Origin of the sequence: Mesorhizobium sp. M0894, from assembly GCF_040319725.1 — a bacterium.
GTDB lineage: Bacteria > Pseudomonadota > Alphaproteobacteria > Rhizobiales > Rhizobiaceae > Mesorhizobium.
In genome coordinates, this window is the sequence record NZ_JAMYOG010000008.1 from 108,278 (window position 1) to 161,886 (window position 53,609).

At 62.8% G+C, this 53,609-nt stretch carries 59 protein-coding genes, 3 tRNA genes and 1 pseudogene; 21 read left to right on the plus strand and 42 right to left on the minus strand.

Translation table 11 applies throughout. The features are described from left to right. Positions 1 to 73: 73 nt before the first annotated feature. Positions 74 to 556: a DUF2155 domain-containing protein gene (locus NKH91_RS17385; protein ID WP_023717473.1), complete on the plus strand. Its 483-nt coding sequence runs from the start codon at positions 74 to 76 to the stop codon at positions 554 to 556. An 86-nt stretch (positions 557 to 642) separates the two neighbouring features. Continuing rightward, entirely contained in the window at positions 643 to 1,011 is a 369-nt protein-coding gene (locus tag NKH91_RS17390) for a hypothetical protein (protein ID WP_352845201.1), read from the plus strand. A gap of 112 nt (positions 1,012 to 1,123) precedes the next feature. Here NKH91_RS17390 and aat read toward each other — a convergent pair whose 3' ends face one another. From aat to NKH91_RS17420, 6 genes are all read right to left on the minus strand, one after another. Then, positions 1,124 to 1,741: a leucyl/phenylalanyl-tRNA--protein transferase gene (gene aat / locus NKH91_RS17395; protein ID WP_352844922.1), complete on the minus strand. Its 618-nt coding sequence runs from the start codon at positions 1,739 to 1,741 to the stop codon at positions 1,124 to 1,126. Positions 1,742 to 1,756: 15 nt separating this feature from the next. Next, positions 1,757 to 3,100, minus strand: a complete 1,344-nt coding sequence (gene accC, locus NKH91_RS17400) for an acetyl-CoA carboxylase biotin carboxylase subunit (RefSeq protein WP_352484553.1) — start codon at positions 3,098 to 3,100, stop codon at positions 1,757 to 1,759. A 19-nt stretch (positions 3,101 to 3,119) separates the two neighbouring features. Next, positions 3,120 to 3,578 (minus strand): acetyl-CoA carboxylase biotin carboxyl carrier protein, encoded by a 459-nt coding sequence (gene accB, locus NKH91_RS17405; RefSeq protein ID WP_023717477.1) that lies wholly within the window; start codon positions 3,576 to 3,578, stop codon positions 3,120 to 3,122. 26 nt (positions 3,579 to 3,604) lie between these two features. Continuing rightward, a complete protein-coding gene (gene aroQ / locus NKH91_RS17410) occupies positions 3,605 to 4,039 on the minus strand; it encodes a type II 3-dehydroquinate dehydratase (protein WP_352484554.1) in 435 nt (144 codons plus the stop codon). Positions 4,040 to 4,202: 163 nt separating this feature from the next. Further along, positions 4,203 to 5,006, minus strand: a complete 804-nt coding sequence (locus tag NKH91_RS17415; protein WP_352844920.1) for a DsbA family protein — start codon at positions 5,004 to 5,006, stop codon at positions 4,203 to 4,205. Between the two features lie 70 nt (positions 5,007 to 5,076). After that, a complete protein-coding gene (locus NKH91_RS17420) occupies positions 5,077 to 6,471 on the minus strand; it encodes a M48 family metalloprotease (protein ID WP_352484556.1) in 1,395 nt (464 codons plus the stop codon). 146 nt (positions 6,472 to 6,617) lie between these two features. On the opposite strand from NKH91_RS17420, the gene NKH91_RS17425 reads away from it, so the two are divergent. Both NKH91_RS17425 and NKH91_RS17430 read left to right on the plus strand, forming a co-directional pair. After that, complete coding sequence (locus NKH91_RS17425; protein ID WP_352844919.1) at positions 6,618 to 7,766, plus strand: pyridoxal phosphate-dependent aminotransferase; 1,149 nt, start codon at positions 6,618 to 6,620, stop codon at positions 7,764 to 7,766. Between the two features lie 11 nt (positions 7,767 to 7,777). Beyond that, the gene (locus tag NKH91_RS17430) at positions 7,778 to 8,815 is read left to right on the plus strand and encodes a glutaminase (RefSeq protein ID WP_352844918.1); all 1,038 of its coding nucleotides are present in this window, start codon (positions 7,778 to 7,780) and stop codon (positions 8,813 to 8,815) included. 95 nt (positions 8,816 to 8,910) lie between these two features. Here the strand turns inward: NKH91_RS17430 and NKH91_RS17435 are convergent, their stop codons facing one another. Continuing rightward, complete coding sequence (locus NKH91_RS17435; RefSeq protein ID WP_352844917.1) at positions 8,911 to 11,901, minus strand: Rne/Rng family ribonuclease; 2,991 nt, start codon at positions 11,899 to 11,901, stop codon at positions 8,911 to 8,913. Between the two features lie 667 nt (positions 11,902 to 12,568). Between NKH91_RS17435 and NKH91_RS17440 the strand changes: the two genes are divergently transcribed. The 6 genes from NKH91_RS17440 (at position 12,569) to NKH91_RS17465 (ending at position 20,035) form a co-directional block, all read left to right on the plus strand. Then, on the plus strand, positions 12,569 to 13,831 hold the full coding sequence (locus NKH91_RS17440; RefSeq protein ID WP_352844916.1) for an N-acetylmuramoyl-L-alanine amidase: 1,263 nt from the start codon (positions 12,569 to 12,571) through the stop codon (positions 13,829 to 13,831). A gap of 214 nt (positions 13,832 to 14,045) precedes the next feature. Next, a complete protein-coding gene (locus tag NKH91_RS17445; protein WP_352844915.1) occupies positions 14,046 to 16,502 on the plus strand; it encodes a penicillin-binding protein 1A in 2,457 nt (818 codons plus the stop codon). Between the two features lie 150 nt (positions 16,503 to 16,652). Next, a protein-coding gene (gene prfB / locus NKH91_RS17450; RefSeq protein WP_156948021.1) for a peptide chain release factor 2 occupies positions 16,653 to 17,784 on the plus strand; the annotation gives its coding sequence in 2 pieces (ribosomal slippage) (positions 16,653 to 16,718 and positions 16,720 to 17,784; 1,131 coding nt in all). Between the two features lie 473 nt (positions 17,785 to 18,257). Beyond that, positions 18,258 to 18,644, plus strand: coding sequence for a hypothetical protein (locus NKH91_RS17455; RefSeq protein ID WP_023717488.1), 387 nt, complete (start codon positions 18,258 to 18,260; stop codon positions 18,642 to 18,644). Between the two features lie 200 nt (positions 18,645 to 18,844). Beyond that, positions 18,845 to 19,213 (plus strand): GFA family protein, encoded by a 369-nt coding sequence (locus NKH91_RS17460; RefSeq protein WP_023717489.1) that lies wholly within the window; start codon positions 18,845 to 18,847, stop codon positions 19,211 to 19,213. Between the two features lie 174 nt (positions 19,214 to 19,387). Beyond that, entirely contained in the window at positions 19,388 to 20,035 is a 648-nt protein-coding gene (locus NKH91_RS17465) for a YiaD family glycine zipper/OmpA-like lipoprotein (RefSeq protein WP_023717490.1), read from the plus strand. A 90-nt stretch (positions 20,036 to 20,125) separates the two neighbouring features. Here the strand turns inward: NKH91_RS17465 and NKH91_RS17470 are convergent, their stop codons facing one another. Together NKH91_RS17470 and NKH91_RS17475 are read right to left on the minus strand one after the other, a co-directional pair. Beyond that, on the minus strand, positions 20,126 to 20,398 hold the full coding sequence (locus tag NKH91_RS17470; RefSeq protein WP_023717491.1) for a DUF2798 domain-containing protein: 273 nt from the start codon (positions 20,396 to 20,398) through the stop codon (positions 20,126 to 20,128). A gap of 48 nt (positions 20,399 to 20,446) precedes the next feature. Beyond that, positions 20,447 to 21,331 (minus strand): NmrA family NAD(P)-binding protein, encoded by an 885-nt coding sequence (locus NKH91_RS17475; protein ID WP_352643510.1) that lies wholly within the window; start codon positions 21,329 to 21,331, stop codon positions 20,447 to 20,449. A gap of 81 nt (positions 21,332 to 21,412) precedes the next feature. On the opposite strand from NKH91_RS17475, the gene NKH91_RS17480 reads away from it, so the two are divergent. Beyond that, complete coding sequence (locus NKH91_RS17480; RefSeq protein ID WP_352845200.1) at positions 21,413 to 22,345, plus strand: LysR family transcriptional regulator; 933 nt, start codon at positions 21,413 to 21,415, stop codon at positions 22,343 to 22,345. A gap of 26 nt (positions 22,346 to 22,371) precedes the next feature. On the opposite strand, the gene NKH91_RS17485 is transcribed toward NKH91_RS17480, so the two are convergent. Beyond that, a complete protein-coding gene (locus NKH91_RS17485) occupies positions 22,372 to 22,614 on the minus strand; it encodes a YjiS-like domain-containing protein (protein WP_352484563.1) in 243 nt (80 codons plus the stop codon). A 175-nt stretch (positions 22,615 to 22,789) separates the two neighbouring features. Here NKH91_RS17485 and NKH91_RS17490 point away from each other — a divergent pair. After that, positions 22,790 to 24,801, plus strand: a pseudogene (locus tag NKH91_RS17490) (BTAD domain-containing putative transcriptional regulator). A gap of 80 nt (positions 24,802 to 24,881) precedes the next feature. Here NKH91_RS17490 and NKH91_RS17495 read toward each other — a convergent pair. The 7 genes from NKH91_RS17495 to NKH91_RS17525 form a co-directional block, all read right to left on the minus strand. Beyond that, positions 24,882 to 26,468, minus strand: a complete 1,587-nt coding sequence (locus NKH91_RS17495; protein WP_352844914.1) for a DEAD/DEAH box helicase — start codon at positions 26,466 to 26,468, stop codon at positions 24,882 to 24,884. 190 nt (positions 26,469 to 26,658) lie between these two features. Beyond that, complete coding sequence (locus NKH91_RS17500) at positions 26,659 to 27,432, minus strand: NAD kinase (RefSeq protein WP_352492517.1); 774 nt, start codon at positions 27,430 to 27,432, stop codon at positions 26,659 to 26,661. 449 nt (positions 27,433 to 27,881) lie between these two features. Continuing rightward, entirely contained in the window at positions 27,882 to 28,640 is a 759-nt protein-coding gene (locus tag NKH91_RS17505) for an MBL fold metallo-hydrolase (RefSeq protein WP_352844912.1), read from the minus strand. Positions 28,641 to 28,642: 2 nt separating this feature from the next. Continuing rightward, positions 28,643 to 29,707 carry an ABC transporter ATP-binding protein gene (locus tag NKH91_RS17510; RefSeq protein ID WP_352844910.1) on the minus strand — a complete coding sequence of 355 codons (1,065 nt, stop codon included), beginning with the start codon at positions 29,705 to 29,707 and terminating at the stop codon, positions 28,643 to 28,645. Further along, the gene (locus NKH91_RS17515; protein ID WP_352496185.1) at positions 29,704 to 30,486 is read right to left on the minus strand and encodes an ABC transporter permease; all 783 of its coding nucleotides are present in this window, start codon (positions 30,484 to 30,486) and stop codon (positions 29,704 to 29,706) included. Before NKH91_RS17515 ends, NKH91_RS17510 begins: the two co-directional genes overlap by 4 nt. Positions 30,487 to 30,488: 2 nt before the next feature. Then, the gene (locus NKH91_RS17520) at positions 30,489 to 31,334 is read right to left on the minus strand and encodes an ABC transporter permease (RefSeq protein ID WP_352496184.1); all 846 of its coding nucleotides are present in this window, start codon (positions 31,332 to 31,334) and stop codon (positions 30,489 to 30,491) included. Positions 31,335 to 31,347: 13 nt separating this feature from the next. Beyond that, positions 31,348 to 32,454, minus strand: a complete 1,107-nt coding sequence (locus tag NKH91_RS17525) for a polyamine ABC transporter substrate-binding protein (RefSeq protein ID WP_352496183.1) — start codon at positions 32,452 to 32,454, stop codon at positions 31,348 to 31,350. A gap of 91 nt (positions 32,455 to 32,545) precedes the next feature. On the opposite strand from NKH91_RS17525, the gene NKH91_RS17530 reads away from it, so the two are divergent. Continuing rightward, positions 32,546 to 33,160, plus strand: coding sequence for a TetR/AcrR family transcriptional regulator (locus tag NKH91_RS17530; RefSeq protein WP_352587612.1), 615 nt, complete (start codon positions 32,546 to 32,548; stop codon positions 33,158 to 33,160). 6 nt (positions 33,161 to 33,166) lie between these two features. Here the strand turns inward: NKH91_RS17530 and NKH91_RS17535 are convergent, their stop codons facing one another. The 4 genes from NKH91_RS17535 to NKH91_RS17550 form a co-directional block, all read right to left on the minus strand. Next, positions 33,167 to 33,805: a cupin domain-containing protein gene (locus tag NKH91_RS17535; protein ID WP_352496181.1), complete on the minus strand. Its 639-nt coding sequence runs from the start codon at positions 33,803 to 33,805 to the stop codon at positions 33,167 to 33,169. Positions 33,806 to 33,912: 107 nt separating this feature from the next. Next, positions 33,913 to 34,110: a hypothetical protein gene (locus NKH91_RS17540; RefSeq protein ID WP_352496180.1), complete on the minus strand. Its 198-nt coding sequence runs from the start codon at positions 34,108 to 34,110 to the stop codon at positions 33,913 to 33,915. A 275-nt stretch (positions 34,111 to 34,385) separates the two neighbouring features. Beyond that, positions 34,386 to 34,625, minus strand: coding sequence for a hypothetical protein (locus tag NKH91_RS17545; RefSeq protein ID WP_031193539.1), 240 nt, complete (start codon positions 34,623 to 34,625; stop codon positions 34,386 to 34,388). Positions 34,626 to 34,777: 152 nt separating this feature from the next. Continuing rightward, positions 34,778 to 34,853 (minus strand) — tRNA-Thr (locus tag NKH91_RS17550). A 156-nt stretch (positions 34,854 to 35,009) separates the two neighbouring features. Here NKH91_RS17550 and NKH91_RS17555 point away from each other — a divergent pair. From NKH91_RS17555 to NKH91_RS17565, 3 genes are all read left to right on the plus strand, one after another. Next, on the plus strand, positions 35,010 to 35,177 hold the full coding sequence (locus NKH91_RS17555) for a hypothetical protein (RefSeq protein WP_023717505.1): 168 nt from the start codon (positions 35,010 to 35,012) through the stop codon (positions 35,175 to 35,177). Between the two features lie 43 nt (positions 35,178 to 35,220). Next, complete coding sequence (locus NKH91_RS17560; RefSeq protein WP_245278519.1) at positions 35,221 to 35,664, plus strand: BA14K family protein; 444 nt, start codon at positions 35,221 to 35,223, stop codon at positions 35,662 to 35,664. Positions 35,665 to 36,161: 497 nt separating this feature from the next. After that, positions 36,162 to 36,518 carry a hypothetical protein gene (locus NKH91_RS17565; protein ID WP_023717507.1) on the plus strand — a complete coding sequence of 119 codons (357 nt, stop codon included), beginning with the start codon at positions 36,162 to 36,164 and terminating at the stop codon, positions 36,516 to 36,518. Between the two features lie 40 nt (positions 36,519 to 36,558). Here NKH91_RS17565 and bhcR read toward each other — a convergent pair whose 3' ends face one another. Continuing rightward, the gene (bhcR, locus tag NKH91_RS17570; RefSeq protein ID WP_352496179.1) at positions 36,559 to 37,416 is read right to left on the minus strand and encodes an HTH-type transcriptional regulator BhcR; all 858 of its coding nucleotides are present in this window, start codon (positions 37,414 to 37,416) and stop codon (positions 36,559 to 36,561) included. A gap of 202 nt (positions 37,417 to 37,618) precedes the next feature. Between bhcR and gcl the strand changes: the two genes are divergently transcribed. From gcl to NKH91_RS17585, 3 genes are all read left to right on the plus strand, one after another. Then, positions 37,619 to 39,400, plus strand: a complete 1,782-nt coding sequence (gcl, locus tag NKH91_RS17575; RefSeq protein ID WP_352817987.1) for a glyoxylate carboligase — start codon at positions 37,619 to 37,621, stop codon at positions 39,398 to 39,400. A 24-nt stretch (positions 39,401 to 39,424) separates the two neighbouring features. Next, positions 39,425 to 40,222, plus strand: coding sequence for a hydroxypyruvate isomerase (gene hyi, locus NKH91_RS17580; protein WP_352844909.1), 798 nt, complete (start codon positions 39,425 to 39,427; stop codon positions 40,220 to 40,222). A gap of 228 nt (positions 40,223 to 40,450) precedes the next feature. After that, positions 40,451 to 41,338 carry a 2-hydroxy-3-oxopropionate reductase gene (locus tag NKH91_RS17585; protein WP_352844908.1) on the plus strand — a complete coding sequence of 296 codons (888 nt, stop codon included), beginning with the start codon at positions 40,451 to 40,453 and terminating at the stop codon, positions 41,336 to 41,338. Between the two features lie 86 nt (positions 41,339 to 41,424). On the opposite strand, the gene NKH91_RS17590 is transcribed toward NKH91_RS17585, so the two are convergent. Beyond that, on the minus strand, positions 41,425 to 42,273 hold the full coding sequence (locus NKH91_RS17590) for a TrmH family RNA methyltransferase (protein WP_023717511.1): 849 nt from the start codon (positions 42,271 to 42,273) through the stop codon (positions 41,425 to 41,427). A gap of 201 nt (positions 42,274 to 42,474) precedes the next feature. Here NKH91_RS17590 and NKH91_RS17595 point away from each other — a divergent pair. Both NKH91_RS17595 and NKH91_RS17600 read left to right on the plus strand, forming a co-directional pair. Continuing rightward, positions 42,475 to 42,559, plus strand: a tRNA-Tyr gene (locus NKH91_RS17595). A 67-nt stretch (positions 42,560 to 42,626) separates the two neighbouring features. Continuing rightward, a tRNA-Gly gene (locus NKH91_RS17600) sits at positions 42,627 to 42,700 on the plus strand. A gap of 71 nt (positions 42,701 to 42,771) precedes the next feature. On the opposite strand, the gene NKH91_RS17605 is transcribed toward NKH91_RS17600, so the two are convergent. The 19 genes from NKH91_RS17605 to NKH91_RS17695 form a co-directional block, all read right to left on the minus strand. Further along, positions 42,772 to 43,986, minus strand: coding sequence for a hypothetical protein (locus NKH91_RS17605; RefSeq protein WP_352884237.1), 1,215 nt, complete (start codon positions 43,984 to 43,986; stop codon positions 42,772 to 42,774). Beyond that, positions 43,979 to 44,230 (minus strand): hypothetical protein, encoded by a 252-nt coding sequence (locus NKH91_RS17610; protein WP_352847402.1) that lies wholly within the window; start codon positions 44,228 to 44,230, stop codon positions 43,979 to 43,981. Before NKH91_RS17610 ends, NKH91_RS17605 begins: the two co-directional genes overlap by 8 nt. Then, positions 44,227 to 44,442, minus strand: coding sequence for a hypothetical protein (locus NKH91_RS17615; RefSeq protein ID WP_352884239.1), 216 nt, complete (start codon positions 44,440 to 44,442; stop codon positions 44,227 to 44,229). Before NKH91_RS17615 ends, NKH91_RS17610 begins: the two co-directional genes overlap by 4 nt. Continuing rightward, positions 44,443 to 44,901, minus strand: a complete 459-nt coding sequence (locus NKH91_RS17620; protein WP_352884242.1) for an ASCH domain-containing protein — start codon at positions 44,899 to 44,901, stop codon at positions 44,443 to 44,445. Continuing rightward, entirely contained in the window at positions 44,898 to 45,185 is a 288-nt protein-coding gene (locus NKH91_RS17625) for a hypothetical protein (protein ID WP_352884245.1), read from the minus strand. The genes NKH91_RS17620 and NKH91_RS17625 overlap by 4 nt, the downstream gene beginning before the upstream one ends. Next, positions 45,182 to 46,339 (minus strand): DUF5131 family protein, encoded by a 1,158-nt coding sequence (locus tag NKH91_RS17630; RefSeq protein WP_352884248.1) that lies wholly within the window; start codon positions 46,337 to 46,339, stop codon positions 45,182 to 45,184. The genes NKH91_RS17625 and NKH91_RS17630 overlap by 4 nt, the downstream gene beginning before the upstream one ends. Next, positions 46,332 to 47,267, minus strand: a complete 936-nt coding sequence (locus NKH91_RS17635; protein WP_352884250.1) for a hypothetical protein — start codon at positions 47,265 to 47,267, stop codon at positions 46,332 to 46,334. The genes NKH91_RS17630 and NKH91_RS17635 overlap by 8 nt, the downstream gene beginning before the upstream one ends. After that, entirely contained in the window at positions 47,267 to 48,397 is a 1,131-nt protein-coding gene (dnaN, locus tag NKH91_RS17640; protein ID WP_352884252.1) for a DNA polymerase III subunit beta, read from the minus strand. The genes NKH91_RS17635 and dnaN overlap by 1 nt, the downstream gene beginning before the upstream one ends. Continuing rightward, positions 48,394 to 49,356 (minus strand): DUF2303 family protein, encoded by a 963-nt coding sequence (locus NKH91_RS17645; protein WP_352884254.1) that lies wholly within the window; start codon positions 49,354 to 49,356, stop codon positions 48,394 to 48,396. The genes dnaN and NKH91_RS17645 overlap by 4 nt, the downstream gene beginning before the upstream one ends. A gap of 33 nt (positions 49,357 to 49,389) precedes the next feature. Further along, the gene (locus NKH91_RS17650) at positions 49,390 to 49,734 is read right to left on the minus strand and encodes a YfdP family phage-associated protein (protein WP_352704999.1); all 345 of its coding nucleotides are present in this window, start codon (positions 49,732 to 49,734) and stop codon (positions 49,390 to 49,392) included. Positions 49,735 to 49,842: 108 nt separating this feature from the next. Continuing rightward, positions 49,843 to 50,322, minus strand: a complete 480-nt coding sequence (gene ssb, locus NKH91_RS17655; RefSeq protein WP_352884256.1) for a single-stranded DNA-binding protein — start codon at positions 50,320 to 50,322, stop codon at positions 49,843 to 49,845. A gap of 1 nt (position 50,323) precedes the next feature. Continuing rightward, the gene (locus NKH91_RS17660) at positions 50,324 to 50,503 is read right to left on the minus strand and encodes a hypothetical protein (RefSeq protein ID WP_352884259.1); all 180 of its coding nucleotides are present in this window, start codon (positions 50,501 to 50,503) and stop codon (positions 50,324 to 50,326) included. Position 50,504: 1 nt separating this feature from the next. Next, positions 50,505 to 50,756, minus strand: a complete 252-nt coding sequence (locus NKH91_RS17665) for a hypothetical protein (RefSeq protein WP_352884261.1) — start codon at positions 50,754 to 50,756, stop codon at positions 50,505 to 50,507. After that, complete coding sequence (locus tag NKH91_RS17670) at positions 50,756 to 50,959, minus strand: hypothetical protein (RefSeq protein WP_352828846.1); 204 nt, start codon at positions 50,957 to 50,959, stop codon at positions 50,756 to 50,758. Before NKH91_RS17670 ends, NKH91_RS17665 begins: the two co-directional genes overlap by 1 nt. Next, positions 50,956 to 51,633 (minus strand): hypothetical protein, encoded by a 678-nt coding sequence (locus NKH91_RS17675; RefSeq protein WP_352884264.1) that lies wholly within the window; start codon positions 51,631 to 51,633, stop codon positions 50,956 to 50,958. The genes NKH91_RS17670 and NKH91_RS17675 overlap by 4 nt, the downstream gene beginning before the upstream one ends. Further along, positions 51,630 to 52,148, minus strand: coding sequence for a hypothetical protein (locus NKH91_RS17680; RefSeq protein ID WP_352884267.1), 519 nt, complete (start codon positions 52,146 to 52,148; stop codon positions 51,630 to 51,632). Before NKH91_RS17680 ends, NKH91_RS17675 begins: the two co-directional genes overlap by 4 nt. Continuing rightward, complete coding sequence (locus NKH91_RS17685; protein ID WP_352884270.1) at positions 52,141 to 52,398, minus strand: hypothetical protein; 258 nt, start codon at positions 52,396 to 52,398, stop codon at positions 52,141 to 52,143. Before NKH91_RS17685 ends, NKH91_RS17680 begins: the two co-directional genes overlap by 8 nt. After that, positions 52,398 to 52,892, minus strand: a complete 495-nt coding sequence (locus NKH91_RS17690; RefSeq protein WP_352884273.1) for a hypothetical protein — start codon at positions 52,890 to 52,892, stop codon at positions 52,398 to 52,400. The genes NKH91_RS17685 and NKH91_RS17690 overlap by 1 nt, the downstream gene beginning before the upstream one ends. Positions 52,893 to 53,008: 116 nt before the next feature. Beyond that, complete coding sequence (locus NKH91_RS17695; RefSeq protein WP_352884275.1) at positions 53,009 to 53,278, minus strand: hypothetical protein; 270 nt, start codon at positions 53,276 to 53,278, stop codon at positions 53,009 to 53,011. Between the last annotated feature and the right edge of the window lie 331 nt (positions 53,279 to 53,609).

Below are 53,609 nucleotides of genomic sequence, written 5' to 3' on the forward strand. Positions count from 1 at the left end.
GTTTGCTGATCCGACAGCAGCAACTAGCCTTGGCGTTAAGAGAATCACCCGGGCGCAAACCACCGGACCTTGCATGAGCATGTTCAGCCGAATTTTGACGGGCGGATCAACCGCGGTCGTTCTCGCTTCTATGGTGGCGCTTGCTGCTGCGCAGGAGTTGGCGCCGCCTGCGCCGGACGCGTCGGTGGCACCCGCAGCACCCGCAGTATCCGAGCGCATCACCAATCCCGTCGCTGAATTCGCCGGCATCGACAAGATCACCGGCCGGATCATCACGTTCGACGTCTATATCGACGAGACGGTGCAATTCGGCGCTTTGCAGGTGACGCCGCGCATCTGCTATTCGCGGCCGGAAAACGAAGAGCCGAAGACGGATTCGTTCGTCGAGGTCGACGAGATCACGCTCGACCGGAAAATCCGCCGTATCTTCACCGGCTGGATGTTTGCCGAAAGCCCCGGGATCAACGCCGTCGAGCACGCCGTCTATGATATCTGGCTGAAGGGCTGCAAGCAGAAGTCCGACGTGCCGGCACCCGCTGCCCCCAAAACCAACTAGAACCTGTCAGCGCGGCGGATACGGCGTCTTGCGGAACCGCCTAGTTGTCCGAGCGTTGGGGCTTCTCTAGGGAGGAGGTTGCCATGATGATGGCCAACAAAAGCGAGCTTCTCGACATCGAAAAGGGATTCTGGACCGGCGACGCCGACTATTTCAAGGCCAACGCCGACACCGAATGCCTGGTGGCCTTCCCCCAGATGGCGCGGGTGATGAGCAATGCCGATCTGGCCAAAACCGCGACGGAGCCGAACCGCTGGCGCGATCTCGACATCGACCTCAAGGGCATCATCGAGCCCGGCAGCGACATCGTCATGCTGACCTACGAGGCGCGTGCGACCCGGCAAAATGGCGAAGCCTATGCAGCACTGGTCAGTACCGGCTATGTCCACCGCGTCAATGGCTGGAAGATGATGTTCCATGCACAGACACCGCTGGTGACGGCGACCAAGGGCTGACCGGCCGGTAGAGCAATTCCAGGAAAAGTGTGAACGGTTTTCCGTGCGGAATTGCGTCAAAACACAAAATAGACCGGTTCGGCGTTTCCGTGAAACGATGAACCGTTCTAGATCACGGAAAAAACACAGCCTCGCCCTTTAGCGCCTCGGCCAGCATCTTCTCGTACTTGCCACGTGGCACGTCGATTGCGCCGAAACGTTTGAGATGCTCGGTGGTGAACTGCGTATCGAGCAGCGCAAAGCCGCGCGCCTTCAGGCGCTCGACCAGATGAACCAGACAGGCCTTCGAGGCGTCGGTCTCCCTGGCAAACATGCTCTCGCCGAAGAACACCCGGCCGAGCGACACCCCGTAGAGCCCGCCGACCAGCCGGTCGTCGTGCCAGGCCTCGACCGAATGGCAATGGCCCATCCGATGCAGCTCGACATAGGCTTCGCGGATTGGTGCGTTGATCCAGGTCGACCGCCGTTCCTCGCGTCTTTCGGCGCAGGCGTCGATCGTCGCCTCGAAATCGAAATCGATGCGGAATTCGAACAGATCCTTGCGGATCGTCTTCCTCAGGCTCTTCGGGATGTGGAAACCGTCGAGCGGAATGATGCCGCGCGTCTCCGGCCGCACCCAGAACACCTCGGGGTCATTGGCATTTTCGGCCATCGGGAAGACGCCGGAGGCATAGGCTTTGAGCAACAGGTCGGTCGGGATGCGATAGCCGGGTGAGTAGGGGCGGGTCATCGCGTCGCCCCTGTGTCACTCGCCTTTGGCCAGATATTTTTCCAGCCAGTGGATGTCGTAGTCGCCATTGGCGATGTCGGCGTTGCCGACGAGGTCGCGAAACAGCGGCAGCGTGGTCTTGATGCCGTCGACCACGAATTCATCGAGCGCGCGTCGCAGCCGCATCATGCACTCGACGCGGTTGCGGCCGTGCACGATCAGCTTGCCGATCAGGCTGTCGTAGTAGGGCGGGATCTTGTAGCCGGAATAGACGCCGGAATCGACGCGGATGCCGAGGCCGCCTGGCGTGTGGAAGTGGGTGATGGTGCCCGGCGAGGGGGTGAAGGTGCGCGGATCCTCGGCATTGATGCGGCATTCGATAGCATGGCCGTGGAAGCGGATATCTTCCTGGCGCACCGAAAGCCCGCCGCCCGAGGCGACGCGGATCTGCTCGTGCACGAGGTCGATGCCGGTAATCGCCTCGGTCACCGGATGTTCGACCTGCAGGCGCGTGTTCATCTCGATGAAATAGAACTCGCCGTTCTCATAAAGGAATTCAATGGTGCCGGCGCCGGAATAGCCGAGATCGGCGATCGCCTTGGCGCAGACGCCGCCAATATGTGCGCGCTCCTCGGCATTGAGCGCCGGCGAGGGCGCTTCTTCCCAGACCTTCTGGTGGCGGCGCTGCAGCGAGCAGTCGCGCTCGCCGAAATGCACGCCGCGCCCGGCGCCGTCGCCGAACACCTGCACTTCGATATGGCGCGGCTTCTGCAGATACTTCTCGATATAGACGGCGTCGTCGCCGAAGGCGGCGCCCGCCTCCGAGCGTGCCGTCTGCAGCGCCACCTCGAGGTCGGCCTCGCTATGCGCCACTTTCATGCCGCGCCCGCCGCCGCCGGCCGACGCCTTGATGATCACGGGGTAGCCGATCTCGGCGGCAATGCGCTTGGCCTCCTTTTCCTCGGTGACCGCGCCGTCGGAGCCGGGTACCACGGGAATGCCGAGGCGCTTTGCGGTGCGCTTGGCCTCGATCTTGTCGCCCATGATGCGGATATGGTCGCCGGTCGGGCCGATGAAGGTGATGTTGTGCGCGGCGAGGATGTCGGCGAACTTGGCATTCTCCGACAAAAAACCGTAGCCGGGATGCACCGCGTCGGCGCCGGTGATCTCGCAGGCGGCGACGATCTGGTGGATGTTGAGATAGGAGTCGCGCGACGGCGGCGGGCCGATGCAGACGCTCTCGTCGGCGAGACGCACATGCATGGCGTCGGCGTCGGCGGTCGAATGCACCACCACCGTCTGGATGCCAAGCTCCTTGCAGGCGCGCAGCACCCTGAGGGCAATTTCGCCGCGATTGGCGATGAGGATTTTCTGGAACATCTTTCGCCTGTTCCCGGCTCTACTCGATCACGACGAGCGGCATGCCGTATTCGACCGGCTGCGCATCTTCGAACAGGATTGCCGTCACCATGCCGGCGCGCGGCGAGGGGATCTGGTTCATCGTCTTCATCGCCTCGATGATCAGCAGCGTCTGGCCTTCCTTGACCTTCTGGCCGATTTCGATGAACGGCTTGGCGTCGGGCGACGGTGCCAGATAGGCGGTGCCGACCATTGGCGAGGCGACGGCGTTCTTCGACACGTCGGGCGTCGCCGGCGCGGCCGCTGCCGCAGGCTGCGCTGCTGCCGGGGCATAGGCTGGCGGCGCTGCGGCGATCGCATGGACGGCCGGCGCCTGCCGCGAGACGCGCACCTTCAGATCGCCCAGCTCGACCTCGATCTCAGTGAGGTTGGTGTCGTTCAGTATGCCCGCCAGGTCGCGGATCAGCTGCTGGTCAACACCGTTCTTCTTTATCGACATTTTCGAGCCTTCTGTTTGTTGGCCGGTCATAGGCGTGCAGCCAGCGCCTGCAGCGCCAGCGTGTAGCCGAGCGGCCCGAACCCGCAGATCATGCCGACAGCGACCGGCGCGACCATGGAGACGTGGCGGAATGGTTCCCGCGCGTGGATGTTGGAGAGATGCACCTCAGCGACCGGCAGCGGCGCGACGGCGCGGATGGCATCGTGAATGGCGATCGAGGTGTGGCCGTAGGCGCCTGGATTGATGACGATTGCGGCGGCCTTCTCGGCGGCCTCGTGGATCCAGTCGACGAGGTCGCCCTCATGGTTCGACTGGCGGAAATCGATCTCCAGCCCAAGTGCGGCACCCGCCTGCTTGCAGTCGTCGGCGATCGCCGCAAGCGTCTTGCCGCCATAGATGCCCGGCTCGCGCTTGCCGAGCGCGTTGAGATTAGGGCCGTTCAGGACGAAAACCGTTTTCAAAAAATGCCGACCTTTCCCGGCGCGGCTAAGCCGGCGCGCCGGACCCTCTATAATGGGCATAGACGCTGGCGAAAAGAGCGCAAGTGCGTTCTTTCGCCGTCCACAACAGCCGGAAAACGGCCCGCGCCGGAAACCCGCAGCCTGATCGAAACCCGAACGCTAATCAGAGTGCGGCCTTCGCCGCCTCGATCTTTTCGGCCAGCACTTCCTGGCCGAGCGCGCCGAACACAACCTCGTTGCCGACGACATAGGACGGCGTTCCGGTGATGGCGAGCTTGGTGGCAAGGTCATAGGTCTTGGAGAAGGCCTCGGTGATGCTCGGGTCCTTCATCTTTTCGCGCAGCGCCGCCTCGTCGGCGCCGAGCGACAGCGCCACCTTGATTGCCGCCGCCTCGGTGGCGCGTCCCTGGCCGCCGAGCAGCGCGTTGTGGAATTCGCCGTATTTCTCCGGCTTCATCAAGTGGAAGGCCATCGAAACGACGCTCGCCTTCTGCGAATCAGGGCCGAGGATTGGGAATTCCTTGAGCACGAAACGCAGGTCCGGATCGGCCTTGGTCAGCGCGCGCATGTCATCGATGGCGCGTTTGCAGTAACCGCAATTGTAATCGTAGAACTCGACGATGGTGACCTTGCCGTTCGGATTGCCGACAACGCCGTCGAAGGCGGAGTTGAAAATCTGGTCCTTGGCGTCTTTGATGACGCCGAGACTGGCGACGCGCTGTTCTTCCTTCTGCTTGGCCTCGAGCGCCTGCTGGGCTTCCAGAAGCACTTCCGGGTTCTTCAGCAGATAGTCGCGGACGATGCCTTCGACTTCGGTGCGGTCGAGCTTGGTTTCCGAGGACGCCGTCTGGACAAGCTGCGCCGTGGCGGCCTTCGCCGTCTGCGGACTTCCGGCGACGAAGCCGAACGCCAGCATGGCGAGGGCGGCTGCCACTCCGGTAGTGCCCAGCAGAATTGCCTTGGTCATGATCCTCGATCCTCTAGCCTGTGTTCGGGTCCGCTCGGTTCGGCTGTGTCGCAGCGTGCGTCCGAAAGGTTCACTTCTTCTTACCTGATGGTGCGTAGTTTATAATGTCCTGCGCGCGAAGCCAGCCCGGCTCGCCCCGCTTCATGCTCTGCTGCGCCCGCATGGCGAAGATCTTCGCATTCTTGTAGTCGCCGGAATAGAAATGCCCTTCGGCGGTTGCAAGCTCGGCCGCCGGGATGTTGCCGAGTTCGCCATAGGCCTGTGCCAGATAGCGGTATCCGGCGGCGTTTTCGCGATCCCGCCCGAGGCCCGTGTTGATCTGCGCCACCGCCTTCTTCAGCGAATCCGGCGTGCCGATAGCCATCAGCGCCTGGCCGTACGAGACCGGCAGCAGCCCGGATCGCGCCGGATCGAGGCTGACCGACCTGGCATAGGCGTCCGCCGCATCCTTCGGCCTGTTCGCCTTCATCAGGATGTCGCCGCGCAATTCCTGGAAATAGGGATTTTTCGGCTGTTCCTTGATCAGTGCGCTGGTCTTGGTGAGCGCCGAGGCCAGATTGCCGAAGAGATAGGTCATCTGCGCGTCGCCATAGCGCGAGGCGAGGCTGCCGGGGTTCTTGCGCATCAATCGCGACGCGGCGGCCTGTCCTTGCATATAGGCGGCGATCTTGATTCGCATCATGTCGTGGCGCTGCTGCAGTGTCGGTGGGTCGACCTTGTCGAGGTAAGGGCTCTGCTTCACCAGCACTTCGAGATTGGCGATACGCTCCTGCGGCATCGGATGGCTGATCTTGTAGGGATCGACTTGGGCGCCCGAGAGCGACAATGCGTTCTGGAAACGGCTGAACGTCTTCAGCATGCCCATGCCGGACTGGCCGGTAGCATTGAGATAAGCGATTGCCGAGCGGTCGGCGGTCATCTCTTCGGTGCGCTGATAGGCGAGGATACTGCGTTGCGCCATCTCGCCGCCGCCGGCCATCACGCCCATGCCGGCCCCAGCGAGGCCGCGGCTATTGCTGGTGGCGCCGGCCACCATGGCGCCGGCGCCAAGCAGCGTCGCCAGGATTGCCATCGTCTTGGCGCGCTCGAGCTGTTCGCGCAACTTTTGCTGGTGTCCGCCGGCGATATGGCCGGCCTCGTGGGCGATGACCCCGATGATCTCGTTGGGCGTTTCGGCTGTCATCAGCGCGCCGGTGTTGATGAACATGCGGCGGCCAGCAACAAAGGCGTTGAAGCTCTGGTCGTTGACCAGCACGATGTTGATGGCGTCGCCCGATAAGCCGGCCGCTTTGAAGATCGGCCGTGCGTAATCCCGCACCAGCGCCTCGATCTCGGCATCGCGCACCACCGGCACATTCTGCGCAAACGCGTTGACCGAGCCAGCCATGGCTAGCACCGCGGCAAGCGAAAGCGTCGCGAAGGCGCGCGCTGTCCTGGCGATCGTCGATCTGGGTCGGCTTAACATGGCAGGTCCACTGGTAGACGAGCGGGCGAAGGATGAAAAGTCGGCACCTTAAAACTTACCGAACTTGTGATCCCCACATCAATCGGGCATTTGTGCGGCGCGGCCTGCATGGCCGGCACGTGCGGACAAGTGTGGTGGATTGAAAAATGGTTGTTTCGCTTTCGCGCCGCGGCGCCGTCGAGCCGTTCCACGCCATGGACATCCTGGCCGAGGCGAATCGGCTGAAGGCCAAGGGCGTGCCGGTCGTTTCCATGGCAGTCGGCCAGCCGTCCGACCCGGCACCGGCCGGGGTTCGCGAAGCGGCGGCGAGCGCCTTGAAAGCAGGCCGCATCGGCTATACCGACGCGCTGGGCCTCGCCGGCCTGCGCAAGGCAATCGCGGCCCATTATGGCGAGCATTACGGGCTTGACGTGCCGCCCGAGCGGGTAGCCGTTACTACCGGATCGTCGGCTGCCTTCAACCTTGCCTTCCTGGCGATGTTCGATCCGGGCGACCGCGTCGCCATCGCCGCGCCGGGCTATCCGGCCTATCGCAACATCATGGCTGCGCTCGGCATCGACATCGCCGAGATCGAGCTCGGCGGCGCCGCCTATCTTCATACCGAGCACCTGAAAGCCGCGCACCGCGAAAAACCGCTGAAGGGCGTGCTGTTCGCCAGCCCGGCCAATCCGACCGGCGCGGTCATTCCCGCCGGCGATCTCGAGGCGCTGGTCGAGACGGCGCGCGAGCTTGGCATCGCCGTGATTTCAGACGAGATCTACCACCGGCTGGCCTATGCGGCGCCCGACACGACGGCGCTGTCTTTCGGCGCGGACGTGACGGTGATCAATTCCTTCTCGAAATATTATTGCATGACCGGCTGGCGCATCGGCTGGATGGTGCTGCCGCAGGATTTGGTGCGGCCGATCGAGCGCATCGCCCAGAGCCTCTACATCTCGCCGCCCGAACTGTCCCAGATTGCCGCGATCGAAGCGTTCAAGGCGACAGAAGAGCTGGAGGCGGTGAAGGCGCGTTACGCCTGGAACCGCGAGCTCTTGATGCAACGCCTGCCGGAACTCGGCTTTGCTTTGGCCGCGCCCATGGACGGCGCGTTCTACGCCTTCTGCGACGTCACCAGGCACACCAACGACAGCATGGCGTTTGCGCGCAGGATGCTTGCCGAGGCGCATGTGGCGGCGACGCCCGGCCGCGATTTCGATCCGCTGCAGGGCCATCGCACGATGCGCTTTTCCTACGCCGGCAGCCACGACGACATGGTCGAGGCGATGGCGCGTATCGAACGCTGGCTGAAGTAGCGGGGACGACGATGCCGGAGCTTGAACAGGCGCCGCAACGCGGACAGGCGCCCCAACTTGGACAGGCGCCCCAACTTGGACAGGCGCCCCAACTTGGACAGGCGCCCCAGCTTGAACAGGCGCCCCAGCTTGAACAGGCACTGCGCGAGGTTGCCGCCGAAATGGCGGAGCGTGCCGATCGCGGCGACGTTGCCAGCTATATTCCGCAGCTGAGCAAGATCGACCCGAAAAAATTCGGCATTGCCGCGGTGACCAATGACGGCCGCGTGCTGACCGCGGGCGACGCCGACGAGGCGTTTTCGATCCAGAGCATCTCAAAGGTGTTCACGCTGACGCTGGCGCTCGGCAATGTCGGGGATGCGCTATGGCAGCGGGTCGGACGCGAACCGTCGGGCAATCCGTTCAACTCGATCGTCCAGCTCGAGCATGAGAACGGCATTCCGCGCAATCCGTTCATCAATGCCGGCGCCATCGTCGTCTCCGACATCCTGCTCGCCGGCCACCAGCCGCGCGAGGCGATCGGCGAGATCCTGCGCTTCATCCAGTTCCTGGCCGATGACGACACAATCATCATCGACCGGGAGGTCGCTGCGTCCGAACGTGCCACCGGCTTTCGCAATTTCGCGCTTGCCAATTACATGAAATCGTTCGGTAATCTCAATCATGCGCCGGAACTGGCGCTGGGCGTTTATTTCCACCATTGCGCGATCGCCATGAGCTGCCGGCAACTGGCCCTGGCCGGGCGCTTTCTCGCCAATGGCGGCAACAATCCGGCGACCGGGCATTCCGTCGTCTCGGCCGAGCGCGCCCGCCGCATCGGCGCGATGATGCTGACCTGCGGCCATTATGACGGCTCCGGCGACTTCGCTTTCCGGGTCGGCATTCCCGGCAAGAGCGGCGTTGGCGGCGGCATATTGGGGATCGTGCCGGGCGTCGCCTCGCTTGCGGTGTGGTCGCCCGGGCTCAATGCCAATGGCAATTCAAAGCTGGGTTCGATCGCGCTGGAGAAACTGGCGAAGATGATGAACTGGTCGATCTTCGCGCCGTAGTGCCTGTCGCCTGGAATTGGGACAGAAAATCCCGCGCAGCCGATCGGCAGCGCGGGATTCTTTAATCAGAAAGTCTGGCTAATACACGGAAAAGCTTAGAAAAAGCCCTTCCGCTGCCACCAGCCGGCACGCTTCGGCTTGTCCTCGGCCTTTGCTTCCTCGGTCTTTGCCTCGTCGGGGACGATCGAGGAGACGATCGGCACGACCGGAGCATCCACCGGTGCGGGTTTGCGCCGCGACGGCCGGGCTTTCGGCGTTTCCTTGGCAGCCGCCACTTCGGTCTCCTGCCGAACCGGCGCGGCGGTTTCGCCGGAAGCCACCGCCGCGGCTTCGGCGGCCGATGTCTCGGCGCCCGCAACCTCGGCAACTGCTTCCGCCGCGGCCTTCTTCGGCTTGGCGGCGCGGCGCGGCTTCTTCGGCTTTTCGGCGCTCGGCGTGTCGTCGTTCGCCGGAGCACGCACCGCAAGCTCTTCGGCCGGCGGCGCGCCTTCCGGCTCGGCGGTCACGGGCTCTGCTTCCGATACGGCACCTTCTGTCATGCCGGCCGGCTCGCCGGCGCTGGCTTCGACGCCGTCCTCACCGTCTTCACGGCGATTGCGCTTGCCGCCGCGCTTGCCGCGCCGGCGCTTCTTGCCGTGACCGTCGTCCGCCGCTTCCGCAGTTTCGGCAACACCGGCCGGCGCTTCACGTTCCGCTTCCGCGCCTTGCTCGGCGGCGGCTACGAGGGCATCGTCGGTCGGCGCCGAAACGGAAGCACCTTCCCCGGCAGCGGCCTGTTCACGATCCCCGTGTTCACGATCCCCGTGTTCGCGATCCCCGTGTTCGCGATCCTTGCCGCCGCGCCGTCTGCGGCGCTTGCGGCGCTTGCGATCGCGGCCTTCGCCGTCCTCGCCGGACCTTGGCTGCTGCGGCTGCTGGGCAGGGCGTGGCTGCTCAGCCTGCACCGGTGCCTCCTCTTCCTCCTCGATGACGATCTCGTCCTCGGGTTCTTCCGGCTCGACATAGGCCGGGAACGTGCGGGCCTCGACAAAGCCTTCCGGCTTTTCGGCCAGCGCGCCGCGGAAGATGGCATAGTGTTGTGCACCGACCGTGTCATCGGCTTCGATGGTGATGGTCACGCCGAAGCGGTGCTCGAATTCCACCAGCGTGCCACGCTTGTGATTGAGCACATAGAGCGCGGTCGCTGCCGGCGTCCGCACCGTGATGTGGCTGCGCGAATCCTTGAGCAGGAATTCCTCGATTGCCCGCACCACCATCAGCGCAACCGACGAATCGGAGCGCACATGGCCGGTGCCGCCGCAATGCGGGCAAGGCTTCATCGTCGATTCCAGCACGCTGGCACGGATGCGCTGACGCGACATTTCCATCAGCCCGAAATGCGAGATGCGGCCGACCTGGATGCGGGCGCGGTCGTTCTTGAGGTGATCCTTCAGCCGCTTCTCGACGGAGCGGTTGTTGCGGTTCTCCTCCATGTCGATGAAGTCGATGACGATCAGGCCGGCGAGATCGCGTAGCCTCAATTGCCGGGCGACTTCCTCGGCGGCTTCCAGATTGGTGTGAAGCGCGGTGTCCTCGATCGAGTGCTCCTTGGTGGAACGGCCCGAATTGACGTCGATGGCGACCAGAGCTTCCGTCTGGTTGATGATGATGTAGCCGCCGCTCTTCAGCGTCACCTGCGGCTGCAGCATGCGGTCGAGCTGTGCTTCGATGCCGTTGCGCACAAAGATCGGCGTCGTGTCGCGGAACGGCTGTACCACCTTGGCGTGGCTCGGCATCAGCATGCGCATGAAATCCTTGGCCTCGCGGTAGCCTTCTTCGCCGGAAACCAGGATCTCGTCGATATCCTTGTTGTAGAGGTCGCGCACCGACCGCTTGATCAGGCTGCCTTCCTCATAAACCAGGGCAGGGGCCGTGGATTGAAGCGTCAGATTGCGGACATTTTCCCAAAGCCGCATCAAATATTCGTAGTCGCGCTTGATCTCTGCCTTGGTGCGGCTTTCGCCGGCCGTACGCAGGATGACGCCCATGCCTTGCGGCACTTCGAGATCGGCGACCACTTCCTTCAGCCGCTTGCGGTCCTGCGCATTGGTGATCTTGCGCGAAATGCCGCCGCCGCGCGCCGTGTTCGGCATCAGCACCGAATAGCGGCCGGCCAGCGACAGGTAGGTGGTCAGCGCTGCACCCTTGTTGCCGCGCTCTTCCTTGACGACCTGCACCAGCAGGATCTGCCGGCGCTTGATCACTTCCTGGATCTTGTACTGGCGGCGCACCGGCTTGCGGCGGTTGCGCACTTCTTCCAGCGCGTCTTCGGCGCCGACCGATTCGACCTCGTGATCGTCCGAATGCGAGGATTGCACCTCCTCCAGCATGCCGCGATCATTGTCTTCGGACGTCGCTTCGCCGCTCGTCTCGGCCCCGCCTGTCTCGACCTCCCTTGTCTCTACTTGCGGGACGGCTTCCGAGATTACGTCGGCGTCGACGCTGGCAGCGATGGAACTGGATCCGCCTTCGGACGGCTCGGTCTCGCCGCTATCGGCGACTTCATCACTCTGTCCGGCGGCATCCTCGCTCTGTCCGACAGTATCGGACATGGTGTCGCCGCCGTCGGCAGCGGCATCCAGGTTCTCTGCGACGGCATCTTCGCCGCTCTCGCCATTCTCACCGTCGGACGCGCCTGCCTCGCGCCTGTGCTCGCCGCGGTCGCGGCTCTTGCCGCCACGCCGGCGTCCGCGCTTGCCGCGGTCGCGGCTCTGGCGGTCGTCGCCCTCGGCGGCTTCCTCGTCCTCTTCGTCCTGGGCTTCCTGTGCTTCCGCACGCAGCAGCGCCTGACGGTCGGCGACCGGAATCTGGTAATAGTCGGGGTGTATTTCACTGAAGGCGAGGAAACCGTGACGGTTGCCGCCATATTCGACGAAGGCTGCCTGGAGGGAAGGTTCGACGCGCGTTACGCGGGCGAGATAGATGTTTCCTTTGAGCTGCTTCTTGTCCTGGGATTCAAAGTCGAATTCTTCAATACGGTTACCGCGAACGACGACAACGCGTGTTTCCTCCGGGTGGGAGGCGTCTATCAGCATTTTGTTGGGCATTATTTCGTTTCCCCCCGGCAGCCGTCGGCCGCAGCTTGCGGGGCAATGCCCGCTGCCGTGGACCTGGAACATGGGTGCCGGACAATTGAACGTCCGCCGGCCGCTGCCTGAGCGCTATGGCGGTGCCGCCCGCAGCCGTAGTGGCGCGGTTTGTTGCGGACCTTTCCATGATTGCGCTTGAAGCCATCGTAACCAGCAGAACCTTTTGAACCAAAGCCCGGGAAAAACCGGACCAGCTTGTTTGCTCATACAGAGCCGGCACGGGACAATCCCGGCCGTTTTGCTCACGCAGGCGATTCCCCCGCCACGGGAGCACGCCTGCGAAAATCGTCGCGATCACCGATGCCTTCTTCGCCTGAAGCGAAAGGAGCCGTCTTGCGTCTGACCTGTAGCAGGAAGCTGCGAAGGAGGACGGTTCCAGGATTGCAGTGATCCACCATCGCTTTTATGATTTGGCGGGTTGGAAGGCAACCCCGATTCCCGACGCCGGCAAAAAGCCGTTCCGCAACGGAAGCCCAGGTTCCAAGCCTTCCATGAAAAGGCTTGGTTAACCTTCTCTGGATACCAATCGTTAATCGAGTTCGCGGCCTGCCGGCACTTTGACAAGCAATAGGGCACTTTGACGAACGATCGGGCATGACGCCAAACAGGAGCGACTGGTAGAAAGATGGGACTGGCAGGCTTCGCAGACAAGGGCCGTCATCATGGAGGCTGGTTGTTCCGCACCGCCTGCCTGCTGCCGCTGATCCTGGCTTGCCTAGTCTTTCCGCCACTTTCGCGTGCTGCCGACGTACCGATCGGCGCCACAAGCTACAAGATGGCCGGCGATGCCACCAAGATGCGCATCATCATCAATTTCGACCGCGATCCCGACATCAAATGGTTCCTGCTGCGCGGCCCCAATCGTCTGGTCATCGATCTGCCGGCCACGAGATTCGCCCTAAATGCCAAGGATGTGAAGCCGCGCGGCCTTGTCCGCGCCGTGCGTTACGGCGGACTCGGCGAGGGAAAATCGCGGCTGATTCTCACCGGCAAGGGACCGTTCGCCGTCGACAATCTCGACGTGCTGAAGAACGATGACGGCAGTGGCTACCGCATCGCCATCGACATGTCGGCGGCGTCGCAGCGGGAATTCGATGCAGCGCTCGCCAATCAGGCGCTGACCACCGGCTCGACAGTCTCTGCCGACAAGGCCGGCAGGGTCGGTACCGGGCCGGTCTCCAATCCGGGCCATCGTTTCACCGTCGTCGTCGATCCCGGCCACGGCGGCATCGACGGTGGTGCCGAGGGCCTGAACGGCACTGTCGAGAAGAACGTGACGCTCGCCTTTGCCATGGAACTGCGCGACAAGCTCACCGCCAGCGGCAAGTATGACGTGTTCCTGACGCGCGAAACGGACGAGTTCCTGCGGCTCGACGATCGCGTGCGCATTGCTCGCCAGCATGAGGCCGACCTGCTCATCTCGATCCATGCCGACACGATCAGCCTCAAGGGCATTCGCGGCGCAACCGTCTACACCGTGTCCGACAAGGCTTCCGATCCCGAGGCACAGGCGCTTGCCGACCGTGAAAATCTTTCCGACCAGTTCGCCGGCATGGAGATCAAGGACGACAGCAAGGAAGTGACCGATATCCTGATCGACCTGATCCGCCGCGAGACGCATAATTTTTCGATGAGCTTCGCGCACACTCTTGTCGGCCAGCTTTCCACCAGCGTCGGCCTGATCAACAACCCGCAGCGTTCTGCCGGCTTCAAGGTGCTGAAGGCGCCGGACGTTCCGTCCGTGCTGGTCGAACTCGGCTATCTGTCGAACGCCAAGGACGAAGCGCAGTTGCTCAGCGCCGATTGGCGCAACAAGGCGACCCAAAGCATAACCAACGCCGTTGCACTGTTTGCTTCGGCCAAGAGCGGAACGGGGGCCGGAGGCTGAAATGCCCGCCGGCGCCCACAACCTGAGGCAGCGTTGCACGGCGACAACACCCTGTGCTTTTATTTCCGGCATTCGAAACCGAAATTCCACGCTGCCGTATTTTGCCCACATGGTCGCGACATGGCTTTTGCGATTACGGGTTGGGATCGTCCCGAAAGCTTGCGCGAAGGGCGGCTTCGTTTAGGAAATTCCCGAACCAAGGACTGGAGCGGGTATGATTCGTCTCATTGGCTATTTCTTCGGCATCGGCACGACGCTGGCCCTTTTGGTCGCGGCGGGCGTGGCGATCTATATCGGCCATTTGTCGAAGGACCTGCCCGATTACGAGGTGCTGGCCAAATACGAGCCGCCGGTGACGACCCGCATCCACGCGTCGGATGGCGCGCTGATGGCCGAATATGCGCGTGAGCGGCGGCTTTATCTGCCGATTCAGGCGATCCCGGATCGAGTCAAGGCGGCCTTCCTGTCGGCCGAGGACAAGAACTTTTACAATCATCCCGGCATCGACGTGACCGGCCTTGGCCGCGCCATTGTCGTCAACCTGCAGAATCTTGGCTCGGGAAAGCGCCAGGTCGGCGCCTCGACCATCACCCAGCAGGTGGCGAAGAACTTCCTGTTGTCTTCAGACCAGACCTACGAGCGCAAGATCAAGGAGATGATCCTCGCCTTCCGCATCGAGCAGGCCTATTCGAAGGATCGCATTCTCGAGCTCTATCTCAACGAGATTTTCTTCGGTTTCGGTGCCTATGGCGTCGCCGGTGCTGCGCTCACCTATTTCGACAAATCGGTGAACGAGCTCACCGTGGCCGAGGCTGCCTATCTTGCCTCTCTGCCGAAGGGGCCGAACAACTATCATCCCTTCAAGCATGCCGATCGCGCCTTGGAGCGCCGCAACTGGGTCATCGACCAGATGGTCGAGAACGGTTACGTCACCCATGAAGAAGGCGAGAAGGCCAAGGCCGAGCCGCTCGGCGTCACGCCGCGCCGCACCGGCAACTATCTCTTCGCCGGGGAATATTTCACCGAGGAAGTGCGTCGCCAGATCATCGCGCGCTACGGCGAGAATGCGCTCTACGAGGGCGGCCTTTCCGTCCGTACCACGCTCGATCCGAAGATGCAGTTGATTGCCCGCAAGGCCATGCAGAACGGTCTCATGAAGTTCGATACGCTGCGCGGCTACCGCGGGCCGGTCACGAGCATCGATGTTTCCGGCGACTGGGGCGTGCCGCTGGGCAGCGTCAAGCGACTGGAGGACGTGCCGGAATGGTCGCTTGCCGTCGTGCTCGATAGCTCGGCCACCGGCCTGTCCATCGGCCTGCAGCCGACGCGCCAGATCTCCGGCGAAATCGTCAAGGACCGCCTCGAAGGCACCGTCAGCAAGGAAGACATGAGCTTCGCCATGCGCCACGTGGTCGACGGCAAAACCGTCAAGGCGAAGTCGCCGGCCGACGTGCTGAAGCCGGGCGACGTGATTTTCGTGCAGAGGAACGACGGCTCGGACAACAGCTACAGCTTGCGCCAGGTTCCCGAAGTGGAAGGCGGCCTGATCGCCATGGATCCGCATACCGGACGCGTCCTGGCCATGGTCGGCGGTTTCTCCTATGCGCAGTCGGAGTTCAACCGGGCGACGCAGGCCATGCGCCAGCCGGGGTCGTCGTTCAAGCCGATCGTCTATTCGGCCGCCCTCGACAATGGCTATACGCCCGCCTCTGTGATCATGGACGGGCCGATCACCATCCAGAGCGGCAACACGACCTGGACGCCCAAGAATTACGACGGAACGGTGGCCGGTCCGGCGACCTTGCGCTCCGGCATCGAGAAATCGCGCAATCTGATGACGGTGCGGCTTGCCAACGACATGGGCATGAAACTGGTCGTGGAGTATGCCGAGCGTTTCGGCGTCTACGACCATCTCGCGCCGTATCTGCCGATGGCGCTGGGTTCCGGCGAGACGACGGTGATGCGCATGGTATCGGCCTATTCGATCATGGCCAATGGCGGCAAGTCGATCAAGCCGTCGCTGATCGACCGCATCCAGGACCGCTACGGCAAGACCGTCTTTAGGCAGGACGAACGCGGCTGCTCAAACTGCAACGCCGCAGAATGGCAGAACCAGCCAGAGCCGGAGTTGGTCGACAATTCCGAGCAGGTGCTCGATCCGATGACCGCCTACCAGATCACGTCGATGATGGAGGGCGTCGTTCAACGCGGTACCGGCGCCACCATCAACGAACTCGGCCGTCACATCGCCGGCAAGACCGGAACGACCAATGACGAAAAGGATGCCTGGTTCATCGGCTATACGCCGAACCTCGTTGTCGGCCTTTATATGGGCTACGATCAGCCGAAAGGTCTTGGCAAGGGCGCGACCGGCGGCGGCCTTGCTGCGCCGATCTTCAAGGATTTCATGCGCGTAGCGCTGGACGGCACGCCCAATGTCGACTTCAAGGTTCCCGAAGGCATGAAGCTGATTGCGATCAATCGCAAGACCGGCATGCGGGCCAACGAGGGTGACGCCGGAACCATCATCGAAGCCTTCAAGCCAGGTACCGGTCCCGCCGACAGCTATTGGGTGATCGGCATGGGTGCGGACGGCTCCAACGCCACCGGCGGGGCGCTGTCGCCGCAGGCCAACCAGGCTATCCAGTCGGGCGGCGGCGGGCTCTACTGACAATCGTTACATCCGGTCGGGCCGGCTTGACGATCATGGTCGAGCCGGCCCATCCCGCTTTACAGGGGCCGGTGCTTTACAGGGGACATTGCCGTCCCTATGTATCGCGCCACCAAACCGCCATTCAGCAACAGGACAGAACAGCCAGCCATGCGCGCGGAAACGCAAAATATTGTCGACGAGATCAGGCAGGCGATCACCCTGCTGAGGAGGCATCTTTGACTGGGACCAGGCCATAAAGCGGCTTGAGTACCTGAATGTCCGCGCCGAGGATTCGAGCCTCTGGAACGAGCCGTTGGAAGCGCAAAAGCTGATGCGCGAGCGTCAGGGCCTCGAGGAAGGCATTGCCGCGGTCAAAGGCCTCACCCAGGCTCTGGAAGACAATATCGGCCTGATCGAGCTTGGCGAGGAAGAGGGCGACGAGGGCGTCGTCGCGGAGGCCGAGGCGGCGATCCGCTCGATGCGCGGCGAGGCCAAGGCGCGCCAGATCGAAACGCTGCTGTCGGGCGAGGCGGACGCCAACGATAGCTATCTGGAAGTCCATGCCGGCGCCGGCGGCACCGAAAGCCAGGACTGGGCCTCGATGCTTCTGCGCATGTATACGCGCTGGGCCGAGCGCCGCCGCTTCAAGGTCGAGGTGCTGGAAGTGCATGACGGCGAAGAGGCCGGCATCAAGTCAGCCACGCTGCTGATCAAGGGCCACAACGCCTATGGCTGGCTGAAGACGGAATCCGGCGTGCATCGTCTCGTGCGAATTTCGCCCTATGACAGCAATGCGCGCCGCCACACCTCCTTCGCCAGCGTCTGGGTCTATCCCGTCATCGACGATACGATCGACATCGACGTTTCCGAATCTGACGTCCGTATCGACACGTATCGTTCTTCGGGATCGGGCGGCCAGCACGTCAACACCACCGATTCGGCGGTCCGCATCACCCATCTCGCCACCGGCATCGCGGTTGCCTGCCAGGCGGAGCGCTCCCAGCACAAGAACAAGGCCAAGGCCTGGGAAATGCTGCGCTCGCGGCTTTACGAGGAAGAGCTGAAGAAACGCGAAGCGGTGGCGAACGCCACCGAAGCGTCGAAGAGCGATATCGGCTGGGGCCACCAGATACGGTCCTACGTGCTGCAGCCCTATCAGCTGGTGAAAGATCTGCGCACCGGCGTCGAGAGCACCAGCCCGTCGAGCGTGCTCGACGGCGACCTCGACGATTTCATGGAGGCCTCGCTGTCGCAGCGCATCGAGGGTGGCGCCGGAGAAACGGTGGCCGACATCGACTGAAGGCGGGCACCAACCCGGCAATTTCAATCCATCACGCGAGAGTTACGGCCACGGCGCGAGAGTGACGAGTTCTCAACTTGAACTTACCTGTCGTTCTACAACTTTGTTTTTCATCGGAATTTCCAATATCGATTTCCGCTTTTGACGCGAATGCTTCGAGCCTGCCGGTGCCGAGCCCGGAACCACTGCGAGCCGAATTCCGTTATTGGCAACCCTCGCTGCCGGGGGTGATCGTACCAGTCTCGTCAACCCGGCCGGCAGGCTGGTTCCGGCCGCAGAGGTCGGCGTTCGGTTTGCGACAGCAATTCCTTGCGCCGACCAAGGAATCAGCCCAGCATCCAAGCGCTGGGGAGGAAAAAAGCATTTATGGCCGGGCGCGGCGTATCTGCGACCTGACGATCCGGCCACTGGGAAGACACGTTCCGGGAACGGGCAAGCGAGATGCTTGACAACCGTTGATAGGAACTGCGCCCATGCCTGCTCTTACAACCAGACCGGCCCATGCCGTTCACACGGCGCGCCGATTTCTGAATTCCCTTGTCGCGGCAGTGGTTTTGATAGCTGCCGCGATGCCATTCGCGGCGCCTGCTCTGGCGCATGATGCCAAGCCGACCGCGGCGATGCCGCAAGGCTGGAGCTATCCGTTCTCCTGCTGCTCGGGCTATGACTGCCGCGAGGTTGCGCCGATATCTATCGGCGAGCGCCCCGAAGGCTATGTCATCAAGGGGACAGGCGAAGTCGTGGCCTATAGCGACAAGCGCATCAAGAATTCGCCCGACGGCGCATATCACTGGTGCTCGGTCGCCGGCGCCAATGACGGAAAGACCATCTGTCTGTTCGTGCCGCCATCGTCCTATTGATGCATGTCGCCCCCAAAAGCTTGCCCTTGGGCTTGACCCGAGGGTGTGCAGGGTTTTTGGGATCGACACGCCCTCGATTGGGTTACAACACTTTTGAAACTGCGCATTGCAGACGACAGATCTGCTGACGGAGAGTTGTCAGGAGCGTTTCTTTATGGTGCCTTGCCGTAGGGGCGGCGGGCATTGTGAGGGACTAATCCATGACCATCAAGGCAAGCTGCCACTGCAAGGCGACCACGTTCGAGGTTTCGCAAGCGCCGCAGACGGTGACGCGATGCACCTGTTCCTTCTGTTCGAAACGCGGGTCGTTGTGGGCCTATTACACGCCATCGCAATTCAGACTTACCAGCCCGCCGGAGAATGTTTCGTTCTACCGATGGGGATCGAAAACCATAAAACACGGTTTTTGCGCCACCTGCGGCTGCGGCACCTTCACCGAAACGCCGGACTGGTCGACGGGCGAGCCGAATTTCGACAATCCGAAGATCAGCGTGAATTCGCGGCTGTTCGACTATTTCGATCTCGACAAGGTCGAAGTGGTGGTCATCGACGGCAAGAACCTCTGGTAGACGGTCGAATTGCGGTGGTCGCGCGAGCCGCTGGCAGCCGGGTGGAATGAGCCGGGGAAAGCCGCCGCAGCGGCTTTTGCTGGTCCGCTTTTCGCCGCATTTCATGTTACAAGTCGCTGGAAGGGCTGATGCGGTGCGCCATTGCGCGGCCGTGGTATGGAGAGGGACCACCATATGAAAAAGATTGTGCTCGCCGTCGTGGCGACGGCTGTGCTCGTGAGCGCATGCACCACCGATCCCTACACCGGGGAGCAGAAGGTTTCCAACACCGCTGCCGGCGCCGGTCTGGGAGCGTTGGCTGGTGCCGGGCTCGGCATGCTTGCCGGCGGCAACGACCGCCGCAACGCGCTGATCGGCGCCGGCATCGGTGCGCTTGCCGGCGGCGCCATCGGCGCCACCATGGACCAGAACGAGGCCGAACTGCGCCGGCAGCTTGAGGGCACCGGCGTCAGCGTCACCCGCACCGGCGACCAGATCATCCTCAACATGCCGTCCGACATCACTTTCAACGTCGACCAGGATGCGGTGAAGGCTGGGTTCTATCCGGTGCTGAATTCGGTTGCCCTTGTGCTGAAAAAGTTCCGGCAGACCACCGTCGACGTGTTCGGCCACACCGACTCGACCGGCGGCGACGAGCACAATTTCGACCTGTCGCAGCGCCGCGCCCTGGCGGTCGCCAACTATCTGTCCGGGCAGGGCGTCGATTCCCGCCGCTTCGCCGTCACCGGCTTCGGCAAGACGCGTCCGATCGCCTCCAACGCGACCGCTGCCGGCCGGGCTCAGAACCGCCGCGTCGAGATCCAGCTGTCGCCGCTCACCTGAGGCAAGCGCATGAACCGAGAGCGGCTCCGTACGGGGCCGCTCTAATGGTTATGCCGGACCGCCGGCCGCCGGCGCGCTGCGTTTGTGATATCAGGACCGGGCCGGCTGATCGACAATCGCGGCAACGATCCGGCGCACGATCGGAAGCACAATCAGCAGGCTGGGAAACGCAACAAGCCATGAAGCGCCCCATGCATAGCTCCAGGCCGCAATAAACCCGTCCGTCCAGCCTGCGCCGATTGCCGTCGAAACCGCCGAGACAATCGAGGACATCAGAATCGAAAGAACCAACGGCATCACCACCGCGCCGTAGGAGGGCGGCAGCTTTCTCAATTTGAAGGCTCGGTCCGGTGATGCTTGCATCGAAATCTCCTAATCAGAAAGTGTGCGTAAGCGTTATTGTGAGGACGATCAGGCGGCATGTGCCACCGGCAGCGCCAATTCCCGAATGAAGCTTCGCAGCGAACGCGGCTCGCGGCCAAGCGCGGCGCGCAACGCCAGGCTGTTCCCGCCCAGGCCGTATTTGGCGTAGTGGCTGTGTACTTTGGCCAGCATCTGCAACTGCCGGTCGGTATAGGGAAGGCGGGCTTTCGCCGCCCAGTCCTGAAATGTCGGCTCGCCTGCTGAAACCGGCCGGCCAAGCGCCTCGCTGATCATGGCAACGACCTCTTCGCGGCTGTGCATACCGTCGGCGCACAGCTCGAGGGTCGCATAGGACAAACGCGTTTCGGTCAGTGCGATCGCTGCCACTTCAGCCACGTCGCGATAGTCGACGCGGGCCAGCTTCGCCGTCTTTGGAAACGGCTCGGCGAAAACGCCATGCTCGACGACGGACGGCCAGGCCGCCGCGATATTTTGCATGAAATTGGCCGGGTGCAGAATGGTGTATTCCATGTTCGTCGAATAGAGGGCAGCTTCGACCGGTACCTTGCTTGCATGGTTTTCCAGCCTCGTATTGGTGGGCTGGATCACAGATGAGAAGACGAATTTCCGAACGCCTGCTCGCGCCGCTGCCTCAACCATGGCAACCCCCATGGCGGCTTCGTCGGGAGCAAAGGCCGGCCCGATGTGGAAGACACCGTCGACACCTTCGACGGCCTGTTCAAGGCTTTGATGGTTGCGCAGATCACCGATCGCGATCTCGGATGCCCCGGCTTTCCGGGCTTTTTCGGCAGCCGCGGCGTCACGAACAAGCGCTCTAACCCTGGCATTGCGGCGGACGAGTTCAGGCACCACCAAACCGGCAACGCGGCCTGCGGCGCCTACGACCAGGACGGTTGGACTGGGTGTTCGCATGACGATCTCCTTCCCTCGAGTCTGCCTTTCGGCCTGTGCAGGGAAGATAAAATCTAGCGAACTGCGTTACAATTGATCGATGTGGCGATAGTTTATCCCGATTTTCGGGAGAAATACGCGATGAGCCGGATAGATGATTTCGAAGCCTTCATTGCCATTGTCGAGCATGGCAGCCTGACGGCTGCCGCACGCCGGCTGAACCGCTCACTGCAGTCGGTCAGTCGGTCTTTGGCGACATTGGAGGAATCCCTCGGGGTCGAGCTTCTGCACAGGACGACGCGCCGCTCGACGCCGAGCGAAGCCGGTGCGGCCTTTTTCCAACGCATCAAGCCCGCCATCGAGGAAATAAACGAAGCCAGGCTTCAGGCGGCCAACCGACGATCCGAGCCGTCCGGCATCCTGCGTGTGAGTGCCCCGGTTCTGTTCGGCCCGGATTTCCTGATGCCGGTCATCGCCGACTATATGCGGACATATCCCCAGGTTGAGGTTGACCTCCAGCTTTCCGATGAATTTGTCGATCTGGATGCCGTGGGTCTCGATCTGGCGGTCCGGATCGGCGATTTGCCGGATTCCAGTCTACGGGCGAAGCGGCTGGGGGCGCTGCGGCGCGTCGTGTTCGGCGCACCTGCCTACTTTCGACAACACGGCCGACCGGCCCATCCGCTCGAATTGCGTGAGCATGAATGCATCGTACGAACCGTTGACGGCCGCCCGGGCGAATGGATGTTTCAGATTGAAGGCAAGCCCCGGCCGGTGAAGGTCGCGGGCACCTTCCGGTCCAATTTGATGATATCGATCTATGCAGCCGCGGTTCACGGCTTGGGTCTGGGCTACTCCCCGCTTTGGCAGGTAAAACACCTGGTGGACGATGGCCGCCTGGAACTGGTTCTGACCGAATTCGAGCCGGTGCCGGTGCCGATACACGCCGTGTGGCCGGAAGGCAGGTCGTCCTCGGCCAAAGTACGCGCTTTTCTGGACCTGTTGGCATCTCGCCTGGAACTCAGGAACCTTTAGGGCCCAAACCAAACTGAGCGCCGATCTTACCTCATCGATATCAAGTTCGTGATCAGAACTGCCTTGACGGCGTCGAGTGCTGGTTGATGGACCTCCAAATGACCGATGTCCTTCAGTTGATCGATCGTCAAATCTGCCAGTGCCCTGCGTCTTGCGGCGGTCCGCCGCCATCTCGTGAATGCAGCGATCATCATTGCTGCGCTTTTCAAGCCAGACCCAAGCAAGCGTTTGGACATGCCGCGGGCGGCGCGAGTTTCCGTGTGAGCCATTGTTTTGGTCTCCCATTTCGAGTTTGCGGATGGGAGCGTGCCACGCAGGTGTTTTCGGGCTGTTCGGCTGTGTGTGAACAATTGGGAGGAGTCCGACGATCCGCCGTTAAATCGGTGTTAAATCGATCCACCGAGATGCTATTCTGTCGCCGCGGTCAAAGTCTGGAGACGATTTGTGCGCATCCGGTTGCTTGGTGGCCTGGAGGTTACTTCCCCGGAGCGCCGGCCCGTCCGGTTCGCCACACGCAAGACTTCGCTTCTTTTTGCTGCTCTGGTTCTCGCAGGCCGCCGCGGCCATCGTCGCGAGCAGCTTTCCGAAGCCTTTTGGCCGGGGCGAAGCAATGGGCAGGCCCGCAATAGTTTGCGTCAGGCGCTGGTCGACATCAGGCGCACGTTCCCCGCCAGCTCGGATGCCACCGTCTACATCGATGGGGATCAGGAAACCGTCGCGCTTATTGCCGGTCCGGATGAGGCGGACATCTCGATCTTCGACCGGAAGCTGGAGGAGGGCCGGACCACTGATCTCGCCTTCGCCGCCGATATCTACCGCGGTGAGTTGCTTGCCGGGCAAGCCATTCCTGACGAACTGGACGAGTGGTTTGGACCCTATCTGAGCAAGTATCAGCGCAAAGCGCTGCAGTTGGTCGATCGGCTGAGCCTGGCGTTGCCCGCACCCGGCTCAGCGGAAGAGACGGCCTGCGAAGGGCTCGCGGAGAGATTGCTCGCCTCGGATCCGACGGCGGAGGCGGCCCATCGGGCGCTGATCCGCATCCACGCTCATCGAGGTCACGAAAACGCCGCCTTGCGCCAGTTCGAGCTGTGTCGGGCAGCTTTGAAAAAACATCTGGATGCAGAGCCTGAGGAGCAGACAAGCTCGCTGGCGGCTTCTCTGCAGTCCCGTGAACGACCTGAACGTCCGCGGCCGGAGCCAAGCTCCGGCGTCGCATCACTGGCGCAGGTTCTGGCGGCCCCGACGAGGCGCGACGACCACCCATCGGTAGCGGTGCTGCCGTTTCAGAATCTAAGCGGTGATATGGAGCAGGAATATTTTGCCGACGGTATGGTGGAAGACATTGTCACGGCCTTGGCTCACTTTCGTCACCTGTTCGTAGTCGCACGGAATTCGAGCTTCACCTACAGGGACGGTCCGTAGACATAGAGCAGGTCGGGCGTGAGCTGGGCGTGCGCTATGTGGTCGAGGGAAGTGTTCGCCGGGCTGGCGACCGCCTGCGCATCGCCGGGCAGCTCATCGACACCTCGACAGGGGCCTATCTCTGGGCCGACCGTTTTGACGGAGCGCTCGCCGAAGTCTTCGATCTGCAGGACCAGGTCGCCTGGAGCATTGTCGGCGCAATCACACCGAAAATGGAGGAGGCTGAGATCGAGCGTGCCAAACGCAAACCGACTGAAAGCCTCGACGCCTATGACTACTATCTCCGCGGGCTGGCGGCCTTTGACCGGACGATCACTAGTAGGTCGGCCATTGACGATGCCTTGCGCCTCTTCATGAAGGCGATCGACCGTGACCCGGAGTTTGCCGCAGCCTATGCGCGGGCGGCGCGGTGCTACGCTACCCGAAAAAGCAACGGCTGGATGGTCGACCGCGCGAAAGAGAATGCCGAGGCTACTCGACTGGCCAGGAGAGCGGTCGAACTCGGAAGGGACGATGCGATTGCGCTTTCCTTCGGTGGATACGTGCTCGGCTACGTAGGTGGCGACCTTGACGACAGTGCGGCTTGCATCGATCGCGCGCTCGTTCTCAACCCGAATCTAGCGGCCGCGTGGGGCCTAAGCAGCTGGGTCAGGGCTTGCTTTGGCGAGCCAGGCAAGGCCGTCGAGCACGCCGCGCTTGCCATGCGCCTAAGCCCATTGGATCCACGCCTGTTCGCTTGGCAATTCAACACCGGGCTCGCTCATTTTTGTGCCGGCCACTACGATGACGCTGCCACTTGGGCGGGAAAGTCGCTGCGGTACCAACCGAACTACGTGAGCGCGATGCGTGTAGTGGCGGCGAGTCATGTCCTAGCGGGGCGCCTGTCGGAAGCGCAGCAGATGATGGCCCGGGTCTGCGAGCTCGATCCCTCGCTGCGGCTTTCGAATCTTGCCGAGGTGCTGCCGCCGTTTTATCGACCGGACGATCGCAGCAGGTACATCGAAGGCCTTCGCAAGGCGGGCCTGCCGGACTAACGCCCTCTCAGCGTGAGGCGAGGCCGTCTTATGCCGGCTTCGTGCTTCGCGCGTCGGCGGGACGCGCGAGCGCTGTGGTATCAGACCTTGGCGACGATCCGCATGAAGGCGGGCATGTCATCGCCGAAGCCGACGGTCGCGTCATTGTCTTCCTGGCGCTGGCGGGCAGGGCGCTCGCGCTGCGGCCTGGTGTCGCCGCGTTCGGGCGCGCGCCGTTCGTTGCGATCGGGCGAAGCGTTCCGTTCAGGTGAAGCTTGGCGCTCGCTGTTTTCCGAGCGGATCGCCTCTTTGCGGGTACGCCGCTCGCCGATGTCGGCGACCGCGGCTTCGGCCACGACCGGCTGTTCCTCGCTCACCGCTTCCGGCGTAGCTTCCTCGCCACGTTTGGCGTGGCGCTCGCGCGGCCTGCGCTCCTTGGTGTCGTCCTTGCGCCCGGCGCGGCGTGGCGCACCACGGCCACGGCGGGGGGCCTCATCCTCGCCACCCTCGCTGGCGACAACCGTCGACAGGTCGCCGTCATGCCACTCGATCTTGGTGCCGATCAACCGTTCGATGGCGTCGATGTATTTGGTGTCCGACTTGGTCGCGATGGTGAAGGATTTGCCGGAGCGTCCGGCGCGGCCGGTGCGGCCGATGCGGTGGACATAATCCTCGGCGTGGATCGGCACGTCGTAGTTGAAGACATGGCTGACGTCGGGAATGTCGAGGCCGCGCGCCGCGACGTCCGAAGCGACAAGGTAGCGCAGCTTGCCGTCACGGAAATTGGCCAGCATCTGCATGCGCGCGCGCTGGTCCATGTCGCCATGCAGGGCGCCGGCGTCGAAATCATATTTCAGCAGCGAGCGGAACAGCTCCGACACCTCGACCTTGCGGTTGCAGAAGATGATGGCGTTCTTCAGCTCGGCATCCTCGGCCTTCATCAGATTGCGCAGCGTCTCGCGCTTGTCCCAAGGCTTTGGCCCGGATTTCACCAGCCGCTGGATGATGTTGGTGGCGGCGGACGCAGCCTTCGACACTTCGACGCGCACCGGCGCGTGCAGGAATTTCTCGGTGAGCTTGGTGATCTCCGGCGGCATCGTCGCCGAGAAGAACAGCGTCTGCCTGGTGAACGGGATCATCTCGCAGATACGCTCGATGTCGGGGATGAAGCCCATGTCGAGCATGCGGTCGGCCTCGTCGATGACGAGGATCTCGACGCCATTGAGCAGGAGCTTGCCGCGCTCGCGATGGTCGAGCAGGCGGCCGGGGGTCGCGATCAGCACATCGGCGCCGCGCTCGAGCTTCTTGTCCTGCTCGTCGAAGGACACGCCGCCGATCAGCAGCGCGATATTGAGCTTGTGGTTCTTGCCGTATTTGACGAAGTTTTCCTCGACCTGCGCGGCTAGCTCGCGCGTCGGCTCGAGGATCAGCGTACGCGGCATGCGGGCGCGGGCGCGGCCCTTTTCCAGCCGGGTGAGCATCGGCAGGACGAACGACGCCGTCTTGCCGGTGCCGGTCTGGGCAATGCCCAGCACGTCCTTGCCGAGCAAGGCGTGCGGGATAGCACCAGCCTGGATCGGCGTCGGCTCGGTGTAGCCGGCATCGGTAACTGCGGAAAGGACCTTCGGCGACAGGCCGAGGTCTGCGAAGGTCAACGCTTCTTGAGCGATCTGGGTGTCTGAGGACAAGTTTGGCTGTCTTTGGCTGGTTCGGGGGCGCAACATAAGCAGTCGCGGCAAGCGCCGCGCGCCTGCAAGATTGGTATTGCAGGTAGGCGCAAGCCTACGATTTGTCAACACAAACGGGCGGCATTGGCGCGATTGTGAAGTCGTAACCTTAATCGCGATGCTTAATTTGCGCAGTGGCTGCCGCGCCGGCTCAATAGCGGAACTGTTCGGCGAGAATGCGCTCGTTCCACGAATGGTTGGGATCGAACAGCAGCGTCGCCGTTGCGGTCGGCGATTCCCTCACCGTGACCGTCGTCACCGCCTTGACTTCGGTGTGGTCGGCGGCGGCATTCACGGGCCGCTTTTCCGGCTCCAGAATGTCGAAACGCACGATCGCCTTGTTGGACAGCAGCGCGCCGCGCCAGCGGCGCGGACGAAACGGGCTGACCGGGGTCAGCGCCAGCAGCGGAGCGTCGAGCGGCAGAATCGGCCCGTGCGCCGACAGATTATACGCGGTCGAGCCGGCCGGCGTCGCAATCATAACGCCGTCGCAGTGCAATTCCTCCAGCCGCTCTTGCCCATCCACGGTGATGCGGATCTTGGCGGTCTGGTAGGACTGGCGCCAGAGCGCGACCTCGTTGATCGCCAGCGCCGAAATCGTCTCACCCTCCGCCGTCACCGCCTGCATCTCCAGCGGACGGATCGTTTCGGCGACCGCAGCTGCGATGCGCCCGGTCAAGCCGCTGGCGCGGTATTCGTTCATCAGGAAACCGATGGTGCCACGGTTCATGCCGTAGACCTTCTTTCCAGTGCTCATCGTCTCGCGCAGGGTCTGTAGCAGAAAGCCGTCGCCACCGAGCGCCACGACGATCCCGGCATCCTCGACGGATGCCTGGCCGTAGCGTGCCGAAAGGCTTTCCAGCGCTGCATTGGCGTCGGCTGTACCGGATGAAACGAAGGCGAAACGGCTGGCGGTTTTGCTCATGGCTCTCAACGACAACCGATTGGCAACGACCGATTGGTGGCGACCGGTTGCGGGGTCGCGCCAGCGCCGGGTTAGCATGGGCGGGCATTTCTGCAAAGGGAGGGAGGTGTCTTGAGATGGCGGCCAAACAGGGCGCACTCGCGCATCATGTCGGGGGACAAAATGATGTGATGGTTAAGACCTGCCTTAAACTCTCGTAAAGCCGGATCGATCATGTTAGCCGGCAGTGGATGGGCGGCGTGGGGCTAACCAGTCGAGGCCGATCTATTGCCGCTGGCACGCTTGATTATCGTCTTCCTGATGCTGGCAAGTTTTGCCCTGGCTTTCGCGGAACTGGTGCGCCAGTCGGAGGAAAAGAGTTTTAGACCCGAGCCCACGGCCTCACGCTGCGGCGACGCGGCGGGGACACCCTGCCCGCAAAGGGCGCTTTGACGCTACAACGCTAGTCCTTATCGGGCGAGCAGATGGCAGCCGGCCTGGCGCTTTTGCGCGAGATACTCGTCGACAAGCTGGCGATAGCGGACTTTGCCGAAGCTCGGGAAATGCCCGCCATGCACGACCGAGACATCGAGACCGCGCATACGAAGCAGCGTTTCGACATAGTCGTCGATATCGGAGTGATAAACGTCGTCGATCAGCGGGCCGTCATAGATGATGTCGCCGGAGAACAGGATGCCCGTCCTGTTTTCGTAGAGCGCAATGCCGCCGGGTGAATGGCCGGGCGTGTGGATCACCTCGAAGGCACGGTCGCCGAGATCGACGATGTCGCCTTGTTCGAGCAACCGGCCGGCTGGTGCGGGCAGGATCTGGTAGCGCTTCGTATCCCAGCCTTGCGGCATGCCGTCGAACATCTCCTCGGTGGCATAGCGGTCGGCAACCGTCCATTCGTTGCGCGGGTCGGCGAGGATCTCGGCCTCGGCCGGGTGCACGCAGCGGTCGGGAAATTCGTGATGGCAGCCGATATGGTCGAAATGCGTGTGGCTGGCCACGCAGGTGAGCTTGCGTTCCGTGACCAGCGGTACGTGGCGGCGCAGGCTGAAATGGCCGAGGCCGGTGTCGAACAGCAGGTCGCGGTCGCGGCCCCGCACATGCCAGATGTTGCAGCGGAAGAACGGCTTGATCCACGGCTCGTGGATCAGCGTCACGCCATCGCCCATGCGGATGCTCTCGTACCAGTTAGGAGCGTCGATAATTGGAAGCGTGTTCATGTTCAGTCCGCAAGCAGGATGATGTCGCCAGCATCGCACGATACGGCGACCACGTCGCCGGGCTGGACGGCCGATGCGGCGGGAACCTTGGCGATGAAGTGCAGCGCCGGGTCGGTCGTGGAGGTCCCCAGCACACGCTTGAAGCTACCCTGGAAGACGACGTCGCTGACCTTGATCATGCCAAGCGCTACAGCGCCGCCGATCGCACCGAGGACAAGATGCTCCGGCCGGATAGCCAGCGCAACCGTCGAGCCGGCCGGCAATGTGCCGGCCAGGGAGAGCGACCCAAGCTTCGTGGTGACGGTGATTTTGCCGCTCTTCGCCTCGGTCACTGTTCCGGAAATCAGCGTGCTTTCGCCCATGAAGGTCGCGGAAAAGCGCGTCGCCGGCCGTGCATAGACGCGCTCTGGTGGCCCTTCATCCTCGATGCGCCCGTCATTCATCACCACGCAATGGTCGGCCAGCGCCATCGCCTCTTCCTGGTCGTGGGTGACGTGGATGAAGGCGGTGCCGACACGCTTCTGGATCGCCTTCAACTCGTCCTGCATCTGCCGGCGCAATTTGAGGTCGAGCGCACCGAGCGGCTCGTCGAGCAGGAGCACCGCCGGCTCGACCACCAGGGCGCGCGCCAGTGCCACGCGCTGCCGCTGCCCGCCGGAAAGCTGGTGCGGCTTCTTGTCGAAGGCGGTGGCGAGGCCAACCAGCGCCAGCGCCTCGCGCGCCCTTGCTGCCCGGGTTGCGCCATTGACACCCTGCATGCGCAGGCCGAAGCCGACATTGCTGCCGACGCTCATATGTGGGAACAGCGCATAGTCCTGGAACACGGTCGTCGTCGGCCGCTTCGCCGGTGGTACTGCGGTGCAGTCCTCGCCGCGGATCAGCACCTTGCCTTCGCTCGGCATGACGAAGCCGCCGAGAATGGACAAAAGCGTCGTCTTGCCGGAGCCGGACGGCCCAAGCAGGATCGTGTAGCTGCCCGGCTCGATCGTCAGCGAGACGTTCTTCAGCACCGTGTGCTGGCCGAAGCGATGCGAGACAGAGCTTATATCGACCAGTGGCGCGGTCATGCCGGCTTCCTCCGCAACAGCATCAGCTCGAACAATACCACCAGCACGATGGAGACGGCGAAGACCAGCGAGCCGACGGCGTTGGTCTTGGGATTGAGACCGGAGCGCAGCAGGTTCCAGATCTCGACCGGCAGCGTCGTGTCGAAGCGCGTCAACAGGAACGAGATGACGAATTCGTCCCAGGAGAAGGTCATCGACAGGAAGAAGCCGGCGAAGATCGCCGGTGCCATCACTGGCACGGTGATCAGCAGCAGCACCTTCCATTCGGGCGCGCCGAGGTCGCGCGCCGCGCGCTCGATATTGATCTGGTGGTCGCCCATCTGGCTGTAGACGATGGCGAAGCAGAGCGGCAGGTTGATCACGACATGGCCGATGCCGGCGGCAGTGAGCGACTTCGGCATGCCGGCCCAATTGAACAGTACCAGCAGCCCCATGCCGATGATGAGATAGCTGACGGTCAGTGGCAGCGTGATCAGCCCACGCATCAGGCCCGAGCCCGGCAAGGCGAAGCGTGCAAAACCCCAGGCTGAGAGAAAGCCGAGCGTGACGGCGACAGCCGAAGAGAGGACGGCCACCAGCAGCGAGTTGACCAGCGCCGAGGTGAGCCGCGTATCGGCGAGCACGGCCTCGTACCAGCGCAGCGACGGCCCGGTGAAGGGCGGGATCGGAAACGACGTCGCCTGCAGCGAAAACAGCACCAGAACGACGACCGGCAAGAAGATGAAGCCATAGATGGCGATGGCGTAAAGGCCGGAGACGAGGCGGATGAGAGCGCGCATGGTCAGGCCCGCTCGATCTTCAACCAACGGGCGCAGGCGAGATAGGCGATGGTGACGACCGCCATCAAGATGATCGACAGCGCCGAGGCGAGCGGAAAATCGCCGCGCCGGCCGATCTGCATCATGACGAGCTGCGGCATCAACAGCTCATTGTTGCCGCCGAGGATCTGCGGTGTGATGTAGTCGCCGATGCACAGCACAAAGGTGAGGAAGGCGCCGACCATGATGCCAGGCAGCGTCAGCGGCAGAACGACATGCAGGAATGTCCGGATCGGCCCGGCGCCGAGGTCGGCTGCGGCCTTGCGGTAGCTGGGGCTGAGCTGCTTCAGATTGGCGAAGATCGTCAGCGTCAACAGCATGACGAAGAAATGCACGAAGCCGGTGACGGTCGCTAGCCGCGTATTGGCAAGCTGCAGCGGATCGCTGAACAGCCCGGAGCCGGTCAGCGCGCGGTTGACGACGCCGTTCTGCGCCAGCACCAGCAGCCACGAATAGGAACGCACGACATAGGAGGTCCAGAACGGCAGCACCGCCAGCATCAGCGCCAGCCGCTGCCAGCGCTCCGGCACCTGCTCGGCCAGGATCCAGGCGAAGGGATAGGCAAGCAGCACCGAGATCACGGTGACGATGGCCGTGACCTGCAGCGAGTTCACCATCGCCTGCCAGTAAGATGGATTGGCAAAGAACTGGCTGTAGTTGGACAGCGTGAAGCCGCCGCCTTCATGCGCCGTCAGGCTGGATACCGCCATGGCGACGAAGGGCAGCACGAAGAACAGCAACGTCCAGCCGAGCGCCGGCGTGACCAGCGCCCAGGGCAGGGCACGCCCGCCCTTGCTGGAAAAGTTCACGACCGGCAGCCGGTCATTGCGCCTGCAGCATTTCGGTCCAGACGTCCTGCATCTTCTTGTCGAGATCGGCGTTCGGCGCCGGATAGGACTGGGCGCGGGCAAGGAACTCCGGCTGCTCGTCGAAGCGCAGGATCTTCTTCTGCTCGTCGCTCAGCGCCGCTTTGGTGTTGGCCGGCATGCCCCAATAGCAGGACGAGGTGGCGAGCCGCGCCTGGCCTTCGGGGCTCATAATGTACTGGATGAATTTAAGTGCCAGGTTCTTGTTCTTGGAATCCTTGAACATTGCCAGCGACTGCGACCACAGCACGGCGCCTTCCTTCGGGATCGAGAAGTCGAGCGCCGGGTTTTCCTTGGCCAGCCCCGCCGTCACCCATTCGCCACCTCCGACCAGTATGTCGACCTCGCCGGTCGCCAGCGCTGTCTGGCTGGCGGTCACTTCGCCGACCAGCTTGGCATTGGCCTTCATTTTGAGCAGCTGTTCCTTGATGGCGGGAAGGTCGGCTTCGGTCAGTTCCGCCGTCTTCTTGCCGATCGCCAGTGCGGCCATGCCGATGACCGGCAGGTAATAATCGTAGATGGCGATCTTGCCCTTGTATTTGTCGCCGGTCAGCGCGGCAAGCGACTGCATGTCGGCCGGGTCGACCTTGGTCTTGTTGTAGCCGATCGTGTTGTAGCCGAACTTTTCGGTGATGCCGTAACGCTTGCCGTCGACGACGGTGGAGCTATCCATCTTCACCTGCGGAAACAGGTCGACCAGCGGCAGCTTGTCTTCCGGTAGCGGCTCGAACAGGCCTTTTTCGACGCCGCGCGGTACGTCGATGCTGTCGATCACCATCACGTCCCAGTCGCCGGGCTGTGATTGATCGACGATGGCCAGGCCGGCGCCGGTGCCTTCGAACTCCTTGACATTGACCTTGACGCCGTTGGCCTCCTCGAACGGCTGCAACAGCGCCGGATCGGCGTGATCGCACCAGATCAGCGCGTTCAGGTCCTGCGCCTGAGCGAGGCTGCCAGCCGCCAGCAGCAGTGCTGCCGCGGCGCACGCGCCTTGGAGATGGCTCTTCAGAACGGAAAGCGGGTTCCTGGTAATTGGATTGGGGGTCTTTGGATTGATGGACATCGAGTGTTCTCCCTTGCCTTTTTGGCTTGTGGCAAAAAATTGAACCAATTCTAAAATTGAGTCAATTCTGTTTTTGTGGCAAACAGCCGCTATGAGCGGATTGCGGGCAAGGCAGAAGGCGGATCGGCACCGCCGCATTATCGAGGCGGCAGCGGACCTATTCCGCGATGCCGGTTATGAAGGCGCCAAGATCGAGACCATCGCGGCGCAGGCCGAAGTCTCGGTCGGCACGATCTACAATTACTACCAGAACAAGGGCGACATCCTCGGCGCCATCGTCTCGCTGGAGGTCAACGAGGTGCTCAATGCCGGGCGCGGCGTCGTCGCCAACCCGCCGGCCAATGTCGGCGACGCGCTGGATACGCTGCTCGGCATCTATATCGAACATTCGCTGCATTATCTCAGCAAGGAGATGTGGCGGCAGGCGATGGCGATCTCGACGCAACTGCCGGACAGCCCGTTCGGCCAGGCCTATACCGCGCTCGACCGGGCACTGACCGAGCAGATCCGTGCGCTGATCGCCCGCCTGCAGGCGCTCGGCCTGGTGCGCCGCGACATCGACGGGCCGGCGCTCGGCGAACTCATCTTCAACAACATGAACATGATGTTCATCGAATTCGTGAAGCGCGAGGAGGCGAGAATTGCCGAACTGCGCACGGCGATACGCAGGCAGAACAGGATATTGGTGGCGGCGATTGGGGTTTGACTGCAGTCACCCAGCCGAAAGACCTGCCCGAGCGAGGGCTTCGGGCGCCGGCGTGACGTGCCCGTGCGGCTTGCAGTAGACGGGGTCGATCGCGTGATAGCCAAGCAGATGGCCGAGTGGCGCCAGGATCCCCAGCGCCACTCGCTGAATCGCAGGTGGCGGGTGCGTGAAGACGATCACGTCGGCAAATTCCCTGGCGATGACTGCTGCCTGAAGCGGCGAAGGCCTGCCTTTTTTGTCCACCTTGCCGGCATTGGCCAGGCCGAAGAGCATGCCAATCAGCAGCTCGAAACGGTTCGGGTCGATATCATCCGCACCTGGTGCCCGGTCGACTTCGACCAGGACATGCGCTTCTTCGGTTTTGCTGCTGTTCCACCAATCATGTGCGACGCCTGCTTCGATCGCGGCGGATTGGCCAGGCCCCAGAGACAAAGTCTTTCCGGCGATGCAAGCGTCGAGCCGGCCGCCGAGGACGGTAAACCGTTCCGTCAGGTTCGGGTGGAAGTGCTCGCCCACCACTGCGGCTCCCGGCCGAGCGGTCAGATGGGCGATGCCTGGCCCATCTCCGCGGTCTTCCGTGCCACGCAGGATGACAGCATATTCGCCGGTCACCTTGTTCTCGTAGACATCTCCACAGCGTGACATGGATCAGCTCGTGGGTTCATAGCATCAGCGCCGCCAACTATACGGTTGAAGGCATGGTGCTTCAACGACTACAGGCGCCGACGTTCTGTTAACACAGGCGCGACGCCCTACCGAATATGCTTTGGAGGCCGCGCTCGCGGAAACGGCACGACCGTCAGCGGCGCCTTGCGGAATTCTGCGATGGCTATTTCTTCAATCAGCGCGTCGAGGGCCTCGTTGACGCGCCGGCTCGTTTCATCCGCGCCGCAGAGGCGGTTTTGTGCGCACTCCAAAAGCTCGCGCGCCGCGGCGAAATCACTTCGCATGACAACACCCTTTGGTTTTTGGCCCGCCGCACCGACATTGTCGGCGCGCTTAATTGAGCGAGTGCTAATATACACAGGAGCAATTTAATCGAATGGTACGAGATGGCCGAGGCCGGGAGAGCGGGCCGAAATGACGGCTCTGCAACGGCGAAGACACGCCCGGGCTCAGCGTTTCCAGATATGAGATGCTAGCTCGTTGTCTGGCGACAGATTTTGCCAGCAATTTCACGGAAGTTTCTGGTGACCCGACGAGGACGGTCCCGACACGTACGCCCCTAGTACGATCTTGGGCGGCTTAGATATTCTCTGGCGGCGGCAATCTGGCGTCGATGCTCGCGGAGGAAAGCCGCGCCGAAACAAATCGCAAAGGCCAGTACGGAAAGGCTTGTCGTTGCTCTTGATGCTGGATCGGGATCGGGACTTATCAGGAAACGGAAACCAAGCGCGAAGGCGAAGACGATAAGGCCGCCAAACATACCGTTGATGAAGGGGGCGGTCGTGCGTTTCTGCTCCAACGAAGACTCCTAGGTTTTCCGCTAGGGAACTATGGTTTCCGCTAGGGAATATATGCGTTGAAGCTGATGTGCTACCGATCTGACGGCCCCGGCCTGTGGATATCGGGGACGAGCAGATATCAAGCGCCCCCGAGGTCTCAAGAAGCCCGCACTGGTGCCCCCGGACGGAATCGAACCGCCGACCTTCGGTTTACAAAACCGCTGCTCTACCAGCTGAGCTACAAGGGCACGGCGCTCGGGTTAGCATATTTGCTGCGCCAGTAAAGACAAAACTCCGTTTTCGGCTGCCGCGACCGCGCCGGTTCTGCCGCCAGGGCGTCCTGAAAACGGCCAATTCGCTTCCTATATTGACCGAAGGTGCAATCGCATCAGCGAGGCTGTCGCATGATCAGGTTTGTCATCATTCTCCCGCTCGTCGTCGTGGCCTGGGTTCTCCTGGTGAAGCTCGTCAGGGATCTGAAGCGCGCCAATATCGACTGGACCGGCGTCACCACCATCATCGGCTTCATCGCGCTCGCCTTCTGGCTTCGCCATATCACCGGCATGGGCTGAGGTCTGCCGATTGTTCCGGTGAACTGTCGACCGGCGACTGTTCGTGGTCGCGGCCGACGCATCAGGCCGGGCGATTTCTCCCTTCGAGAAAAAATCCAAAAAGATCTTCGAACCTTTTTCCTTGTTGCGACGACTGACGGTCAAGAGGCGGTGGGTCGCCTCTCACAACAAGGAGATCGTCATGTTCAAACGCACCATCGTTTCCGGCCTCGTCGCCACCACCGTCGCCGCCGCCATGCTGGTTGGTACGGTTCAGCCTTCGGCCGCCCATCACAAGCACTACAACAAGCACCTCGGCATCGGCATTGCTGCAGGTGTCGGCGGCTTCCTGCTCGGCAGCGCGCTCGCCCAGCCGCGCACCGTCTATATCGAGGAAGACGGCGGCTCCTGGCATGTCCGGCGCTGCCTCAATCGCTACCAGAGCTACGACCCGTACTCGGACACCTATGTCGGGTACGACGGTTATCGCCATCGCTGCCACCTTTGAGAGCCACTACCGCCCGTTTTGAGAGGAGGTGACCGTTTCAGGCAACCGGAAGAAGGGGCATCCCACCGCCCCTTTTTCTGTATGTCTGAGTTCCTATTCGAATGGTCGACTGCCAATGTCGGCATAGCTCATCATTTTTGAATTGGGCGCCGTCGACGAAACTGCCAATCTCCCCCCTTGCGGGGGAGATGCCCGGCAGGGCAGAGGGGGGTGCTGCCCCGCACTACTTGTCAATAGATGACAGTCAAGCCTACGCCAATTCCCAGTTGGAGTGGCTGAACATCGACGTCGGCGATCCTTCGCACCCCCGTCTGTCCTGCCGGACATCTCCCCCGCAAGGGGGGAGATTGGATTGCCGCACGGCTTTCGCCAATCGCCAACACTGAAAACTGCCTTATCCCGCCGTTCGGCTCTTGCCGATGTACAGGGGTTTCCCAGCAGCCTAATCTACAAGCCGAACAGCAATCTACTGCCGAGCCGAAACAGGGAGAGGGCGCTTGGGCGAGCACGATCCGAACGAAGAGCCGATCGAGACGATTTTCCGCAACGGCACAATCACCACCGTCGGCATCCTGCTGGCGTTCTCGCTGGGCTTCATCACGCATTGGGCCGCCAACCCGATACCATGGGAAATCTATCACCTGGCCGCCGTCGTGCCGATTTTGATCGGCATTGCCCTGCAGATACGAGCGCTGCGGTTGCTGCTCGACATAACGTGTCTACAACGGCGCGTTTATGAACGCGCCAATCGCATCTTCATTGCCGGCCTCATCTTCACGGCCTGCGGAGTTGGGCTGGCGATGCTGCTTGATTTCTACGACCTATCGACCAAGAGCGCGGTGCCCGGGGCCTAGCTCTGGCCATCCTGGCAGATGTCGCACCATTCGGCGCTGGTCAGCGCTGCCATGCGCTCGGTTCGCTGCCAAGGCCGGGAGGGGTCGGCAGCCCGCCGATCATCCTCGTCACCTCCGCCGCCGCATCGCGCACCAACGGGCCGATCTCGGCCAACCGTTCCGGCGTGACGCGCACCGTCGGCCCGGAGACCGAAACGCCGCCAATCGGCTCGCCGAATTCGTTGAAGATGGCGGCGGCAACGCAGCGCATACCCGGATGCCGCTCCTCGTCGTCGACCGACCAGCCGCGCAGCTTGATCGTCACCAGGTCGCGGGCGAGAGCCGAGATGTCGGACAGCGTGTTTTCAGTGAAGCGCTCCAGGCCGGCCCGGCGCAGGATGGTGGCGACGCGTTCCGGCTCGAGATGCGCCAGCACTGCCTTACCGATGCCCGAGGCATGGAAGGAACTGCGCGTGCCCGGCCGGAAGAAGGCGCGGATCGCCTGGTGTGTTTCGACCTGGCTGACGAAGACGACGCAATCGTCCTCGGCGACGCCGAGATTGGCGGTCTCGCCGGTCTTCTCCATCAATTCCTGCATGACGATGCGGGCGCGGTCGACCAGCTTGCGGCGGCGCAGGAACGCCGCGCCCATGCGATAGGTTTCGACGCCGATCGACCACAGCTGGTCGGTGCCGTCGAACTCGACCATGCCATGGTTCTCCAGCGTCGTCAGCATGCGGTAGGCGGTGGATGCTGGCAGACCGGAATTGGCGGCGATCTCGCTCAGCGACAGGCCACTGCCATCGGCCACGATCGCCAGGATGCGCAACGCCCGGTCCAGCGACTGCACCGAGGCGGCCTCGGACGGCCCGTTGAAGGCGCGTGGCCGTCCGCGCTGCCGTTTTTCAGTGGTTTCCATGGATCCATTCTTCCCCTGTTTGGCCAAGCAAGCAATGAAAAAGTTTTTCACCGGTTTGCGAAGCGAATTCGTGGAAAACAGAAAGGCCAATCAATTCAATCTACAAGAGCCGTTCTATGGAAATGAAAAAATATTCTGAAAAAATTGAAAAATAGCCGCCCTGCTGGCATCATCGGCCATCAACAATTCCGTGGAGGCTGACATGGCCAGGATGCGCGCAGTCGACGCAGCGGTTCTCGTTCTCGAAAAGGAAGGGATCTCCTGTGCCTTCGGCGTGCCGGGTGCTGCGATCAATCCGCTCTATTCGGCGCTGAAGGCGAGGGGCAGCATCCGCCACATCCTTGCGCGGCACGTCGAGGCGGCTTCGCATATGGCCGAAGGGTTTACCCGCGCCAGATCGGGCAATATCGGTCTGTGCATCGGCACTTCGGGTCCGGCCGGCACCGACATGGTCACCGGCCTGTATTCGGCCGCCGCCGATTCTATTCCCATCCTCTGCATCACCGGGCAGGCGCCGCGGGCGCGCCTCAACAAGGAGGATTTCCAGGCCGTCGACATCGCCGCCATCGCCGCGCCGGTCACCAAATGGGCGGTCACTGTCATGGAGCCTTATCTGGTGCCGATGGCGCTGCAAAAGGCGTTCCACCTGATGCGCTCGTCGCGGCCGGGGCCGGTTCTCGTTGATCTGCCGGTCGATGTGCAACTGGCCGAGATCGAGTTCGACATCGATGCCTATGAGCCGCTGGTGCCGTTCAAGCCGGCAATGTCGCGCGCTCAGGCGGAGAAGGCCCTGAAAATGCTCAATGCGGCCGACAAGCCGCTGATCGTCGCCGGCGGCGGCATCATCAACGCCGATGCGTCCGATCTGCTGATCGAGTTCGCCGAAGTCACCGGCGTGCCTGTTATTCCGACGCTGATGGGCTGGGGCGCGATCCCCGACGACCACCGCCTGATGGCTGGCATGTGCGGGCTGCAGACCTCGCACCGCTACGGCAATGCGACGATGCTCGAAGCCGATTTCGTATTCGGCATCGGCAACCGCTGGGCCAACCGCCACACCGGTTCGGTCGACGTCTACACCAAGGGCAAGAAATTCATCCACGTCGATATCGAACCGACGCAGATCGGCCGCGTCTTCGCGCCGGACCTTGGCGTTGTCTCGGACGCCGGTGCGGCGCTTAAAATGCTGCTCGACGTCGCCACCGAATGGAGGACGGCCGGGAAATTGCGCGACTGGTCGGGCTGGGCCGGCGAATGCCGGCAGCGCAAGAAGACGATGAAGCGCAAGACGCATTTCGACCAGGTGCCGCTGAAGCCGCAGCGCGTCTACGAGGAGATGAACAAGGCGTTCGGCCGCGACACCACCTACGTCACCACGATCGGCCTGTCGCAGATCGCCGGGGCGCAATTCCTGCATGTCTACAAGCCACGCAACTGGATCAATTGCGGCCAGGCCGGGCCGCTCGGCTGGACATTGCCGGCAGCACTCGGCGTTCGCGCCGCCGATCCGGACCGTGCCATTGTCGCACTTTCCGGCGATTATGATTTCCAGTTCATGATCGAGGAGTTGGCAGCCGGCGCGCAGCACAGATTGCCCTACATCCATGTCGTGGTGAACAATGCCTATCTCGGCCTGATCCGCCAGGCGCAGCGCGGCTTTTCGATGGACTTCGAGGTCAGCCTCGCCTTCGAGAACGTCAATCGACAGGGCGATCCCGAGGCTGGCTACGGTGTCGACCACATCGCTGTCGCCGAGGCGATGGGCTGCAAGGCGGTCCGGGTGCGCAAGCCGGAGGAATTCGCCGGTGCCTTCGAGGAGGCGCAGCGTCTGATGAACGAGCACCAGGTTCCGGTCGTGCTCGAATTCATCCTCGAGCGCGTCACCAACGTCTCGATGGGTACCGAAATCGACAAGATCACCGAGTTCGAGGAGCTTGCCGAGCATCACGAAGACGCGCCGACGGCGATCGTCATGCTCGACTAAGCTGTCTTATGAGGAACTACTGCCATGCCACGGTTTTCAGCCAACCTTTCGATGCTCTTTGGCGAGCACGACTTCCTCGACCGCTTCGATGCCGCCGCCCGAGCGGGCTTTAGGGGTGTCGAGTACATCGGCCCCTATGACCATGCGCCGGATGTCGTTGCGGCAAGGTTGAAGCAGAACGGGCTGACGCAGGTCCTGTTCAACCTGCCTGCCGGTGACTGGGCCAAGGGCGAGCGCGGCATCGCGATCCTGCCGGACCGCGTGCCGGAGTTCCGGCAAGGTGTTGCCCAAGCGATCACCTATGCCCATGCGCTGGGCTGCGACCAGGTCAACTGCCTGGCCGGCATTGCGCCGCGAGGCATCGAACGGAGCTTGCTGGAAGACGTCTTCGCCGAGACCCTGGCTTTCGCGGCGGAAAAGCTGGAGCAGGCCGGCATCAGGTTGCTGATCGAACCGATCAACACCCATGATATTCCGGGCTTCTTCCTGAATTACTCGGACCAGGCCCTGGCGCTGATCGACCGCGTCGGCTCAAAGAACCTGTTCCTGCAATACGACATCTATCACATGCAGATCATGGAGGGGGATCTCGCCCGTACCATAGAGGCAAACCTCAACCGCATCGCCCATATCCAGCTTGCGGACAATCCCGGCCGTCATGAGCCGGGGACGGGCGAGATCAATTTTCCTTTTTTATACAAGCACATCGACAGGATCGGGTACCCCGGCTGGGTCGGGGCGGAGTACAAGCCGAAGGGCGGAACGGAAGCCGGGCTCGGGTGGTTTCGGGACGGGGCCGGGCAGGGGAGTGCGGCGGCATAGACGCTACGTATCGCACGTCGCGTTCCTGCGCGCCCCCCTCTGGCCTGCCGGCCATCTCCCCCACAAGGAGGGAGATTGGATGTCACCGCCGCTTTCGCCAATTTTCGAGGTCGGGAAAGTTTAAGGGCCGGAGCGCGAACTGCCGATCTCCCCACTCGTGGGGGAGATGGCCGGCAGGCCAGAGGGGGGCGCGCAGGAACGCCGCCTTAACAAGAAACGGAGAAAGACATGGAAACCATCGGCTTCATCGGACTCGGCATTATGGGCGCGCCGATGGCGGGGCATCTGCTCAATGCTGGCTATCACCTCGTCGCCAGCGACCACCGCTCGAAACCGCCGGCGGATCTGGTCACCAGGGGATTAAAGACCATCACCGGCCATGACGCCGTCGCCCGTGCCGCCGACATTGTCATCACCATGGTTCCCGACACACCGCAGGTCGCCGACGTGCTGTTCGGCCAAAACGGCGTCGCATCCGGCCTGAAAAGAGGCAAGCTGGTCATCGACATGAGCTCGATCTCGCCGATCGAGACCAAGGCCTTTGCAAGAAAGGTCAACGATCTCGGCTGCGACTATCTCGATGCGCCGGTGTCGGGCGGCGAGGTCGGCGCCAAAGCGGCATCGCTGACCATCATGGTCGGCGGCGAGGAAACAGCCTTCGAACGCGCCAGGCCCATCTTCGAGAGGATGGGCAAGAACATCACTTTGGTCGGGCCCAACGGCGTCGGCCAGACCACCAAGGTCGCCAATCAGATCGTCGTCGCGCTGACCATCGAGGCCGTCGCCGAAGCGCTTGTCTTTGCTTCAAAAGCCGGCGCCGACCCGGCCAAGGTCAGGCAAGCGCTGATGGGCGGGCTGGCCGCCTCGCGCATTCTCGAAGTGCACGGCGAGCGCATGATCAAGCGCAGCTTCGCACCCGGCTTCCGCATCGAACTCCACCAGAAGGATCTCAATCTCGCGCTGGAAGGCGCGAAAGCCCTCGGCGTGGCGCTGCCCAACACCTCAACGACGCAGCAATTGTTCAATTCCTGCGCCGCTAATGGCGGGGCCAAGGAGGATCACTCGGCGCTTGTTCGAGCGCTGGAGCGGATGGCGGGATGTGAAGTAGGGAAGTAGGGAATAGGAGAGAATAAGGGAGTAGAGACGTGCAGTTAGCGAATACCGTGAATATGCTTTCCCCTACTCCCTTATTCCCCTATTCCCTAACCTAGAAACTTCCTCGCCGCATAAAGCGCCACCGCCGCCGCATTCGACACGTTGAGCGAGCGGATGGCGCCGGGCATGTCGAGCCGGGCCAGCGTCGTCACCGTCTCGCGCGTCTTCTGGCGCAGGCCCTTGCCTTCGGCGCCGAGCACCAGCGCTATTCTGTCGCCGGAAAAACTCTTTTCAAGCTCCGCCGGTCCATCCGAATCGAGACCGATGGTCTGGAATCCGGCATCGTGCAGCTGGCCGAGCGCATCGGCGAGGTTCTTTACCTCGATCTGGTCGATATGCTCGAGCGCGCCGGAGGCCGACTTCGCCAGCACGCCGGATTCCTGCGGGCTGTGGCGCGCCGTGGTGATCAGTGCGCCGGCACCGAAGGCCACCGCCGAGCGCAGGATCGCGCCGACATTGTGCGGATCGGTGATCTGGTCGAGCACCAGCACCAACCTGGTGTCGCCGAGCGCATCGAGGCGTTTCGGTTTCAGCGGCTCGGCCTCGATCAGCACGCCCTGGTGCACGGCATCCGAGCCGGTGACCTTGTCGATGTCCCTGGGTTCGACCAACTCCGCCTTGAAGGGCAAAGCGCCGAGATCGGCGATTGCCAGCCGCTCGGCAGCGTTGCGCGTCACCAGCATTTTCTTGATCTTGCGGCGCGGATTGTCGAGTGCGGCCCGCACCGTGTGCAGCCCGTAAAGCCGCACCAGCCCGTCCGCCGCGTTCTCGCCGGGCGGCACCGGCTGGCGTGGCCTGAACGCCGGCGCGCCGCCGCTCTTCTCGTCGCGATGCGCGCGGCGCAGCTTGGCGTAGTGGGTATCTTTCGGGGTCTTCGATTTGTTATCGTTGCTCATGGCGGCCTCTATAGCCATGTCGTCCGGCGATGGATACAGCTGCACAAGGTGCTTGTCAGGCGAGGTGCGAAATTCAGCGCTTTTTGCCGGGCTGTTGTGGTTGACAGTTTTGGGCGCTGCCGCCATAAGGCGCTTCGCGGAAGGGCTGCTTTGGCGGCCGCGACGCGTCGATGCCTCGTTGCATGGCTCCGGCGGCAGACTGGAGAGGTGCCCGAGTGGTTAAAGGGGACGGACTGTAAATCCGTTGGCTATGCCTACGTTGGTTCAAATCCAACCCTCTCCACCACTGCCGGCCCGGAAGCCCTGAAACGCAGAGCGAGCGTCGGAGCGTATCCGATGCTTGACTGAAAGGCGCGGGTATAGCTCAGTGGTAGAGCAGCAGCCTTCCAAGCTGAATATGCGGGTTCGATTCCCGCTACCCGCTCCAGTCATCTACTTGAAATCATTGATGAAATCGCTTTCTAAAGGATGCGCCGTGTCACGCGTGTCACTGGCGTGTCACTGTCTTAGTTTGGCTCGGGCCTCGGCCACCTTGCGGTTGTTGTCGAGGTCGCCGTTGCGGACGTAGCCTTGCGTTGTCTTGGTGGTGGTGTGGCCGGCCATCTTGCGGGCCGATTCGAGATCGGTGGCGATCTCGGCTTCCGAAATCGCGCCGGCGCGGGTGTCCATCGACCAGACGCTTGCCGGCACCTTCGCCGCGGTCGCCACCTCGCGCCAGTCGGTGGCATAATAATTCTCCCGGTAGGGCAGGCCGGTCGCTTCCGAGACGATCAACGGCCCGAAGGCGGGCAGCTTGATGCGCTTCAGCACCATCTGCACCAAAGGGCATTTGCTGAGATCGTGCTCGGTCGCCGCCTTGTTCTTGGCGGTGATGGGCACCGTCAGGACATAGTCGGCGGAGATGTCGGCCACCGTCAGGCCACGCCATTTGGTATTGCCGCGCACAATGCCGCCGACATCGCCCACTTCCAGGGGAAGCCATTCGCCGATGATGTGGATGCGGCGCAGCGCCGTGTCCCACTGCAGCGCCTGCGTCAGCGCGATCGACGGCCGCTTCAGCCTGATCGCCGTGGCGCAGATGGCGAGCGCGTGCCTGTATTCCATCTTGATGCGGCGCGGGTCCGGCGTGGCGAATTCCATCAAAGACAGGATCTCGCGCGCCTGGGCGCAGCCAGCCAGGCGTTCCGTCGTGCCGAAGGACAGGACCGATCGCAGCTTGCGGATGGCGCCATGCGCACGGCGCGTGCGGCCCTTCGATCCCCATTGCTCGAACCAGCGGCGAAAATCCGAGCCGACCAGGTTGCGCACCAGGCGCTTGCCGACGGTGTCGACGATCAGCCTCAGCGACGGGTCATAGTCGCGGATGCGCGTCGGGTGCTTCAACGCCTGATAGGGTGATTGCGGATGTGTCTTGTAGACCATCACCGCCGAGGCGACAGAACCGTCATATTCCGGGCTCTTGCCGTGGCCCTCCAGATCGGCAAGCAATTCATCGGTCCAGGTCCGGCAGATTTTCGAGATGGCCTGGTCGTCGGTTGTGACGTCCGGATGCTCAAGCAGGGCTTGGGCGATCGCTTCATCGGTGATCGGCCGCGGGTCGAGCGCCTTCGGCGCCTTCTTGCAGGCCCGCTGCGGCACCCAATAATGGGCGCGGCTGCCGTTCGCCCTTGGCCGGTATTTGTAGCCCGGCCGGTCCTTTCGCTGTTCAGTCATTAAAATTTTCCTCTCCGTCCACGGCGGCGGGAATGCCGCCGGTACGGGAAGGAGAGTCCAAACCGGCGCGCCGGTCAAAGAAAACTTCGACGGAACGGCGATCGGTCTTGTTCACAAGCTCGTCGCGGCGTGGAAAATGGCGCGTGGCGCGCAGCCGGTCGAGCGCGCGCTCGGACAGGCCGAACCAGGCGCGCAGCTCCTGGTCGGTCATGAAGCGCGGTACGAATCGCTCGTCCCGCTTCATGGCTTTGCCTTTCGGATGGCGTTGCCGCTGGTGACCATCTTGTAGCCGTTGGCGAACTCGACGCGGATCGAGTTGAAGCGGGCCGGCTTGGGCAGTCCGAAGCCCGGCAGCGCGAATGAGGCCGCGCCTGGCTTGCTGCGTGCCGTCGCGGCGCAGGGCTGGCCTTTGCGGCCGTGGCGATCCCAGCGATAGATGTAGGGCAGGGCGTGCACCTATGCCCTCCAATCCCAGAAGCCCTGCAAACCCTTCGCCGGCTGGATCGGCTCCAGCGGCACGATGTCGGACAGCGGCCAAGCCCAGTTGGTATGCTCGTCGCGATCGCTGTCATTCAGCTTCGCGCCGAATTCGGCGACGATATCGTGGGCGAGCTTCGGCTCGCCCAGCATTGCCGTGCCGATGACCGAGGCCAACGGCAGCGCGAACGGGTTGGAATGCCAGCGCTCGAGCATGGCCAGCGCCTCCGGCTTCAGCGCGGTTGACCACGATTCTGTGGAGCGCAGGCGGATTATCAGGTCCGCCAACTCGGCTTTCCTGACCGGCCGCGCGCCGGCATGAATGGCGATCCTTGTGCCGCGCAGCGCCTTCGGCGCCGGCCAGCCGCGAAACTCGTAGGGTTTGACGCCGGCGATGATCAGCGTCGCCCATGGCTGCCAGATTGTCAGCGCTTTCATGCCGCCACCTCGTAACCGATTGGGAAGGTTTCCATGCGGTAGCCATGCTCCATGGCGTTCTCCCAGAACTGATCGCAGAAATAGCCGCTCGTCTTACTGGTGAGACCTTGGAACAGAAACACGCGCAGGAACGCTCGCTTGAGACCTTCCCGGACACGGATGGTCTGCGCCTCCTTAAGACTGAAGCCGCCGTAGCCCTGGCGTTCAAAATCCGAGTGGGTGGCGACCACGTGCCCGTCAGGTGCCGTCACGACGCCGCAAATGCCTTGATGCTTGATGGTCATGCGCTGACCCCCGGCATGGCGTTGTGTTCGACGCCGTCGAGCAGCCGGCCGGCACGTTTCTTGCCGATCCGCGAGACGCATTGTTCTTCGTCGTAGTTGCCATCCTGCCAATCGCACCACATGGGCCAGAAGGGCTCACTCCAGCGACCGTCTTCCCATTCACGGTGTTCGAACCGGCTGATTTCCGGATTGTCGTCGAGCGTCCACCCGTCGACAGCGCCGATTTGCGGTGCCCACTCGCCCCATTGTTTGAAAAAGAACGCCGTCCCTGAAGCGGCACACTGGTCGCGGATCGATCGCGCCCAGGCAGGATGCATCGGCCGCGCGCCCGGGCCGCTCTCGCCGCCAACGATGATCCAGTCGAGCTTTCCGCCATCATGCGGAAGCCCGACGTCGATGTCGCCCAGGCGATTTCCGGAGGGATCACGCGCTTCCGCCTGCATCTTTCCGGCAGGCGCATTCAACCAAGTCGCATCCTGGGCATTCGCCGGCCAGTGCGGGTCGGGATGACCGCCGCAGTCTTCGAAGGTGTCGGTGAACTCCCCAATCCGGTCGAACCTGATTGGTCCAAGCAGCGGCTCGGCCGAGACGAAGCGGATCGCGGCTGGAGTCGCCAGCAGTTCGGGCACGCGCTCGTCGGCGCGCTTCTGATCCTCGGCCGAGACGCCGCACCAGACGTTGTGCAGCGGCCAGGAATAGACCTCGGCCGGCTTGCCGGTGAAAGTGAACCAGTTGACGTAGATGTCCTCGAGCAGGTCACGGCGCGACAGGAACTCGCGCATGCGGTCGGCGCGCTTGGTCAGCACCTGGTAGGTGTGATGGTCGGCGGCGGCCATGACGGTGAACACGTCGAGGATCCATCCGTCCGGGACGTTTTCGGCGAACAGGTCGCCATGGGCGCAGACGAAGATCCGGCGCGGCTTCTTCCAATCGAGCGGCTGATGAAGCCATTGCCGGTTGAGCCGCACTTCGCCGGTCCAGACAGGGCCGGCCTTGGTGTCGCGCGTCAGGCCCTTGCGGCTGTCGATGTGCTTCAGCCGCGTGCCGGCGAGCTTCATAGCGTAGCAGTTGGTGCAGCCGGGCGAGACGATCGAGCAGCCGGTGATCGGGTTCCAGGTCGCGTCCGTCCACTCGATCGAGGAATGGTCAGCCATCGATCGCCTCCAGCGTCTCGCCATCGGCGCCAGCGAGGGCGGCGCTGATCGTGTAAAGCCACCAATCTGCCTCACTATATCGACCGTTTGCTTCTGCATGCTGCAAAAGCGGGGAAATGTCGTCTGGCAATGTCAGGTTGCCATCGGCGTCAGTAAAATCTTCTACCGACGGAAATTGGTGCTGTTTTTCATTAAAGTAAGCTCTCTGCGTCTCGGCCTTGGCTTTGAGCGCTTTAAGCACTTCTCCAGTGGGAGCTACGGGCGTAGGCGGTGCAAGAGTTTGATGCTCCGGCAATGGCCCGTGTTTCGGCTTCGCCGCCTGCTTGGTGCGGATTTTGTCGATCTTGCCCCAGCAACGGGTCAGTTCGTTCTCGGCGGCTACAGCGCCGCTGATCCCGTGCGCATTGCACAGGGCCGCGAACGTGACCATGACGCCGCCGGCCTCCTGGTGCGGATCGCCTATCGGACGTCCGAAGACATAGTCGACGAGCTGGTGCGCCTCGTTGGCGGTGCAGCCGAGCGACTGGACCAGTTCGAGCGATTCCTCGAGGAAGCGGTGGTTGCGCTCGATCCCGTCCGCAGCAATCGCTTCGCCGAAGCAATCGACCATGAACGGCCGGACCCGATCCTGAAAGTCGCCCTTCAGCGCGGCGCGGGCGTCGCGCGCCTCCTGCTGGTAGCGATTGTTGGCGTCGAGGAGCTCGCGTTCCCGATCCGGAGAGAGGCCAAAGCCCTTCAGCGCAAAATCGCGAACAGCAAGTTTGTCGTGGTCATAGACGGTTAACAGCCATTGCGGTTCGGGATGCCATTCGGTGGTTCCATAGTAGACCTTGTCCGGGGTTATCGTCCGGATTGATGTCTCGCCGCGCCAATTCGTGTAGGCGAGTTTGAGATGGAGATTCTTTCTGGAGAGCGTGGCGTCCATCATCAAACCCTCATTGGCATCAGGACGAAGAGCGGCTTGAGGCCGGTCTCGTCGGCGGTTTCCGGCTGGATCAGCGTCGGCGAGCCGGGATCGCCGAGGCTGAACACCAGCCGCTTGCCTTCGGCGGCGTTGAGCAGGTCGAGGCAGTAGCGGCCGTTGAAGCCGATCTCGACGCTGTCGCCCTCGCCGTGCTCGATCGTGACTTCGTCATTGGCGCTGCCGGCGTCTGGATTGTTGGTGGTCAGCGTCAGGTTACCGCCGGCCTCGAAGGCGAACTTCACCGCGCTGCCGCGCCCGCTCGACACGGTGCCGACCCGGTCGACGGCGCTGGCCAGTGCTTCGCGTTCGACGGTGAAATGGTTGGCATTGCCGGCCGGGATGACCCTGACATAGTCGGGGAAGCTGCCGTCGATCAGCTTCGACAGCAGCGTGCCTTGGCCGGTCTCGACGCGGATCTTGGTGTCCGACATGCTGACCTTGACTGCGCCCTTCTCGCCGATCAACTGGCGGATCAGCCCGACCGCGCGGCGCGGGATGATGATGGCCGGCATGCCCGCAGCACCCTCTGGCAGGGGCGCGGCGAACTTGGCCAGGCGGTGGCCATCGGTGGCGACTGCGTTCAGCGTCTCGCCGGCGTGCCAGTAGATGCCGTTGAGGTAGTAGCGCGTCTCCTCGCTCGATATGGCGAAGGAGACGCTGTCGAGCATCCGCTCGAACAGGCCGGCGTCGAGGTCGAAACTGTGGCTGAACGTGCCCTCGCTCATCGTCGGGAAATCTGTCGACGGCAGCACCTGGATCTTGAAGCGCGACCGGCCGGCGGTCAGCGTGGCGAAATCCTTCTCGGCCAGCAGCGCGATCTCGGCGCCCTCCGGCATCTTGCGAACGGCATCATGCAGGATCGCCGACGGCAGCGTGAAGGCCTCGTCCCGGCCGGCCTGGCAGGCGAGTGTGGCGCGCAGCTCGCAATCCAGGTCGCTGCCGGTGATGGTCAGTTTGCCCGCCGCGGCGTCGACGGTGAGCAGGACGTTGGCCAGCACCGGAATGGTTGTGCGTCGCTCGACGGCCTTGTTGACCAGCCCGAGCGCGGGAAGGAAAGCCTCCCGCGCCGAGATGATGGTGTTGGGCGTCTTCACGCCGACATCTCCGGCGTGCCTTCATAGGTCGGCAGGCCCGTCTGGTCGCGCGCTGCGGCGAGCACGTCGCGGACGTGCTCGGTGATGAACTGGTCGGGCCTGTAGATCTGATAGAACCAGGTGACCTTGCCGCCCGCCGGCCGGTAGCGCAGCCGCACCGGAATGCGCACCTTGTCGCCCATGAAGAACGGCGCGATGTTGAGCATGAAGATGCCCGGCACCTTCAGCGCCTTGCCATCGGCGCCGCTATGCGTCTCTTCCCAGGCGATCTGGCCTTCGCCACTCTGCAGCGTGGTCGAGGCCTTGACCTTGCTCTCGACGTTGACCTGCAGGCCGCGCGACAGCTCGACCAGCTGCGCCGGCGTCGCGATCGTGGTGGCGAAGTCGCGCTCGTATTGAAGCTTCTCCTCCTCGGTAGGCGACGACAATTCGGCGACGCGATCCTCGAGGAACCAGGCGAAGTCGCCCTGGTCCATCTTCACGCCGTCGCCGGCAACCCATTTCTGCCATTCTTCCGACAGCGGGAAGGCATAGTGCACGCGGTGCTTGCCGAAATTGGCATGGCCTTCGGCAAGCTCGTGATAGTCGATGACGGCTGTCAGCGTCGGCTTCTTCCAGTCCATATTGGCGAAGATGGCGCTGTGATCGGTCAGATGGCGCAGCGTCAGGTTGCAGAAGGCCTCGAAGGTCTGCGCCACCGCCTGGCCGACCTTGCGTGCAGGGTGCTGGCGGTAAGGTTCGAGCAGGCGTTCGAGACCTTCGACGCCGGGTGCCGTGCCGCGCTTGAGAAGGACCGGGACAGCACCGGGCAGGCCGGGAGCCTTGGCGGTGTTGGTCAGCGTCGCGATTTCGACACCTTCCGCCTTGGCGCCGAGCCATGCCGCGACGTTGAGGTCGACGGTGAAGGGCGAGGGCGAAAGCAGCGCTTCGCCTGCAACGTTAGAGGTCTTGTCGGCCATTGGTAGTTTCCTTCAGGTTTGAGGGTTTGGGGGTCAAGACTGCTGGCGTTCGGATGCCGCGCGCGGGCCACCGAACATGTCGGTCTGCTGCGGATGCTCGGTCGACAGCGAGCCGTCATCCAGCACCCAGTAGAAGGACGAGCCGCGCGCCGGCTTCGGCCGCTTCGAATCGATCTCGCACGAGATCGTCGCCGTGCCGGCCTCGACCTCGAGATTGAGCTTGAGGGTGACGTTGCCCTTGATCTTGGTCTTCGGCCGATCGCCGGAGAGCTCCTTAAGCTTGGCCAGCGTCTCGGTGATCTCGGTCGACATGGCGGCGGCGACTTCGCCGCCTTCCAGCATGCCGATGATAGTCTGTGCATCGCGGATTTTCTTCATGGTGTCCTCACGGGCCGTGTGCCTGCCGTCGAGTGTGACCGAACCGAAGGTGCCGGCAGGCTGGCCTCCGGACGGGGCGGCGAACGATCGCCGGCCCGCAGTAGCGGGCTAGAAGGGGATTTCGTCGTCGAGCGCTTCGCGCAGGCCGGGCGATTGCTGCTGGTCCGGCCCGCGCTCCTGGCGGCTTGAGCCGCCGCGCTGCGTGCCGTAATCGTCAGGGCTGCGGGCCGGATGGTCGGCCTTGTCGAGCATCTGCAGTTCGCCGCGGAACTTCTGCAGCACGACTTCAGTGCTGTAGCGAGGCTGGCCGGACTGGTCTTCCCATTTGCGGGTCGAGAGCTGGCCCTCGACATAGACCTTCATGCCCTTCTTCAGATATTGCTCGGCGACCTTGCAGATGTTCTCATTGAAGCAGACGATGGTATGCCACTCGGTCTTTTCCTTGCGGTCACCGCTAGTCTTGTCGCGCCAGCTTTCCGACGTCGCGATGCGGAAATTGACCACGCTGTCGCCGCTGTTCAGCCGGCGGATTTCCGGGTCGGCGCCGAGATGGCCGATGAGGATGACCTTGTTGACGCTGCCGGCCATGTCAGCGGCTCCCGGCTTGGCGGAGCCGTCGGGCACATTCCCGCAAGCCCTGATGCGGCAACCAGCGGCTGCGGTGGAAGTAGCGCTTGCCCGGCATGCGACCGAGGCGGCGCGTCAGATCGATATGTCGAGGGTCAAGAAATGGATGACGCTTGCTGCGAAACAAATCGAGAATGCCCATGTCAGGCGGTCCTTTCGTCGGGTAGGGTGATGAGCGCATGGCCGGCTGGCGCGTTCGGGTCAGGTGGCGTCAGCGCGGCGATCTGTGCCTCGATGTCGGCGATCAGATCCTTGCGCAGGCTGGCGGCGAACGGCGCGGCGAGCATGATCTCGCTCGAACTATAGAGTTTTTCCCCGATCAGCAGGCGCAGCGGCTCATTGGCGCGCAAGCGCTCGACGGTGTCGAGCCAATGGCGGATCCCGGCCTCGCTCATCAGATTAAGCCCTTCGACAGCGCCAGCCATTCCGGCATGGTGACGACGACGAGGCCGCCCGCCTTCTTGACCATCTCGATTTCGGAAACCGGCACCCAGACGGCCTTGGCGTCGTCCCCAGTTTCGGAGACGCGCACGGCCTTGCTGGTTGTGGCGTGCAGCGCCAGCGTCAAATCGATCAGGTCGGAGCGGCCGCTGGTCATGCCGCCCTCACCACAATGCCGAGATAGCGATCAAGCCGGTCGAGGAAGGCGATCTCGGCCTTCATCGCGCCCCATGGTTCGATCGCTCCGGTCAGCCTTGGCGCCGACGCCACCTTGGGCAGGCACTTCTGGTCGGCCTTGGGCCCGAACAGGGCATGGGCTTCGGCGACCAGCATGCGATCGTCCATGTCCTTGACCTGGCGGACATAGAGCGGCATGCGATTGATGTCGGGCAGCCTGGCGGCTTCATAGATGGCGAGATCGATGCAGCGCTTCACCTCGCCGATCGCGCGATGGACGAGCTTTTCTATGAAGGCCGGGCGATCGAGCTTGGCCTCCGCGGCGAGTTTCGCCACCTGGTACTGGATCAGGTCGACGGCCGGCCGCGTCACATCGCCGAACGGATATTCGTGGCCGTCATGAATGACGAAATAGCCGGCCAGCACGCTGTCGCCGGTCTCGCGGAAGATGGCGTCCGCGCCCATCACCGAATGCTGCGCCACCGAATAGGCCGCACAGCGGTAGATGCCATTGAAACGCGCGATCTTCGAGAGCGCATTGGCCATGTCGGCGAAGTTGATGTCGGCGGCGGTCGGGCTGACCAGGTTGAACGCCGACCCGTCAGGCCGGAAGGCCGGGACAATTGAAGGAATGCGGTTGGCCGATTGCTTCACTGGGACACCTGCGGCAGCGCCTGTTCGACCGCCTTGATCACCGTCTCGCGGCTGGCCGGAAAGATCGGCAGCCGGTCCAGATAGGCGGAGAGCACCTTGAGGCAGCGCTCTCGCTGGCCGGGCCACGGGTCGAGCACAAGGGCGGCGCGTGCCGTGCAATAGCGGCCCCAGGCCACTAGCAGCGCCTGTGTCTCCTTGGTGTCGCGCGGCAGCGGCGGCCGGTTCGGCAGCGGCGCGCGCGCCTTCTCGATGATGTCCGCCATCAGGTCGGGCCGGCTGGTCAAATGGCGCACGCTGGCGTCTGTAGCGAGTTTCGCCGCGGCATCCTTGAACTCGACGATCTCGGCCCAAGTGAAGCCGGCGCCGATCAGATCCTTGGACCGGATGCCGCCGCCGACCGAAAACAGATCGCGCATCGCCTCGGCCATTTCGCGGCAGCGCGGATGCGCATCGTCGGCATCCTCGGGAAAGATCGGCCGCGTCTGCGTCGAGCGAAAGTCAGCTTGGTTAAGCATAACAGTTGGCCTCCTGGGTGCGTGCCATTGCGGAAAGAAGTTCTGCTTGCCGGGCAAGCGCAGCCTGGTCTTCGAGCCGGCCCTCGATGCCGGTGATGATCGTCCGGAGTTGGTCGTCGGACAGGCGGTCGCGCCAGTCGGCCCAGTCGCGTTGAACGCCGGGCATGGTGTCGTAGCCGAGGCATTCGAGCGTCTCGATCAGATCGCGGCTTTCGGCCGACATACCCTCAGGATGCTCGCCGACGTTCATCAGACGGCACCGAAGATCACGGCGGCGCAGAACAGGATCGCTGTGACCGCCGCTAGCGAGGCGAGGTTCTTGGCCAGCGAGTAATCCTCGTGATAGCCTCGTGCGCGCTGCAGGCGCTCACCTTCGATGACGCCGAGATTGCGCGGGGGGACAGGATGCGACGATTGATACTGGCGGCGACGCTGGTGGCGGCTTGGGCCGGACAGGGGCGAGCAGACGATCCTTCCGTTCTCGGCCGGTCTGGCATGGAACAGGTCTACGTTTGGCTGGACTACGAATCGTGGAGCGAAGGGCTGGCGCTCATTCGGGCCGGTGTGCACGAGACCGACCCGCAAATGGTCCTTCGCCTGATGGCGTGCGTTGCCAGCAAGGGCGACCATGCGGTTGTCATCGGGCGTCCTTCCCTTGCGGCAAAGACCATCCTCGTCATTGACGGCGCCCAAAAGGGCTGTCGCGGTTTTGTGACCGACGAGGATCTTGGATTGCGATGACACTGAAACGCTCCATCGGTTTGACGATGGTGCAAAGTGTGAATTACTCACATCACAGTGTCAAGCGTAAATGTGATAAACTCACACTTCAAAATGCGGGAGTGAGAATCATGCGGGTTTTACGGAGCCCGTTTGCGCGGCTTGGCCGTTAGCACTGCCGCCAGTTCGCTCGCCAGATCGACGGCCTTGGCGCGCTCCTCATCGTCGAGCGGCGCAAGGTAGGCGGCGATGACCTCTCCGAACTGCGAGGCCAGATCCTCTCCGAACGACCGCTCCAGCCTGTCGACCACCTCCCGGTTGAGGCTCTTGCCGCCGCGAACCGCCTCGAGCCGTGCTTTGAGTTCGGGCGGCAGGCGGACATGGAAGCTGGGGCGTGACGGTCGGGACATGACCCCGACTTATCGCCGAAAGGTCAAGTGTTCGAAATGGTTCCAGATTTTGTAGAAAACTGGTACTACTTTCCCCGCTATTCACAGGGCATCGTTACAGGTTGAAACAATCTGGTGATCATTCAGCAATGGTTGTATGCGTACCGAAATGGGACACTGGACGGCGTGAAAAAACTGATTTGACAGCCTAGAGGAAATTGTTCCTAACTTCACTGCCGTTCGGTTTGGGAGAAGAGACAAGTGATCCAGTACGAATCGCGCGAAGCTGCGGGCGATCAGGCAATGGACAAATTGCGAGCGATCGCGACATCGCCTCAATCAAGAGCAGCGA

Excerpts from the sequence above, each read along its gene's own strand:
- NKH91_RS17385 (WP_023717473.1), top strand. The coding sequence starts at position 74 with ATGAGCATGTTCAGCCGAATTTTGACGGGCGGATCAACCGCGGTCGTT.
- NKH91_RS17390 (WP_352845201.1), top strand. The coding sequence starts at position 643 with ATGATGGCCAACAAAAGCGAGCTTCTCGACATCGAAAAGGGATTCTGG.
- aat (WP_352844922.1), bottom strand. The coding sequence starts at position 1,741 with ATGACCCGCCCCTACTCACCCGGCTATCGCATCCCGACCGACCTGTTG.
- accC (WP_352484553.1), bottom strand. The coding sequence starts at position 3,100 with ATGTTCCAGAAAATCCTCATCGCCAATCGCGGCGAAATTGCCCTCAGG.
- accB (WP_023717477.1), bottom strand. The coding sequence starts at position 3,578 with ATGTCGATAAAGAAGAACGGTGTTGACCAGCAGCTGATCCGCGACCTG.
- NKH91_RS17415 (WP_352844920.1), bottom strand. The coding sequence starts at position 5,006 with ATGACCAAGGCAATTCTGCTGGGCACTACCGGAGTGGCAGCCGCCCTC.
- NKH91_RS17420 (WP_352484556.1), bottom strand. The coding sequence starts at position 6,471 with ATGTTAAGCCGACCCAGATCGACGATCGCCAGGACAGCGCGCGCCTTC.
- NKH91_RS17425 (WP_352844919.1), top strand. The coding sequence starts at position 6,618 with ATGGTTGTTTCGCTTTCGCGCCGCGGCGCCGTCGAGCCGTTCCACGCC.
- NKH91_RS17430 (WP_352844918.1), top strand. The coding sequence starts at position 7,778 with ATGCCGGAGCTTGAACAGGCGCCGCAACGCGGACAGGCGCCCCAACTT.
- NKH91_RS17435 (WP_352844917.1), bottom strand. The coding sequence starts at position 11,901 with ATGCCCAACAAAATGCTGATAGACGCCTCCCACCCGGAGGAAACACGC.
- NKH91_RS17440 (WP_352844916.1), top strand. The coding sequence starts at position 12,569 with ATGGGACTGGCAGGCTTCGCAGACAAGGGCCGTCATCATGGAGGCTGG.
- NKH91_RS17445 (WP_352844915.1), top strand. The coding sequence starts at position 14,046 with ATGATTCGTCTCATTGGCTATTTCTTCGGCATCGGCACGACGCTGGCC.
- NKH91_RS17455 (WP_023717488.1), top strand. The coding sequence starts at position 18,258 with ATGCCTGCTCTTACAACCAGACCGGCCCATGCCGTTCACACGGCGCGC.
- NKH91_RS17460 (WP_023717489.1), top strand. The coding sequence starts at position 18,845 with ATGACCATCAAGGCAAGCTGCCACTGCAAGGCGACCACGTTCGAGGTT.
- NKH91_RS17465 (WP_023717490.1), top strand. The coding sequence starts at position 19,388 with ATGAAAAAGATTGTGCTCGCCGTCGTGGCGACGGCTGTGCTCGTGAGC.
- NKH91_RS17470 (WP_023717491.1), bottom strand. The coding sequence starts at position 20,398 with ATGCAAGCATCACCGGACCGAGCCTTCAAATTGAGAAAGCTGCCGCCC.
- NKH91_RS17475 (WP_352643510.1), bottom strand. The coding sequence starts at position 21,331 with ATGCGAACACCCAGTCCAACCGTCCTGGTCGTAGGCGCCGCAGGCCGC.
- NKH91_RS17485 (WP_352484563.1), bottom strand. The coding sequence starts at position 22,614 with ATGGCTCACACGGAAACTCGCGCCGCCCGCGGCATGTCCAAACGCTTG.
- NKH91_RS17500 (WP_352492517.1), bottom strand. The coding sequence starts at position 27,432 with ATGAGCAAAACCGCCAGCCGTTTCGCCTTCGTTTCATCCGGTACAGCC.
- NKH91_RS17505 (WP_352844912.1), bottom strand. The coding sequence starts at position 28,640 with ATGAACACGCTTCCAATTATCGACGCTCCTAACTGGTACGAGAGCATC.
- NKH91_RS17510 (WP_352844910.1), bottom strand. The coding sequence starts at position 29,707 with ATGACCGCGCCACTGGTCGATATAAGCTCTGTCTCGCATCGCTTCGGC.
- NKH91_RS17515 (WP_352496185.1), bottom strand. The coding sequence starts at position 30,486 with ATGCGCGCTCTCATCCGCCTCGTCTCCGGCCTTTACGCCATCGCCATC.
- NKH91_RS17525 (WP_352496183.1), bottom strand. The coding sequence starts at position 32,454 with ATGTCCATCAATCCAAAGACCCCCAATCCAATTACCAGGAACCCGCTT.
- NKH91_RS17530 (WP_352587612.1), top strand. The coding sequence starts at position 32,546 with ATGAGCGGATTGCGGGCAAGGCAGAAGGCGGATCGGCACCGCCGCATT.
- NKH91_RS17535 (WP_352496181.1), bottom strand. The coding sequence starts at position 33,805 with ATGTCACGCTGTGGAGATGTCTACGAGAACAAGGTGACCGGCGAATAT.
- NKH91_RS17540 (WP_352496180.1), bottom strand. The coding sequence starts at position 34,110 with ATGCGAAGTGATTTCGCCGCGGCGCGCGAGCTTTTGGAGTGCGCACAA.
- NKH91_RS17555 (WP_023717505.1), top strand. The coding sequence starts at position 35,010 with ATGATCAGGTTTGTCATCATTCTCCCGCTCGTCGTCGTGGCCTGGGTT.
- bhcR (WP_352496179.1), bottom strand. The coding sequence starts at position 37,416 with ATGGAAACCACTGAAAAACGGCAGCGCGGACGGCCACGCGCCTTCAAC.
- gcl (WP_352817987.1), top strand. The coding sequence starts at position 37,619 with ATGGCCAGGATGCGCGCAGTCGACGCAGCGGTTCTCGTTCTCGAAAAG.
- hyi (WP_352844909.1), top strand. The coding sequence starts at position 39,425 with ATGCCACGGTTTTCAGCCAACCTTTCGATGCTCTTTGGCGAGCACGAC.
- NKH91_RS17585 (WP_352844908.1), top strand. The coding sequence starts at position 40,451 with ATGGAAACCATCGGCTTCATCGGACTCGGCATTATGGGCGCGCCGATG.
- NKH91_RS17590 (WP_023717511.1), bottom strand. The coding sequence starts at position 42,273 with ATGAGCAACGATAACAAATCGAAGACCCCGAAAGATACCCACTACGCC.
- NKH91_RS17605 (WP_352884237.1), bottom strand. The coding sequence starts at position 43,986 with ATGACTGAACAGCGAAAGGACCGGCCGGGCTACAAATACCGGCCAAGG.
- NKH91_RS17610 (WP_352847402.1), bottom strand. The coding sequence starts at position 44,230 with ATGAAGCGGGACGAGCGATTCGTACCGCGCTTCATGACCGACCAGGAG.
- NKH91_RS17620 (WP_352884242.1), bottom strand. The coding sequence starts at position 44,901 with ATGAAAGCGCTGACAATCTGGCAGCCATGGGCGACGCTGATCATCGCC.
- NKH91_RS17625 (WP_352884245.1), bottom strand. The coding sequence starts at position 45,185 with ATGACCATCAAGCATCAAGGCATTTGCGGCGTCGTGACGGCACCTGAC.
- NKH91_RS17630 (WP_352884248.1), bottom strand. The coding sequence starts at position 46,339 with ATGGCTGACCATTCCTCGATCGAGTGGACGGACGCGACCTGGAACCCG.
- NKH91_RS17635 (WP_352884250.1), bottom strand. The coding sequence starts at position 47,267 with ATGATGGACGCCACGCTCTCCAGAAAGAATCTCCATCTCAAACTCGCC.
- NKH91_RS17645 (WP_352884254.1), bottom strand. The coding sequence starts at position 49,356 with ATGGCCGACAAGACCTCTAACGTTGCAGGCGAAGCGCTGCTTTCGCCC.
- NKH91_RS17650 (WP_352704999.1), bottom strand. The coding sequence starts at position 49,734 with ATGAAGAAAATCCGCGATGCACAGACTATCATCGGCATGCTGGAAGGC.
- ssb (WP_352884256.1), bottom strand. The coding sequence starts at position 50,322 with ATGGCCGGCAGCGTCAACAAGGTCATCCTCATCGGCCATCTCGGCGCC.
- NKH91_RS17660 (WP_352884259.1), bottom strand. The coding sequence starts at position 50,503 with ATGGGCATTCTCGATTTGTTTCGCAGCAAGCGTCATCCATTTCTTGAC.
- NKH91_RS17665 (WP_352884261.1), bottom strand. The coding sequence starts at position 50,756 with ATGAGCGAGGCCGGGATCCGCCATTGGCTCGACACCGTCGAGCGCTTG.
- NKH91_RS17670 (WP_352828846.1), bottom strand. The coding sequence starts at position 50,959 with ATGACCAGCGGCCGCTCCGACCTGATCGATTTGACGCTGGCGCTGCAC.
- NKH91_RS17680 (WP_352884267.1), bottom strand. The coding sequence starts at position 52,148 with ATGCTTAACCAAGCTGACTTTCGCTCGACGCAGACGCGGCCGATCTTT.
- NKH91_RS17685 (WP_352884270.1), bottom strand. The coding sequence starts at position 52,398 with ATGAACGTCGGCGAGCATCCTGAGGGTATGTCGGCCGAAAGCCGCGAT.
- NKH91_RS17695 (WP_352884275.1), bottom strand. The coding sequence starts at position 53,278 with ATGTCCCGACCGTCACGCCCCAGCTTCCATGTCCGCCTGCCGCCCGAA.